This is a genomic window from Streptomyces sp. NPDC003691, assembly GCF_053981115.1.
In genome coordinates, this window is sequence record NZ_JBSFNQ010000044.1 from 1 (window position 1) to 57,671 (window position 57,671).

General features: G+C 73.2%; 42 protein-coding genes and 1 pseudogene (1 of these 43 running past the window's edge). 15 read left to right on the top strand and 28 right to left on the bottom strand.

Annotation, left to right across the window (positions count from 1 at the left end; translation table 11 throughout):
- The 15 genes and pseudogenes from ACWDR0_RS20835 to ACWDR0_RS20905 form a co-directional block, all read right to left on the bottom strand.
- Positions 1-346 (bottom strand): FAD-dependent oxidoreductase (locus ACWDR0_RS20835; protein WP_456353199.1); only part of this gene is annotated, 346 nt, incomplete at its 3' end.
- Between the two features lie 89 nt (positions 347-435).
- Positions 436-2,106, bottom strand: a complete 1,671-nt coding sequence (locus ACWDR0_RS20840; protein WP_456353200.1) for a class I adenylate-forming enzyme family protein — start codon at positions 2,104-2,106, stop codon at positions 436-438.
- Positions 2,093-3,754 (bottom strand): lyase family protein, encoded by a 1,662-nt coding sequence (locus ACWDR0_RS20845; RefSeq protein ID WP_456353201.1) that lies wholly within the window; start codon positions 3,752-3,754, stop codon positions 2,093-2,095. The genes ACWDR0_RS20840 and ACWDR0_RS20845 overlap by 14 nt, the downstream gene beginning before the upstream one ends.
- Positions 3,754-4,497 carry a 4'-phosphopantetheinyl transferase family protein gene (locus ACWDR0_RS20850; RefSeq protein ID WP_456353202.1) on the bottom strand — a complete coding sequence of 248 codons (744 nt, stop codon included), beginning with the start codon at positions 4,495-4,497 and terminating at the stop codon, positions 3,754-3,756. Before ACWDR0_RS20850 ends, ACWDR0_RS20845 begins: the two co-directional genes overlap by 1 nt.
- Positions 4,494-5,663 (bottom strand): C45 family autoproteolytic acyltransferase/hydolase, encoded by a 1,170-nt coding sequence (locus ACWDR0_RS20855; protein WP_456353203.1) that lies wholly within the window; start codon positions 5,661-5,663, stop codon positions 4,494-4,496. Before ACWDR0_RS20855 ends, ACWDR0_RS20850 begins: the two co-directional genes overlap by 4 nt.
- A 20-nt stretch (positions 5,664-5,683) precedes the next feature.
- On the bottom strand, positions 5,684-6,616 hold the full coding sequence (locus tag ACWDR0_RS20860; RefSeq protein WP_456353204.1) for a 3-oxoacyl-ACP synthase: 933 nt from the start codon (positions 6,614-6,616) through the stop codon (positions 5,684-5,686).
- Between the two features lie 113 nt (positions 6,617-6,729).
- Positions 6,730-7,179, bottom strand: a complete 450-nt coding sequence (locus ACWDR0_RS20865) for a MaoC family dehydratase (RefSeq protein WP_456353249.1) — start codon at positions 7,177-7,179, stop codon at positions 6,730-6,732.
- A gap of 113 nt (positions 7,180-7,292) precedes the next feature.
- A complete protein-coding gene (locus ACWDR0_RS20870) occupies positions 7,293-7,760 on the bottom strand; it encodes an FAS1-like dehydratase domain-containing protein (protein WP_456353205.1) in 468 nt (155 codons plus the stop codon).
- Between the two features lie 79 nt (positions 7,761-7,839).
- Positions 7,840-9,312, bottom strand: coding sequence for a UbiD family decarboxylase (locus ACWDR0_RS20875; RefSeq protein WP_456353206.1), 1,473 nt, complete (start codon positions 9,310-9,312; stop codon positions 7,840-7,842).
- 191 nt (positions 9,313-9,503) lie between these two features.
- Positions 9,504-10,097 (bottom strand): annotated as a pseudogene (locus tag ACWDR0_RS20880) (non-oxidative hydroxyarylic acid decarboxylases subunit B); the annotation flags it as partial.
- A 185-nt stretch (positions 10,098-10,282) separates the two neighbouring features.
- Entirely contained in the window at positions 10,283-10,828 is a 546-nt protein-coding gene (locus ACWDR0_RS20885; RefSeq protein ID WP_456353207.1) for a hypothetical protein, read from the bottom strand.
- Positions 10,825-11,592, bottom strand: a complete 768-nt coding sequence (locus ACWDR0_RS20890; protein WP_456353208.1) for a beta-ketoacyl synthase chain length factor — start codon at positions 11,590-11,592, stop codon at positions 10,825-10,827. The genes ACWDR0_RS20885 and ACWDR0_RS20890 overlap by 4 nt, the downstream gene beginning before the upstream one ends.
- A complete protein-coding gene (locus tag ACWDR0_RS20895; RefSeq protein ID WP_456353209.1) occupies positions 11,589-12,740 on the bottom strand; it encodes a beta-ketoacyl-[acyl-carrier-protein] synthase family protein in 1,152 nt (383 codons plus the stop codon). The genes ACWDR0_RS20890 and ACWDR0_RS20895 overlap by 4 nt, the downstream gene beginning before the upstream one ends.
- Before the next feature lie 288 nt (positions 12,741-13,028).
- Positions 13,029-13,736 carry a 3-oxoacyl-ACP reductase FabG gene (fabG, locus tag ACWDR0_RS20900; RefSeq protein ID WP_456353210.1) on the bottom strand — a complete coding sequence of 236 codons (708 nt, stop codon included), beginning with the start codon at positions 13,734-13,736 and terminating at the stop codon, positions 13,029-13,031.
- 338 nt (positions 13,737-14,074) lie between these two features.
- Positions 14,075-15,487, bottom strand: coding sequence for a transcriptional regulator (locus ACWDR0_RS20905; protein WP_456353211.1), 1,413 nt, complete (start codon positions 15,485-15,487; stop codon positions 14,075-14,077).
- Between the two features lie 659 nt (positions 15,488-16,146).
- On the opposite strand from ACWDR0_RS20905, the gene ACWDR0_RS20910 reads away from it, so the two are divergent.
- Entirely contained in the window at positions 16,147-17,940 is a 1,794-nt protein-coding gene (locus ACWDR0_RS20910; protein WP_456353212.1) for an AMP-dependent synthetase/ligase, read from the top strand.
- A gap of 83 nt (positions 17,941-18,023) precedes the next feature.
- Here the strand turns inward: ACWDR0_RS20910 and ACWDR0_RS20915 are convergent, their stop codons facing one another.
- On the bottom strand, positions 18,024-19,523 hold the full coding sequence (locus ACWDR0_RS20915; RefSeq protein WP_456353213.1) for a peptide MFS transporter: 1,500 nt from the start codon (positions 19,521-19,523) through the stop codon (positions 18,024-18,026).
- A gap of 474 nt (positions 19,524-19,997) precedes the next feature.
- Between ACWDR0_RS20915 and ACWDR0_RS20920 the strand changes: the two genes are divergently transcribed.
- The gene (locus tag ACWDR0_RS20920; protein ID WP_456353214.1) at positions 19,998-20,675 is read left to right on the top strand and encodes a response regulator transcription factor; all 678 of its coding nucleotides are present in this window, start codon (positions 19,998-20,000) and stop codon (positions 20,673-20,675) included.
- Positions 20,676-21,313: 638 nt separating this feature from the next.
- Entirely contained in the window at positions 21,314-22,579 is a 1,266-nt protein-coding gene (locus ACWDR0_RS20925; protein ID WP_456353215.1) for an ATP-binding protein, read from the top strand.
- Between the two features lie 95 nt (positions 22,580-22,674).
- Here the strand turns inward: ACWDR0_RS20925 and ACWDR0_RS20930 are convergent, their stop codons facing one another.
- On the bottom strand, positions 22,675-23,289 hold the full coding sequence (locus ACWDR0_RS20930; protein WP_456353216.1) for a GtrA family protein: 615 nt from the start codon (positions 23,287-23,289) through the stop codon (positions 22,675-22,677).
- 232 nt (positions 23,290-23,521) lie between these two features.
- Between ACWDR0_RS20930 and ACWDR0_RS20935 the strand changes: the two genes are divergently transcribed.
- Genes ACWDR0_RS20935 through ACWDR0_RS20945 form a run of 3 tightly spaced genes read left to right on the top strand, consistent with a single transcriptional unit; the run spans position 23,522 to position 26,422 of the window.
- Complete coding sequence (locus ACWDR0_RS20935) at positions 23,522-24,661, top strand: 5-(carboxyamino)imidazole ribonucleotide synthase (RefSeq protein ID WP_456353217.1); 1,140 nt, start codon at positions 23,522-23,524, stop codon at positions 24,659-24,661.
- The gene (purE, locus tag ACWDR0_RS20940; RefSeq protein ID WP_456353218.1) at positions 24,658-25,188 is read left to right on the top strand and encodes a 5-(carboxyamino)imidazole ribonucleotide mutase; all 531 of its coding nucleotides are present in this window, start codon (positions 24,658-24,660) and stop codon (positions 25,186-25,188) included. Before ACWDR0_RS20935 ends, purE begins: the two co-directional genes overlap by 4 nt.
- Positions 25,189-25,210: 22 nt before the next feature.
- Positions 25,211-26,422 carry a dipeptidase gene (locus ACWDR0_RS20945; protein WP_456353219.1) on the top strand — a complete coding sequence of 404 codons (1,212 nt, stop codon included), beginning with the start codon at positions 25,211-25,213 and terminating at the stop codon, positions 26,420-26,422.
- Between the two features lie 75 nt (positions 26,423-26,497).
- Here ACWDR0_RS20945 and ACWDR0_RS20950 read toward each other — a convergent pair whose 3' ends face one another.
- Complete coding sequence (locus ACWDR0_RS20950; RefSeq protein WP_456353220.1) at positions 26,498-26,851, bottom strand: VOC family protein; 354 nt, start codon at positions 26,849-26,851, stop codon at positions 26,498-26,500.
- 95 nt (positions 26,852-26,946) lie between these two features.
- Between ACWDR0_RS20950 and ACWDR0_RS20955 the strand changes: the two genes are divergently transcribed.
- On the top strand, positions 26,947-27,477 hold the full coding sequence (locus tag ACWDR0_RS20955) for a CGNR zinc finger domain-containing protein (protein WP_456353221.1): 531 nt from the start codon (positions 26,947-26,949) through the stop codon (positions 27,475-27,477).
- A 76-nt stretch (positions 27,478-27,553) separates the two neighbouring features.
- Here the strand turns inward: ACWDR0_RS20955 and ACWDR0_RS20960 are convergent, their stop codons facing one another.
- Positions 27,554-28,888: a UDP-glucose dehydrogenase family protein gene (locus ACWDR0_RS20960; RefSeq protein WP_456353222.1), complete on the bottom strand. Its 1,335-nt coding sequence runs from the start codon at positions 28,886-28,888 to the stop codon at positions 27,554-27,556.
- Positions 28,889-29,070: 182 nt separating this feature from the next.
- On the opposite strand from ACWDR0_RS20960, the gene ACWDR0_RS20965 reads away from it, so the two are divergent.
- Positions 29,071-30,243, top strand: a complete 1,173-nt coding sequence (locus ACWDR0_RS20965) for an acyl-CoA dehydrogenase family protein (RefSeq protein ID WP_456353223.1) — start codon at positions 29,071-29,073, stop codon at positions 30,241-30,243.
- Positions 30,244-30,342: 99 nt separating this feature from the next.
- The gene (locus tag ACWDR0_RS20970; protein WP_456353224.1) at positions 30,343-31,668 is read left to right on the top strand and encodes a mannosyltransferase family protein; all 1,326 of its coding nucleotides are present in this window, start codon (positions 30,343-30,345) and stop codon (positions 31,666-31,668) included.
- Positions 31,669-32,063: 395 nt separating this feature from the next.
- Here ACWDR0_RS20970 and ACWDR0_RS20975 read toward each other — a convergent pair whose 3' ends face one another.
- Positions 32,064-33,437 (bottom strand): LCP family protein, encoded by a 1,374-nt coding sequence (locus tag ACWDR0_RS20975; protein WP_456353225.1) that lies wholly within the window; start codon positions 33,435-33,437, stop codon positions 32,064-32,066.
- 217 nt (positions 33,438-33,654) lie between these two features.
- On the opposite strand from ACWDR0_RS20975, the gene ACWDR0_RS20980 reads away from it, so the two are divergent.
- Complete coding sequence (locus ACWDR0_RS20980) at positions 33,655-34,248, top strand: acyl-CoA thioesterase (RefSeq protein WP_456353226.1); 594 nt, start codon at positions 33,655-33,657, stop codon at positions 34,246-34,248.
- A gap of 187 nt (positions 34,249-34,435) precedes the next feature.
- On the opposite strand, the gene ACWDR0_RS20985 is transcribed toward ACWDR0_RS20980, so the two are convergent.
- From ACWDR0_RS20985 to ACWDR0_RS21005, 5 genes are all read right to left on the bottom strand, one after another.
- Positions 34,436-35,905, bottom strand: coding sequence for an LCP family protein (locus ACWDR0_RS20985; protein WP_456353227.1), 1,470 nt, complete (start codon positions 35,903-35,905; stop codon positions 34,436-34,438).
- A 686-nt stretch (positions 35,906-36,591) separates the two neighbouring features.
- A complete protein-coding gene (locus ACWDR0_RS20990; RefSeq protein WP_456353228.1) occupies positions 36,592-38,286 on the bottom strand; it encodes an LCP family protein in 1,695 nt (564 codons plus the stop codon).
- A 201-nt stretch (positions 38,287-38,487) separates the two neighbouring features.
- Positions 38,488-40,287, bottom strand: coding sequence for an LCP family protein (locus tag ACWDR0_RS20995; RefSeq protein ID WP_456353229.1), 1,800 nt, complete (start codon positions 40,285-40,287; stop codon positions 38,488-38,490).
- A 234-nt stretch (positions 40,288-40,521) separates the two neighbouring features.
- Positions 40,522-42,195 carry an LCP family protein gene (locus tag ACWDR0_RS21000; protein WP_456353230.1) on the bottom strand — a complete coding sequence of 558 codons (1,674 nt, stop codon included), beginning with the start codon at positions 42,193-42,195 and terminating at the stop codon, positions 40,522-40,524.
- A gap of 640 nt (positions 42,196-42,835) precedes the next feature.
- Positions 42,836-43,600 (bottom strand): TIGR03089 family protein, encoded by a 765-nt coding sequence (locus tag ACWDR0_RS21005; protein WP_456353231.1) that lies wholly within the window; start codon positions 43,598-43,600, stop codon positions 42,836-42,838.
- A gap of 138 nt (positions 43,601-43,738) precedes the next feature.
- On the opposite strand from ACWDR0_RS21005, the gene ACWDR0_RS21010 reads away from it, so the two are divergent.
- Positions 43,739-45,103, top strand: coding sequence for an N-acetylmuramoyl-L-alanine amidase (locus ACWDR0_RS21010; RefSeq protein WP_456353232.1), 1,365 nt, complete (start codon positions 43,739-43,741; stop codon positions 45,101-45,103).
- 681 nt (positions 45,104-45,784) lie between these two features.
- Complete coding sequence (locus ACWDR0_RS21015) at positions 45,785-46,801, top strand: DNA-3-methyladenine glycosylase family protein (protein WP_456353233.1); 1,017 nt, start codon at positions 45,785-45,787, stop codon at positions 46,799-46,801.
- Positions 46,802-46,971: 170 nt separating this feature from the next.
- On the opposite strand, the gene ACWDR0_RS21020 is transcribed toward ACWDR0_RS21015, so the two are convergent.
- Genes ACWDR0_RS21020 through ACWDR0_RS21030 form a run of 3 tightly spaced genes read right to left on the bottom strand, consistent with a single transcriptional unit; the run spans position 46,972 to position 49,946 of the window.
- Positions 46,972-48,378 (bottom strand): coenzyme F420-0:L-glutamate ligase, encoded by a 1,407-nt coding sequence (locus tag ACWDR0_RS21020; protein ID WP_456353234.1) that lies wholly within the window; start codon positions 48,376-48,378, stop codon positions 46,972-46,974.
- The gene (gene cofD / locus ACWDR0_RS21025) at positions 48,375-49,331 is read right to left on the bottom strand and encodes a 2-phospho-L-lactate transferase (protein WP_456353235.1); all 957 of its coding nucleotides are present in this window, start codon (positions 49,329-49,331) and stop codon (positions 48,375-48,377) included. Before cofD ends, ACWDR0_RS21020 begins: the two co-directional genes overlap by 4 nt.
- A 12-nt stretch (positions 49,332-49,343) precedes the next feature.
- A complete protein-coding gene (locus tag ACWDR0_RS21030) occupies positions 49,344-49,946 on the bottom strand; it encodes a cysteine dioxygenase (protein ID WP_456353236.1) in 603 nt (200 codons plus the stop codon).
- Positions 49,947-50,683: 737 nt separating this feature from the next.
- Here ACWDR0_RS21030 and ACWDR0_RS21035 point away from each other — a divergent pair.
- The 3 genes from ACWDR0_RS21035 to ACWDR0_RS21045 form a co-directional block, all read left to right on the top strand.
- Complete coding sequence (locus tag ACWDR0_RS21035) at positions 50,684-50,947, top strand: WhiB family transcriptional regulator (protein WP_006348971.1); 264 nt, start codon at positions 50,684-50,686, stop codon at positions 50,945-50,947.
- A gap of 1,072 nt (positions 50,948-52,019) precedes the next feature.
- Positions 52,020-56,051, top strand: a complete 4,032-nt coding sequence (locus ACWDR0_RS21040) for a glycosyltransferase (protein ID WP_456353237.1) — start codon at positions 52,020-52,022, stop codon at positions 56,049-56,051.
- A protein-coding gene (locus ACWDR0_RS21045) for a DUF5719 family protein (protein WP_456353238.1) crosses the window boundary here: on the top strand, positions 56,048-57,671 show its 5' portion. Its footprint extends 134 nt past the window's final position; 1,624 of the gene's 1,758 nt are visible here — the first part of the coding sequence; its start codon is at positions 56,048-56,050; the stop codon falls past the right edge of the window. The genes ACWDR0_RS21040 and ACWDR0_RS21045 overlap by 4 nt, the downstream gene beginning before the upstream one ends.

Here is a 57,671-nt window from a genome sequence, read left to right on the forward strand (position 1 = left end):
CGTCGAGCACATCCGTGATGCCCCGCCAGTCCGCGGGCAGCGTCACATCCAGCACCCCGGGCACCACGGTCCGGTACAGCTGGTCGTCCTGGATGAACTCGACCCGCCCGGTCACGTCCATCTCGTCCAGCACCTGCCGCAGCGGCGCGGGCCCGCCCATACCGCCGAGCTGGTGCAGCGACACCTCGAACTCGAAGCGGCCCCGGACGAAGGTGGTGGCCGCCCCGCCGGGCACGTTGTGGCGCTCCAGCAGCAGGGTCCGCTGTCCGCCGCGCTGGAGCGTGGCGGCCGCGGCCAGCCCCGCGTTCCCCGCTCCGATCACGATCACGTCGTAGTCGACGCTCATTGCAGTCTCCCTCCGGACGGACGGCGTTCGGGCCGCGGGGCGGGACGGGACGGGGGCCCCGCCCCGCCGCCGCGGTCGTACGGGACGGATCAGCAGCCGCCGATGAGCTTCCGGGCCTCGGCCCGCACCACCCGCTTGAGGACCTTGCCGGTGATGCCGACGGGGATCGTGTCCTCGGTGACGATGGCCGCGCCCGCCATCCGGGGCAGCCCGGACCGGGTCAGCGCCTCGTTGATCCAGGCCGTCGGATCCTGGGGCGCCTCCGCCCCCTCCACCAGGTTGACCAGGGCGTACACCTTGGCCACCCCCTCGTCCTCCCAGCCGAACTCCACGCCCTCGTCGGCCAGTCCGACCACCGTGCAGTCGAGGATCTCCGGGTACTCCCGCAGCAGCACCTCCTCGGTGTAGGCGCTGTAGACGAAGCCCTCCTCGGTACGGATCGCGTCCGTGGTCCGGTCCAGGTGGTAGAAGGTGTTCGCGGCGTCCCGGTAGACCAGGTCACCGGTGAGGAAGTAGCCGCCGAGCCACTGCTTGTGCCAGCGGACGTTGTCGTTCCAGAAGCCGGGGGTGAGCGACTTGGAGAGCACTCCGAGCCGGCCCACCTGGCCGGGCGGCAGTACCGAACCGTCCTCCGCCAGCGCCGCGGCCTGCGCGAACCGCATCGGGCGGCCGATGCAGCGGCCGATCACCGGACCGCCCGCCCGGTGCACGAAGTCGAAGAGCACATAGCCCATCTCGGTCGAGCCGAACATATCGATGAAGATGGCGCCCGGGACCTTCTTCGGCTTCAGGTCCGGGCCGGTGACGGTGTGGTAGCCCTTGTCCAGCAGCCGCCGGATATGGACCGCGTGGGCCGCGTCGCCGGACGCGTAGTACGCCTCCACACTGGTCAGGTCCCGGTCCGTCAGATCCTCGCCCGCCATCTCCGTGAAGGTGTGGGTGAAGCCGAAGACGATCGTCGGGCGGTGCTTCTCGATCCCGTCGAGCACGGCCTTGCCGCTGGGGTCGGTGTAGTGCACCACCGGAGCGCCGAGGGTGAGCCCCAGCAGGGTGTTCGACATCGCCGACACATGGTGGCCGGGGAGCGCCAGCAGCCGCTTGCGGGTGGAGCAGTCCAGTCCGTCCGCCAGCCTGCTGAGGGCGCCGTGGAACAGCGTCTCGTGGGTGTGGAAGGCCGACTTGGGGATGCCGGTGGTGCCCGAGGAGTGGGAGATCAGGATCGGGTCGCCGGGCGCGTGCCGGAACGGGTAGTCCGCCGGGCGGTGCTCCGCGTCCCCGGGCGCGATCTCCGTCTGGAGCGCCACGAACAGCGGCGGCTCCGGGTCCTCCAGATGCGCCAGCAGATCGGCGTGCCAGGGCTCGCGGGTCATGATCCCGACCACCCGCTGGCGGCGGATGTACTCCCGCCGGGTCTCGGCCGGCATATTCGCGTTCACCAGCGAAGCGATCGCCCCGATGCTGGTCAGCGCCATCAGATTGAGCGCGAAGTCCGTGATGGAGGTGGAGACGACGGCGACCGCGTCCTTGGCCCGCACCCCGGCCCGGGTGTAGTAGCCCGCGTACTCCGCGACCACCTCGTGCAGCCCGCCGAGGGTGAGCACCTCGGGGTTGCCGCCGTCCGGGGCCCGCCAGGTGCCGTCGAGCCAGAGCACCTCCTCGTCGGCGGAGCGGCCGTACAGCGGGAGCCGGTGGATCACGTTCCCCGCGCCGAGCGCCGCGTCGGCGAGAACCTTCCGCCGGAGGTCTTCACTGATCATCATCTGCGGTCTCCGAATCCTCGTCCTCTGATGGGTCGGGTACTTCTCGCAACTCGTGTGCCGTGGCGGCCTCGGGCGCCTCGTGTGCGCGGCGGGCCCCGCCCCGGGGTACGGGCCCGGCCGGGCCCGGCTCCGGACCGGAACTCGGACCCGAAACCGGACCCGAACTCGGACCCGGCACCGGGCTCGACACCGGCACCGGGGCCGCGTCCGGTACCGGCGCCACCCGCGGCACCGGACGGCCCGCCGCCCGGTCCACCAGGGGCCCGGCGGCGCCGAGATACCCGGCGGGGTCCAGCAGTTCACCGGGGTCCGCGGAGACCTCGTCCGCGCAGCCCGCCTCCCGGAGCGCCCGGCGCAGGGCCGCCACCAGCGGGGTGCCGTCCGCCGTACCGCGCACCGCGCTGGTCACCACCCCCTTGGCCCGGGTCCGGCCGAGGTCCGCGGCGAGCGCCACGGACAGCCGCTCGGCGACCAGGCTGCCGCCGGTCAGCGCGGTGTTGGCCCGTACCCGGTCCACCGCGACGGCCAGCCCCTCGGCGAGTTCGGCCGCGGTGTGCGCCGCGCCGCCGGTGAGCCGCAGACAGTGCCGCAGCGGTTCCCACTCCGCATGCCAGGCGCCCGCGGACCGCTCGTCCTCGGCAACCACCGACTGCTGGAGCACCAGCGCATACACCGGCACCTGCCGGGCGGCCGCGGCCACCAGGGTGCTCAGCACCGGATTGCGCTTCTGCGGCATCGCGGACGACTGGCCGCGCCCGGCGGCCGCGGGCTCCACGACCTCGCCGACCTCCGTCCGCGACAGCACCAGCACATCGGCCGCAAACTTGCCGAGCGCGGCGGCGGCCAGGGTGAGCACCGCGCCGAGTTCGGCGACGGGCGTACGGACCGCGTGCCACGGCACCTCGGGAGCGGCCAGCCCCAGCCGCCCGGCGACCAGCCGCACCAGCTCCAGCTCCGGATGGTCCCCGGGCACCCCGGCGGCACGCAGATGGTCGTGGTAGGCGGCCAGGGTGCCCGCGGCGCCGCCCATCGACACCGGCAGACCCCGCGCCAGCAGGGCGCCGACCCGGTCCTGGGCGTCGGCGGCCAGGGTCAGCCAGGAGGCCGCCCGCAGCCCGACGGTGGTGGGCACCGCATGCTGGGTGAGGGTCCGGGCGGCGGCCGGGGTGTCCCGGTGGGCCACGGCGAGCGCGGCCAGTGCCGTACGGATCCGCCCCAGGTCGGCGTGGAGCAGCCGCAGCGCCCGCCCGGCGACCAGCATGGCCGCCGAGTCCAGGACGTCCTGGCTGGTGGAGCCCGCGTGGACGTGCCGGGCGGCCTCCGGGTCGGCGGCGGCGACCAGTTCGGTCAGCCGGGCGGCGAAGAACACCACGGGGTTGGCCGCCTCCCGCCCCCGCCGGGCCAGCCCGACCGGGTCGAGCCCCCCGCCCGCCCCGGCCGCCCGCACCGCGTCCCCCACCCCCGGGGGCACCGCCCCCAGGGCGGCCTGCGCGTCGGCGAGCGCCGCCTCGAACTCCACCATGGCCGCAAGCCACGCCTCGTCCGCCACCACCTCCGCCACGGGCGTCCCGGCCCACCCGGGCCCGAGCAGCCCGGAGTCCACCGGACCCGCCGCCGGAGCGGACCCCGCGACCGCCGTGCCGGTCATCACAACACCCCCACGGCCGGCGGGGGCGGCGGGCCCGCCGGGCCCCGGACCACCACCGCCGTCATCACCCGCGCCGGCCGGCCCGCCGAACGCCGCCCGCGCCCGGCCGGGGAGACCGCCAGACCGTCCGTACGGCCCCGCCACACCGCCCCGCCGGTGCCCCGGATCCCGCCGAGGGCGCACCGCGGCGAACCCGCGGGCCGGACCAGCCGCACGTCCCGGCCGCCGCGCGCCAGCCCCCGGCCCGTGGCCTTGACCGCCGCCTCCAGCAGCGTCCAGGCGGAGAAGAACGTCTCCGGGTCGTCCAGCCCGCCGAGCGCCGCCGCCTCCGGACAGACCGTGCCCAGCACCCGGGCGCCGGAGCCGACGGGCCGTACCAGCTCCACGTCCACGCCCACCGGCCCGCCGCGCCGCACCGCGACCAGCAGCATCCCCGCCGACCTGGACCAGCTCACGTACCAGCCCGGATGCTCCGGCAGCACCGGCCGCCGCCCCGGCTCCGCCAGCAGCGGCACCCCGGCCGCCGTACCGCCCAGCACCCCGGCCAGCGTGCGGCGGACCGCCGCCCTGGCCCGGACGTACACCGCCGCCGCGGCCGGATCCCGGAACCGGTCGGCCCGCCGCAGCTCCGGCTCCGACAGCACCGCCCGCGCCGCCGTGTCCTGCCCCGCCGCGCCCGGCGCGTGCAGGTCGATCAGCCGGCACTGCGCCGTGTCCCCGGGCGCCCGGGTCCCGGCGCTCATGAGCCGGCCGTCCCGCTCAGCGCCCGCGCCGTGAACACCCGGGGCGTCTCCGACGGCCGGGAGCCCAGCAGATGCAGATCCCCGAAGGCCGGCCGCATCGCCACCATCGCGACCGTCCGCTCCCGCCGGATGTTCCCGTTGTCCGGTACGAACACCGGCGGGGCGGACAGCAGCGCCAGATGGTCCCCGGGCAGCGCCGCCTCCGGCAGCGCGCGCAGCCGCAGGGTGCAGGCGTCCAGCCGCCGCAGCGACGAGTTGCGGGCGAAGACGTTCAGCTTGTCGTACGGGATGAACTCCCGGTGCAGGAAGTGGTTCGTGTGCACGGTCCGCATCGCCCGCACCGTGTGCATCCGCCCGTCGAGGAACTCCGTGTACGCCGCACCCCGCGGATCGCAGAGCGTCAGCGAACGCGAACTCGCCAGCCGCAGCCCCTCCAGCACCCCCAGCGCCTCGTCCACCGACCCCGCGCTGTCCAGGACATGACGGACCGCGAGATAGGGCGGTACACCGGGCCGCCACTCCCCGCCCAGCACCAGGTTGATCCCGACGGCCAGACCGTCGCTGTTCATCCCCAGATAGCCGAGGAGCCCGCCGAAACTGAGCGTCAGCACCCGGCGCGAGCCGCCGGTGCGGTCGATCGACAGCATCCGGCTCTGGTCGTCGAGATTGCCGCTGAGGTCGACGGTCTGCGCCAGCACGGTGTGCGGGCCGTTCGCGTCGACCCGGGCATAGGTGGTGCAGTCGCCGTTGGCCCGGCGCACATCGCGGTAACCGGTGATCTCCCGCCGCAGTTGCAGCAGCAGCGCCTGCTCGTGGCCGATCCCGGCCCCCGCCGCCAGCCCGCGGATCTCCTCGGCCAGCTCCGGCACCGCCTGCTCGATCTCCCGGCGGTACGCCGTGATCAGCGGCGCCAGACCGGCTGCCGTCACCGGGGTGTCGAGGAGATGGTTGATCCGGGCCAGCCCGTCGTCGAGGAAGGCCCGCAGCTCGGCGGCCCGCGCCTCGCCGTGCTGCCGCCCCAGCTCGAAGGGGTCGCCGGTCAGCCGCAGCAGCCCGGCCGGGGCCCCGGCGTCACGGCCGGTTCCCCCGGTGCCGCCCGGCCCGTCCGGCGGGGCGCCGCCGACTCTTCGCGTTCGGTAGGTGTCGTACGGTCCGTTCTGTCGCATGGTCCGGCATACCCTTCCCGTCAGGGGCACTTGCGGAGCAGGACGCCGTGCCGGGCCCCCGGCACGCTGGACGCCAGCAGATACAGCCCGTCGTCCGTCGCCTCTCCGGCGGCGAGCAGATCGGCGAGGTTGATCAGTGGATCGGCGGCGAAGCAGTGGCCGAGGCGCTCGATGTTCCCGGTGCGCATCCGGTCGGGGGCGAACCCGGCCTGCCGCTCCTTCATGGTGATCAGCGGCCGGACCAGATTGGCCGGCAGCAGTGCGGTGACCTTCTCCGGCGGGACGCCCGTCGCCCGCTCCAGCCGCTCGTTCACGGCGACCGCGAGCCGGGCGTCGATCTGGTCCCGCCGCCCCAGCACCGCCGGGTCCTGCGCGGCCGCGGTGGCGAGCACCGTGAGCCGCTCCCGTTCCGGCCCCTGCTCCGCGGCCCCCACCAGACAGCTCGCCGCGCCATCGCTGAACAGCGCGAACTTCTCCAGCCGTACGGACTCGTCGAGGATCCGGTCCGTGGTCACCACCAGCACCAGCCGGTGGCTCCCCGACCGCACCAGGGCCTCGGCCACCCGCAGCCCGGCGAGCAGGTTGTTGCAGCGGTTCAGCGTCACCCCGCAGGTGAAGCCGGTCCGGGTGAGACCCAGACCGCGGAGTACGGCCCCGACGAGACCCGCGTGGTCGTCGACGCCCTCCGGGAACGAGCTGCTGCACACGATCAGCCCGTCGACCGCCGCCGGATCCGCCCCGGCCGCCGCCAGGGTCGCGGTCCCGCTGGCGACCGCGAGTTCCGCGGTGTTCCGGGCGGTACGGAAGAAGCTGCCCCAGCCCCAGGTGCGGGGCGCCATGGGGATGCCGTACCGGGCCACCCGTGCCGCGAGGTCCGTCACGGCCGTATAGGGCTCCTCGGTCTCGCCCAGCACATAGCGGGGCGCGAGAAGGAAAACCGGGGAACTGCTCATCCGTCCTGGAACTCCGTTCGGGATCGCCGTGCACGGGGAGGAGGAAGCGCGGAACGGGCCCGGAACGTCTTCTCCGGATCCCGCCGGGCTCGCCCGATCCGAAGGTCTTCTCGCTAGCCGGGAGCCGGTTCGGCCTTCAGCCTGACCACCGCGCGGGCCTCGCTCAGCACCTTCGTACCGCCGCAGACGACCGTCAGGTCGATCCGGACCAGCCCGTCGCCGAGCCACCGCACCACCCGCCCGCCGACCTCGACCAGCGCGCCGCCGGGGGAGTCGGGGACCGGCACCGGGCGGCTGAAGCGGGTGCGGTACTCGACGACCGCGCCCGGATCGCCCGTCCAGTCGGTGACCGCGCGGGCGGCGATGGCCATCGTCAGCATGCCGTGGGCGATGACGTCGGGCAGTCCGGCCTCGTGCGCCACCCGCGGGTTCCAGTGGACCGGATTGAAGTCCTCCGAGGCCCCGGCGTAGCGCACCAGATCGGCCCGGGTCACCGTCACCGTCAGCGGCGGCAGCTCCGTTCCGTCCGCGGCGCCCGCCACCGGCACTGCGGCTCCTGCCACCGGCACGGCCACGCCCGCCACCGGCACCGCCCCGGGGCCGGCCCGCTCCGCCCGGCCGTCCGCCGGGGCCGCCGCCGCTTCCGGCACCGCCGCCTCCGTCTCCGTCTCCGCCGTCATGCCCGGTCACCTCCTTTTGCCACGGCGCTCAGCGCCACGAACGTCATATGGGTGGTGACGACATGACCGCCGTCGCCGTCCGCCAGGTCCGCGCGGAGCGTCAGCACATCCCGGCCGCGCAGCCGCTGCGCCCCGGTGATCTCCAGTACGGTCACCAGCCGGTCGCCCGCCCGGACCGGGCGGGTGTACTCGAAGCGCTGGTTGCCGTGGATCAGATAGGTGGGGTCGAAGCCGATGTCGTCGTACCGGAAGACCTCCTCCATCGCCCGGGCGACCACGGCGAACGGAAAGGTCGGCGGGGCGGGGAGATCCGGGTGGCCCAGCGCGCGGGCGGCTTCCGGATCCGTGTAGACGGGCGCCGGATCGCCCACCGCGCGCGCGAACCGGCGGATGGTCTCCGGCTCCACCGGATAGGGCGTGGCGGGCGGATACGTCCTGCCGACGCATCCGGTGTCGAGCGGCATGCCGTTCCTTCCGTCGGGACCGCCGGGCGGGTGGCCGGGGGCCGGGTGGCTGCGGAGCGGGAGTGCGGGGTGCGGGCGGTCAGTCGTCCCAGTGCTCGACGACCCGCCGCCGTACGTCGTCGGGATAGGCCTGCGCGAACGAGGCGTGCCGCAGCCGTCCCTCGCCCCAGGCCGGCAGCAGTCCGTCCACCAGAACGCTCGGCCCGCTCATCGCCGCCCGCTCCTCCTCCGAGAAGCAGGCCATGAACGGCAGCACCCGGCCGTCCCAGAACTGCCGCCGGTCGCGCGGATGGAGCCGGGTCGACAGCGCCCAGAGCAGATCGCGGTCGTCGGACGGGTCGATGTCGTCGTCCAGGACATAGGTGACGGGCAGCATGGCGCTGGGCCCGCCGCCGTTGTGCATCACCTCGCCGATCCGGCGGACGAACTCCGTGGTGTCGGCGCCCGGCAGCGCGGTCCGCCAGTCCTCGGGGACGGTCACCACCGCCCAGTGCATCGCCGCCGAGAACGGCACCCAGACCGTGGTCACCGGCAGGCCCGCGGCCCGCAGCGCGTGCAGCACCTTCGCCGCCCGCCCGGTGCCGGTCACGGTGTGGTACTCGTCCGGCGGCCGGCCCTCGGCGACCAGCGGCCAGATCGGCTGATCGCGGTGGGTGATCGCCTCGACCGAGAAGACCGGCTGCTGCGAAGTGTGCGCCGAGGCATATCCGGCGTACTCCCCGAACGGCCCCTCCAGGCTGTCCCGGCCCACCGAGAGATGCCCCTCGATCACCACCTCGGCATGGGCGGGCACCTCCAGATCGACCGTCTCGCAGCGCACCAGCTCCAGCGGTTCGCCGAGCAGCGCGCCGATGTACCCGGCCTCGTCGACCCCTTGGGGGAGCGGGATCCCGCCCACGAACGGGATCGCCGGGGCGCCGCCCTGCACCAGGGCGTACGGCATCGGCTCGCCCAGCTCGGCCCAGGCCTGCCAGACCAGCCCCAGATGCTGCGGCGGGACGACCAGGCCCGTCATCCGCTTGCCGTCCAGCTTCATGATCCGGGTGATGGACCAGTTGGTCCACGAACCGTCGGGGGTTCTGGCGATCACGACGCCCCAGGTGTTGAGGTAGTCGCCGCCGTCCTCCTCGTGGATCCGGGGGATCGCGAACCGGTCCAGCGTGGCGTCCGCGCCCAGCAGCACGTTCTCCTTGCACGGTGCCTGCTCCCGCGGCACGGTCCGCGGCGGTACCGGCGGCGCGTCGCGGGTCCGCACCAGATGGTCCACCAGCTCCGCCGCGCCCGTGTCGGCGGGCAGTCCCGCCGAGAGCGCGATCCGGGCCAGCGGCAGATCCGGCCGGGAGCCGACCCCGGCCGGGGCGCCGAACAGCCGCATCCCGATCCGGTCCTCGGCGACGGAGGTGAACAGCGGTGCGGGCGAGCGGAGTTCGTAACTGCGCCGGGTGACCGCCGCGGCTTCGAGGTCCGCGCTGACCGTCCGGTCGACGGTCCGCAGGTCGCCGAGTGCGTCGAGGGCGTCGAGATAGGCCCGCAGATCCACGAGGTGCTTCATCGGGGCGCCCCTCCCGGGCTGGTGGCGGCGAGGGGGCGGGTGAACGGCCCGCCCTCCTGAACCGTCGGACGGATACCGACGGTGGTTCCCGCGGTGGTTCCGGCGGTGGTTCCGGCGGTCGTTCCCGCCGTGCTTCCCGCCGTGCTTCCCGCGGTGGTTCCTGCCGTGCTTCCGGCGGTGGTTCCGGCGGCCGGGGCCGCGGCGGCGGGCATGCCCTGCCAGCGGCGGGCCCGGGGCGAGTCGATCCCGAACTGGTCCAGGACCCGGGTGACCAGATGGCCGACCATGTCGTCCACCGACGACGGGCGGTTGTAGAAGGTCAGTACGGGCGGCAGCACCACCACGCCCATCCGGGACAGCGTCAGCAGATGGTCCAGGTGGATCTCGCTCAGCGGGGTCTCCCGGGGGACGAGGACCAGCCTGCGCCGCTCCTTGAGGGTGACATCGGCGGCCCGGGTGATCAGACCGTCCGCGTAACCGGTCCTGATGGACGCCAGCGTCTTCATGCTGCACGGCATCACGACCATCCCGTCCGTCCGGAACGAGCCGGACGAGATCGCCGCCCCCTGGTCCTCGGGGGAGTGGACGACATCGGCGAGCGCGGCCACCTCGCGGGCGGTCAGCTCGCTCTCCGTCTTCAGGGTCGCCCGGGCCCAGCGGCTCATCACCAGATGGGTCTCGACACCGTCGTGGTGCCGCAGCTCCTCCAGCAGCCGTACGCCGAGGACCACACCGGTGGCCCCGGTGAGTGCCACGACCAGGCGCCGGGGTTGTTCCGTCGGCATCGTGCGGCTCCTTTCGCGATCGGTGAAGCGGTGCTCGGTTATCGGCCACCGGTGGCCACCGGGGTTCGGCGAGTCCGTGAATCCGCCGCCGGGGCCCGGCCCCGGGGCCGGCGGCACCTGGCACTCCGTGCCCCCGCCTCGCCCGCCCGTCCTGCCCGGCCCGTCAGCCGTCAGCCGTCGGCCCGTCAGGGCCCCGCGACTTCGTCCCCCGGCGCGGCCCGGGTCAGACAGGCGCGGAAGCGGCAGCTCTCGGCGCCCTCCCGCATACAGGCCACGACCTTGTCGTCGGCCGTGACGCCGATGCCCTCGAACCAGCCCGCGCGCAGGTCGAGACAGGGGCAGTCGTAGCCCTCCAGGGAGCGGCTCGCGGACAGCATCTTCAGGGCGAAGTGCTCGCTGACCACGGTCTCCCAGGCGCCGTCGGCCTCGTCGAACTCGGTGGCGTCCAGCCGGACCATGGACCGGGTGAACATCAGCCGGGCCAGCTCCTGGAGGGTGGCGGCCACCTCCCGCGGCCCGCTGCCGGGCGGGGTGGGCCTGCGGCGGCTGTAGAGCACCGCGACCCGGCGCGCCACGAACCGCATGACCTCGGCGTTCAGCTCGTTCGCGGCCTCCTGGCCGAACCGGCTCTTCACCGCCTGGTACCAGCGCGCGTCGTGCAGCCACCACGACTGGCGCAGCAGGGATATCTCGTTGGAGAGCGGGAAGTCCACGGCGCGTTCCGTCGTCATACCGGCCCCGCCTCCTGCCCCGCCCCGGGGGTGCCGTGGCCCGCGCCCCGGACCAGCAGCGCGTCGGCCGTGTCCGGTTCGCCCTCGTCGACGCCGAGTTCGATCAGCACCACCAGGACGTCCCGCGCGCTGCCGTCCTCGATCAGCAGTCCGGCCAGCTCCAGCCCCTCGGCCAGGGAGTCCCCGGCCGGGCTGATGCAGATCACCGGGCCGCCGAGCCCCCAGCGGGACGACACCACACCGAGGACCGCGCTGGGCACCGACTGGTAGAAGAGCAGCGGCGATGCTTTGGTGCCCCGATCGACGGAGCCGGTGACCGCGGTCTCGGTGGCCATGTCGCCGAGCCGGGAGACCATCACCAGACCGGTGGCGAGGGCCGCTTCGGGGGGTGCGGGGGCGGTGCCGTGGAACGCGCCCAGGCACTCGTCGGCCACCCGGGCGAAGAGGGGGCCGAAGGGGGAGGCGGTGAAGCCGGGCAGATTGGGCGGGCCGCCGGGGTGCGCGGCCGGGTCCCAGCCGGCCCGGGCGAGCACGGTCAGCCCGGCGTGCGCGGCGGCTGCCGCCACCGCCCCGGCCGCCGGGGTCCCGGTGGTCCCGGTGGTTCCGCTGGTCCCGGTGGTTCCCGCGGCGCGGGCCGCACCGGCCGATTCCGCGGCGCGGGCCCCACCGGCCGATTCCGCGGCGCCGGCCGCCCCGGTCGCCCCGGTCGCGCCGGCCGCTCCTGCCGTGCCAGCCGTCCCGGTCGTCGTGTCGGTGGTCGTCATGCCGCGCTCACCACCAGCGCCGTGTTCGCCCCGCCGAAGGCGGAGTTGAGACTGACGGCATGGCGGACCTCCCGCTCTCTCGGCTCGTCCAGGACGAGGTCCAGCCGGCAGTCCGGGTCGGGTCCCAGATAGCCGGAGTTCACCGGCAGCAGCCCGCTCTCGATCGCCAGGACGGTGATCACGAACTCCACCATTCCGGCGGCCTGGAGGGCGTGCCCGGTCAGCGATTTCGTCGAGCTGACCGGGATCCGCTCCGCCAGGTCGCCGAAGGCCCGGTGCATTCCGGCGGTCTCGGCCGAGTCGTTGTACGGGGTCCCGGTGCCGTGCGCGTTGACATAGTCCAGGTCGCCGGGGCCCAGCCCGGCCCGGCGCAGCGCCAGTTCGATGGAGCGGGCCATGCCGAGGCCCTGCGGATGCGGCTGGCAGACATGGTGGGCGTCGCCCGCCATGCCCCAGCCGGAGAGCCGGGCCAGCGGGCGCATCCCGCTCCGGCTGCCGGCCGCCTCCAGCACCACCACCCCGGCACCGTCACCCAGCAGCAGGCCCTTGCGACCGGCGCTGAAGGGCCGCAGCCGTCCGTCGGCGGCGAGCGCCCGGCCCGCGTCGAAGGTGGTGAAGGACTCGGCGTCGACCAGATGCCCGGCCGCGACCACCACCCGGTCCCGGCGGCCCGTCGCGATCAGCATCCCGGCCTCGGCCACCGCGGCACCCGCCGCCACACAGGCGTTGATGTACGTCCGGCCGGGCGCCTCGAAGCCGCACTCCCGGGCCAGCCACCGCGCGGTGTCCCCGATGGGCCGCTCCCGCTGCTCGCCGCGCGGCAGCCGGGAGACGGCGGGGTCGGCGTGGCGGGCCGCGAGCAGCAGGGTCGCCGCGCGTTCGGCGGGGGAGAGCCCGGCCTGTTTGCAGGCCTCCTCGGCGAGGGTTTTCAGTTCGGTGTCGAGGTCGAGGTCCGCGGGGCCCTGGGCGGCGATGCCGACCCGGTAGCGGCCGGTGTCGAAGCGGGTCACGGGGGTGAACGCCGGGACGCCGGAGCGCAGGCCGTCGCGGAGCGCGTCGACGCCGTGCCCGTATCCCGTGGTCACCGCCATCCCGGTGAGGACGACGGGCCTCGGGGTGCCGTCCGCCGTTCCGGTGGTGCTGGTCATCCGTCGCCTCCCAGTGTCGGTACGGAACGGGGGGTTTCCCGGCCGGAGCCGGCGGCCCGTACTCCGCCCATCGGCCGGATCTCTGAATTCCGTTTTCCGCGCGTTCTTGCCGGAGTCCCGGCCGGGGTACCCGTTTCGGTTCCGATTCGACTTCCGATTCGGGTTCCGCTTCCTGAGTCGCTTCCTGAGCCGGTTCCGGTGTCGCGACCGGCTCCGGCAACGGCCGCGGCGGTGGTCCGGTTTCCGGCTGCGGCCGGATTCGCGCCGGAGATATCCGGCCGCGGCACGTCAGTGCCCCATTCCCATGCCGCCGTCCACCGGGACGATCGCCCCGGTGATGTACGCGGCGCCGGGCGAGGCCAGAAACTCCACGGCGGCGGCGACCTCGTCGGCCCGGGCCATCCGGCCCAGCGGGATCTGGGCGACGATCCGCTCGCGCTGGGCCGCGCTGAGAGCCTCGCTCATCGCGGTGTCGGTGAGCCCGGGCGCGACCACATTGGCGGTCACCCCGCGCGGCGCCAGCTCCCGGGCGAGTGACCGGGCCAGTCCGATCAGCCCGGCCTTGGACGCGGCGTAGTTCACCTGGCCGGCCACTCCGCTGAGCCCGGCCGTGGACGAGATGATCACCACCCGGCCCGACCTGGCCCGCACCATCTCCCGGGCGGCCCGTCTGACCACCCGGAACGTCCCGGTCAGATTGGTGTCGAGCACCGAACCGAAGTCCTCGTCGCTCATCCGGATCAGCAGCCCGTCCCGGGTGATCCCGGCATTGGCCACCAGGACCTCGACCGGTCCGTGCGCCGCCTCCGCCTTGCCGAACGCCTCCTCGACGGAGGCCGGGTCCAGCACATCGCAGCCCACCCCGAGCAGCCCGTCCCCGGGCGACCGGCCGGACCGGCAGGCCACCGCCACCCGGTCGCCCGCGGCGGCGAACCTGCGCGCCACGGCCAGGCCGATTCCCCGGTTTCCGCCGGTGACAAGGACAGAACGGCTCATCAGCAAACTCCAGCCCGGTCGGTGGTCATGGAAAACATCGGTGTACCGCCCATTCAGGTCCGGGTTCCACCGGAAGGCGACAATGGTTTAGTCCACCAATGACGGAACCGGAGTTCGCCGGACGGGCACATAAAGTTTTGGCGCAGCGTTTCCGGATTCGCCATATGGCACGGTGTGCCTCGGCTGTGCCTCGCCTTTCGAGTGCTGTACGGAGCACACCGGAAGCACACTCTTTTCCGCCACCGGCGGCCGGGCGTTCCAGGACAGCGGAAGGCCGCCCGGCACCGTCCCCTGTGCCGGGCGGCCGAGGGCCGGGCCCGATGCGTGCGGTCGTGCGGTCAGCGCCGTTCGTTGCGGGCGGCCCGCAGTGCCCCGCGGATCCGCTCGGCCGCGGCGGCCTGCACCCCGCCCAGCAGCGCGGATGCCTTCGCCTCCGACTCCGCGCCGCCCGTGATGTCGCCGAGGGCCAGCTGGGCCTCGGCGGCGCGCAGCAGATACATCGCCCGGACCACCGGCGGCAGGTTCAGCCCCGGTCCCTGGCGGGTGAAGAGCGGATCGAAATGTCGCAGGGCCCGCTCCGGCTGCCGCATGTCCAGCAGCGACACCGCGTCGATACAGCTCAGCCAGGACTCGGAGCGCACCGGCAGGATCGGCAGCCCGGACGGTGTGGTGGCACTCAGCGCCCGCCGCCCCGCCGCCAGCGCCCGGACCCGGCCCATCTCGTCCCCGCGCTGGGCGTGGATCCGGGCGGTCTGGGCGTACAGCAGCGCCTGAAGGGCGGGGTCGGTGGTCCCGTTCGTATGACGGCCGAGCAGTTCCCGTACCGCCGAGAGCAGTTCGGCGGCCTCCTCGTGCATCTCCAGGTCGAGGTACTGGCCGACGTGCATGGTGAGCACGGCCGCCGCCACCTCGGGGTCGGCGGCGGCGGTGGCGCACCGCAGCGCCGCGACGTAGTACCGCTGGGCATTGACGTGCTCGCCCTGCACCCGGGCGATGAAACCGCAGACCGACAGGCCCTCGGCCGCCAGGACCAGGACCTCCCGGCCGGTGTGCAGCGCCTCCGGCGCGGCGAGGAAGTGGTCGGCGAGATGCCGCAGCTCCAGTTCGGTCGCGGGCGCCAGCCAGCTCGCCGAGAACCGGGCCGCGAACTGGTGCAGCGTACGCAGCCGGGTACAGGCCTCCAGCAGGGAGCCGGGTTCCGCGCTCTCCGCCTCGGCGGGCGGTACCCGTCCCACGACCCCGCGCAGCGGGACCGTCGGGGCCAGGGACACCTCTTCGGAGACCGCGTCCAGCCAGTTCTTCACCAGCGAGCGGGCCGCCCAGCCGGTGGCCAGCAGATAGTCCTGCTGGAGCTGTTTGCGGCCGGCGACCGCGTCGAGTATGGCCTCCGGGACCGCGGCGCGGGTCCACGGTAACTCCAGCTGCCGGGTGTCTCCGTTGGCCAGGTGCAGCCAGTCGGGCCAGTCGAGTCTGAGGACCTCCTCCTGGGGGACGGCGTGGATATGCGCTATCGCCAGCTGGGCGGTGCGTTCCGGCACCGCGCGCCCGGCCTCCCAGCGGGAGACCTTCTCACGGCGCGCGGCCATCTGGCCGAACCCCAGCTCGGCATGGGTGGTGGCGATGAGCTGTGCGTACTCGCCGTGGGTGTAACCGGCCCTGGTCCGCAGCACGGCCAGGGGATGGCGGTTGCGGACGGCGGAGCCGGGCGTGACGGGTGACGGGGTAGGGGCGTTCCAGGTATCGCTGCGCATGAACGTGGTGCCTCTCGGTCGAATGCTTCCTGTGCTGGACCGGGTGGTTGGTCGGGCCGAGACAGAGCCCTCCGGCACCCTCGGGTCGGGGGGCGGAGGCCGTGCTCCGGAGCGGTGGACGACGAGCCCGCGGGGGGAAGACGCCGTACGCGGCGACCGCGGCCGGACGGACGGGAGCCGGCGGCCCCCGCGCCGGGACTGCCTCGCCACTCCTCCCTTGTCCGCCGGGTGCGACCGTGCGACGGCAGCGGAAACCCTGGGTACTTCAGCGGGTCTGACACCTGGACCCGTGGAGCACCGGACCACCTGCGGGGGAACGGCGGACCGCGGCACGGCCCGCCCGTGAAGGGGACGCGCCCGCCCGCGCGCCGCCCCGGCGCACACGGCCCCCCACGCCCCGCCGCGCCCCCGGACGGCAACGGTCCGTCAGGGGCGTACGGTGGGGGAGCGCCATGCGGCAGAGCGGGCACAGCCATCCCCTTCATGACACACGAAACATATTGGGTCCTTGGGAAAAGTCCAGCGGTCCGGCATCTGTACCGCCTCCCTTACCCACTGGTAGCGTCCGCAAGCGGCTGGTAGCGTCCGAGCCCGCCGGACCCGGTTCTTCCGATGCGTCTCAGCCGACATCGCAGCGTCGCCGAGAAGGAGGAAGAACCGTGCGCCAGTTCACCGTTCCGGCCCTGTACGACGTGCCGTCGGACGGCAATCTGACGGCCATCGCCATTCGGAACGCCACCGAGTACCCGGACCGTGCCGTGCTCGCCCGCAAGGAGCAGGGCCACTGGCGCGACGTGACGTCCACCGTGTTCCTGGCCGAGGCCCGCTCGGTGGCCAAGGGGCTGATCGCGGCCGGGGTGCAGCCCGGCGACCGGGTCGCCCTGATGTCCCGTACCCGCTACGAGTGGACCCTGTTCGACTTCGCGATCTGGTTCGCCGGAGCCGTCTCGGTCCCCGTCTACGAGACCTCGTCGGCCGAACAGGTGGAGTGGGTGACCGGGGACTCCGGCGCCGTCGCCGCCATTGTGGAGACCGCCACCCACCAGGCCGTCGTCGAGGGCGTACGGGAACGGCTCCCGCTGCTGAAGAACGTCTGGCAGATCGAGGCCGGCGCGGTCGACGAGCTGGTCGCGGCCGGCTCCGGCGTCACCGACGAGCTGGTCGACGAGCGGGCCGCCTCGGCGAACGCGGACTCCCTCGCCACCATCGTCTACACCTCGGGCACCACCGGCCGCCCCAAGGGCTGCGAGCTGACCCACCGCAACTTCCTCGCCGAGTGCGGCAACATCATCAACCGCAACAAGGAGATGTTCTCCGCCGACGCCTCGGTACTCCTCTTCCTCCCGCTCGCCCATGTCCTGGGCCGGGTCGTCGAGGTCGGCGCCCTGATGGGCCCGGTCAAACTGGGGCATGTCAGCGACCTCAAGGACGTCCCCACCGAGCTGGCCGCCTTCCGGCCCAGCTATCTCCTCGGCGTACCGAGGGTCTTCGAGAAGGTCTACAACTCGGCCCGGGCCCAGGCCAGGGCGAGCGGCAAGGGCAAGATCTTCGACAAGGCCGTCGACACCGCCATCGCCTACAGCCGCGCCCAGGACGACCCGGCCGGCCCGGGCCTCGGGCTGAGGCTGCGCTACGCGCTCTTCAACAAGCTGGTCTACGGAAAGCTCCGCGCCGCCCTCGGCGGCCGCGCCCGCTACGCCATCTCCGGCGGCGCCGCCCTCGGCGAGCGGCTCGGCCACTTCTACCGCGGCCTCGGCATCCTGGTCCTGGAGGGCTACGGCCTCGCCGAGTCCTGCGCGGCCACCACCCTGAACCCGCTGGACCGGCAGAAGATCGGCACGGTCGGCCTGCCCATCTGCGGCACCGGCGTGAAGATCGAGGAGGACGGCGAGATCCTCCTCCAGGGCGAGCACATCTTCACCGGCTACTGGAACAACCCCGAGGCCACCGCCGCGGTCATGTCCGACGGCTGGTTCCGCACCGGCGACATCGGCACCCTCGACTCCGACGGCTATCTCCGGATCACCGGCCGGAAGAAGGAGATCATCGTCACCGCGGGCGGCAAGAACGTGGCCCCCGCCGTGATCGAGGACCGGATCCGGGCCCATGCGCTGGTCGCCGAGTGCATGGTGGTCGGCGAGGGCAAGCCGTTCGTCGGCGTGCTGATCACCATCGACGAGGAGTTCCTGCCCCGCTGGGCCGCCCAGAACGGCAAGCCGGAAGGGGTCACCGCGGCCCAGCTCCGCGACGACCCGCAACTGCTCGCCGAGGTCCAGCAGGCCATCGACGACGGGAACGCCGCGGTCTCCAAGGCCGAGTCCGTCCGCAAGTTCCGGGTCCTCGAATCGCAGTTCACCGAGGCGTCGGGCCATCTCACCCCGTCGCTGAAGCTGAAGCGGGCGGTCGTGATGCGGGACTACGCCAAGGAGATCGACGCCATCTACGGCGACTGACCGGTCCCGGCACGCAACGAGGCGCCCCGGCGGATCTCAGGATCCGCCGGGGCGCCGTCGTACGTACGGTCACACCACGGGCGTCAGTGCACGCCGCCCATGAGCGCCTTGACCTTCCGGCGGTACATGAACACACCCGCACCGGCCAGCAGGGCCAGGGCGCCCTGGCTGGCGAACCATGCCTCGGTACCCGTCGGCGCGCCGATCAGCTGGAGCAGCGCGATGACCGAGCTGCCCGCGGTGACCGCGAGGAACCAGACACCCATCATCTGCGAGGAGTACTTCTCCGGCGCCAGCTTCGTGGTCAGCGACAGGCCGACCGGGGAGAGGCACAGCTCACCGACGGTCTGCATGAAGTACACCGAGACCAGCCACATCGGGGAGACCTTGGTCTCGCCCGAGGCCACGCCCTGGGCCAGCATCATCACGAAGAACGAACCACCGATGAGCAGCAGCGCCGTGGCGAACTTCGACGCGGTGCTGGGCTCCTTGCCCCGGCGGCTCAGCCACACCCACAGCATGGCGAAGAGCGGGGCCATCGCCATCACGAACAGCGGGTTCAGCGACTGGAACCAGCTCTCGGGGAAGTTGAAGCCGAGGAGCGAGGTCTCCGTGTCGTTCTTGGCGAACAGGGTGAGGACCGAACCGCCCTGGTCGTAGATCGCCCAGAAGACCGCGGCGGCCACGAAGAACCAGATGTAGCCGGTCATCCGGCCCTGCTCGACCTCGGTCAGGTCCTTGTCCCGGCGGATCCGGAACAGGTACCAGGCCGGCAGCACCAGACCGAGGACGGTCAGCGGCCACAGCACCCAGTCGATGTGGAAGTTGCCCGACAGGCCCACCACGGCGTACGCGGCGGCGGCCACGCCCAGCCAGATCAGGGCCTTCCGGACCAGCGCCGAGCGGTCGGCGGCGGGCAGCGGGTTCGGGACCCGGGTGGACTCCTCGTTGAGGTGGCGGTAGCCCAGGAAGAAGAAGAGCAGACCGATCGCCATACCGACACCGGCCAGCGCGAAGCCGAGGTGCCAGTTCACCTTCTGGCCCACCGCGCCGATGGTCAGCGGGGCGACGAAGGCACCCAGGTTGATGCCCATGTAGAAGATCGTGAAGCCACTGTCACGGCGCGAGTCGTTCTTGTCCGGGTACAGATGGCCGACCATCGTCGAGATATTGGCCTTGAGCACACCGGAGCCGGCCGCGATGAACGCGAGACCGAGGAAGAACGAGAACTGCGCGGGCACGGCCAGCAGGAAGTGACCGGCCATGATCACGACACCGGCGATCGCCACCGCCTTGCGGGCGCCCCAGACCCGGTCGCCCAGCCAGCCGCCCGGCAGGGCGAGCAGGTACACCATGGCGTTGTACACGGAGTAGATCGCGACCGCGGTCGCGTCCTTCATGCCGAGCCCGCCGTCGGCCACCTCGGTGGCCAGGTAGAGCACGAGCAGCGCCCGCATGCCGTAGAAGCTGTAGCGCTCCCACATCTCGGTCATGAAGAGATTGGCCAGGCCACGAGGGTGGCCGAGGAAGGTCTTCTCGGTCTCGGCAGAGCCGCCCGGAGCCTTCGTCAGGCTTGACGCCATGGTCGTTCCTTGCGTTCGGGACGCGCCGCGGGGTTCGCGGGGAATGCGCCCGGTGGGGGGTGACCGGCACCGGTGGGAGAACGCCCCACCCCTACGCCTGGGGGGCTCGCTCCGGCGTGGGGGCCGGAGTGGGGGACGTGTCCGCACCGGGATCCACACCCCGGTCGCGTCCTTGCGCTCGGGGCCCGGTCCACAGGTCATTCACTGTCTTCGGACCGGTGTCACCGGTCCTCACACACGGAGAAGACCTCTGGACTGCTGCTCGGCAGGCCAAAGGTCTCCGCATAGTGCTACAGGCGTACTCGACACCATACGACACGACACCTCGTAATAAGGAAGGATTTGAGAGATGGATCACAGGAGGAATCGGAACGTGATCGCAGAATCGAAGGTTGATTCCCGCTTCGCACCTATGACCCGCAGGCACTGTGGATCACGCCCCGCTGCGTCCCCCTTGCGGACTACCATCGCCCCATGACGCGTGTACTGCTCGCAGAGGACGACGCATCCATCTCGGAGCCCCTGGCGCGCGCGCTGCGCCGCGAGGGATACGAGGTCGAGGTGCGCGAGGACGGCCCGGCCGCGCTCGACGCGGGGCTCGCGGGCGGTGTGGACCTGGTCGTCCTCGACCTGGGCCTGCCCGGTATGGACGGTCTGGAGGTCGCCCGCCGGCTGCGGGCCGAGGGCCACACCGTGCCCATTCTGGTGCTGACCGCGCGCGCCGACGAGGTGGACACCGTCGTCGGCCTGGACGCGGGCGCCGACGACTACGTCACCAAGCCCTTCCGCCTCGCCGAGCTGCTCGCCCGGGTCCGGGCCCTGCTCCGCCGCGGCGCCACCGAGCCGGCCCCCGCGCCCGCGACCCACGGCGTCCGGATCGACGTCGAGTCGCACCGCGCCTGGATGGGCGAGGAGGAGCTCCAGCTCACCGCCAAGGAGTTCGACCTCCTCCGGGTCCTGGTCCGCGACGCGGGCCGCGTCGTCACCCGCGACCAGCTGATGCGCGAGGTCTGGGACACCACATGGTGGTCCTCCACCAAGACCCTCGACATGCATATCTCCTGGCTCCGCAAGAAGCTCGGCGACGACGCGGCGAACCCCCGCTATATCGCCACGGTCCGCGGCGTCGGCTTCCGCTTCGAAAAAAACTGACCCGCCTCCCGGGGGTCGCGCCCCCGAGCCCCTGTCGCGAGGGGGACACCCCGCCCGGTCCGGGCCCGGTGCCGGGGGTTGCTCGGGCAGTTCCGCCCCCGGAGCCCCATAGGGGCGTCTTGTATGACGGGGCTGTGTGGGGGCGGCGAGCGCCCGGCAGGGAGCTGTTGTGTCCCGGCGATCCGCCGCCGTCGGCCGGTCGCGCAGTTCCCCGCGCCCCTGATTGAGCCCCCTGCGCCTGGCGGCGCGGGGACCCCGCTGTCACTCGGGGCGGGGAGCCCCGTCAGGGGCGCGGGGAACTGCGCGAGCAACCCCTGACGGCGGTCGGGCGGCACGGATACCGTCCGTGGCCGGGCGCTCGCCGCCCCGGTGTGCTTGCTCGGGGCGGGGAGCCCCGTCAGGGGCGCGGGGAACTGCGCGAGCAACTCCCGACGGCGGTCAGGCGGCAGACATCCGGTCCCTGCCGGGCGCTCGCCGCCCCCATGAGGCACCCCGCAGGGGCAAAGGCCCCGGCCCACGCAAGCCGCCCGCAGGGCCCGGCGTGGCCCGGCCGCAAGGGCCATGGCCTCGCGAGCCGCCCGGAGGGATAGGGTCACGGGCCTGGACCCGCGAGAACACCGCACCCGCCCGGAGGGCATATGCGTCGGCGACTGATCAATTCGACCCTGGCCGTCGTCCTCGTCGTCATCGCCGTCTTCGGCATCTCCCTCGTCCTCGTCGAGACCCGCACCATCACCTCCACCGCCGAACAGTCCGTCGAGGCCGAAGCCGTCCAGCTCGCCAGCTTCCTGGACACCCGGATCGTCGAGAAGCAGGAGATCACCCCCGAGATCGTCGAGGAGCAGAGCCGTATCGAGCGGTACGCGGTGATCGACCTGACCGACGCGGAACCCTTCGCGGTGGGCAAGAAGCCGTCCGGCCGGGTGATCCGCGCCGAGGTGCAGGGCGAGCACGGCCAGATCGTCACGGTCGAGGAGCCCTTCTCCACGGTCTACGAGGAGGTCGCCCGCACCATGCTGATCATCGGCGGGGTCGCGCTGCTCGCGGTGGTCGCCGCCGTGGTGCTCGCCGTACGCCAGGCCGACCGGCTCGCCTCCCCGCTGACGGATCTCGCGGAGACCGCCGAACGGCTCGGCTCGGGCGACCCCCGCCCCCGCCACCGCCGCTACGGCGTGCCCGAGCTGGACCGGGTCGCCGATGTGCTGGACTCCAGCGCCGAACGGATCGCGCGGATGCTGACCGCGGAGCGCCGGCTGGCCGCGGACGCCTCCCATCAGCTCCGTACCCCGCTGACCGCGCTGTCAATGCGGCTGGAGGAGATCTCCGCGACCGACGACCCGGAGACCGTGAAGGAGGAGGCGAGCATCGCGCTGACGCAGGTCGAGCGGCTGACGGATGTGGTGGAGCGGCTGCTGACGAACGCCCGCGACCCGCGGGAGGGCTCCGCGCTCGCCTTCGACCTCGACGAGGTCGTGAAGCAGCAGATCGAGGAGTGGCGCCCCGCCTACCGCAGCGCGGGCCGCGCGGTGGTCCGGTCCGGCCGGCAGGGGATGCGGGCGGTCGGCACCCCGGGCGCGGTCGCCCAGGTACTGGCGGCGCTGATCGAGAACTCGCTGATGCACGGTGGCGGCACGGTCGCGATCCGTACCCGGGTGGTCGGCAACCAGGCCGTGATCGAAGTGACCGACGAGGGCCCGGGGGTGCCCGCGGACCTGGGCGCGCGGATCTTCGAGCGGACGATCAGCGGCCGCAACTCGACGGGTATCGGCCTGGCCGTGGCACGGGACCTGGCGGAGGCGGACGGTGGCCGGCTGGAGCTGCTCCAGCAGCATCCCGCGGTCTTCGCGCTCTTCCTGAGCCGGGTCGCCCGCAAGCAGGAGGACGAACCGCCCACGGTCCGCTGACCACCCGGCGCCCCCGGTCTTGAGCGCCTCCCGGCGCGGCCCCGCGGCCCCGCGGCTCGCGGAGGCTTCCTGCTTCTCCGGCCCGCGGCAGCGGGTCAGCGCCGGGCCGGGGCGCCTGACCGCAGGCCCGGAGGCGTCGGCAGCACGGTCTCGACATCCTCGGCGGCACCTGCGGCACCTGCGGCACCCGCGGCACCCGCGGCACCCGCGGCACCCGCCCCCTCCGGACCGGCCGCCGAAGGCCCGCTCTCCGGCCCGCTGTCCGGCCCGTCCTCCGGCTGGTGCCGGAAGACCCACGTCCGGTACGACCAGAAGCGGAACATCGTCGCGACCCCGATGCCGAAGAACTTGAAGAAGTTGCTCTGGAGCGGGCTGTCCCAGTCGAAGCCGTACGTCGCGGTGTAGAGGATCCCGTTCTCGATCACCAGACCGATCACACTGAAGAGCAGGAAGAGCGAGAGCTCCCGGGTGCGCCCGGTCTTGTCGCGGTCCCGGTACGTGAAGTAGCGGAAGCCCACGTAGTTGAAGGCGATGGCGACCACCGTGGCGATGATCGACGCCCGGACCACCGGGATCTCGGTGGTCTGCCGGACGAGATTGAAGACCGCGAGGTTGACCAGGACCCCGGCGCCCCCGACCGCCCCGAACTTGGCGACCTCGCGCGCCAGTTGGTGCAGCTGTCCACGCAACGCTCCGCCGCGTTCACCCATAGTGAGAGCTCAGTCCCGTCTCGTTGACAGCGTCATTTCAATCATGCTAACCAGCGGTCGTTCCGCCCGCCCGGGGACATCGCCGACGACCGGCCCGACCCATGGGCAAGAAGATACAGAAGAGGTCGCTGAGTGGTGGAAAGATGCCGCATAACGATCGTGAGTGATCAAAGCGGACGTCACCCTCTGTACGCCCCGTCGCACCGCCTCCGGCCACCGATACCCTGTGAGGGTGACGTTCCCGGTAGTCGGCATGGTCGGCGGCGGTCAGCTCGCCCGTATGACCCACGAGGCGGGCATCCCCCTCGGTATCCGTTTCAAGCTGCTCAGTGACACTCCGCAGGATTCCGCGGCCCAGGTGGTGAGCGATGTCGTCATCGGCGACTATCGCGACCTCGCCACCCTCCGCGCGTTCGCCCGCGGCTGCGATGTGATCACCTTCGATCACGAGCATGTCCCGATCGAGCATCTGCGCGCCCTGGAGGCGGACGGCATTCCCGTCCGCCCCGGACCCGACGCGCTCGTCCACGCCCAGGACAAGGGCGTGATGCGCGCCCGGCTGAACGAACTGGGCGTGCCCTGTCCCCGTAACCGCATCGTCGCGGACCCCGCCGACGTGACCGCCTTCGCGGCCGAGGGCGACGGCTACCCCGTCATCCTCAAGACCGTCCGCGGCGGCTACGACGGCAAGGGTGTCTGGGTGGTCCGTACGGAGGCGGAGGCGGCCGCGCCGTTCGCCGCCGGGGTCCCCGTACTCGCGGAGGAGAAGGTCGACTTCGTCCGGGAGCTGGCGGCCAATGTGGTGCGCTCCCCGCACGGCCAGGCCGTCGCCTACCCCGTCGTGGAGTCCACCCAGGTGGACGGCGTCTGCGACACGGTCGTCGCCCCCGCTCCCGGTCTCGGCGAGACCCTCGCGGGGGAGGCCCAGCGGCTCGCCCTGCGGATCGCGGCCGAACTGGGCGTCGTGGGCCATCTCGCGGTCGAGCTGTTCGAGACCGCCGACGGCCGGGTCCTCGTCAACGAGCTGGCCATGCGGCCCCACAACTCCGGCCACTGGACCCAGGACGGCGCGGTCACCTCCCAGTTCGCCAACCATGTCCGGGCCGTGCTCGACCTGCCGCTGGGCGACCCCCGCCCCCGCGCGCGGTGGACCGTGATGTGCAATGTGCTGGGCGGCGACTACCCGGACATGTACCAGGCGTATCTGCACTGCATGGCCCGGGATCCGCAGCTCAAGATCCATATGTACGGCAAGGACGTCAAACCCGGCCGGAAGGTGGGGCACGTCAACACCTACGGTGACGACCTCGCGGACGTCCGCGAGCGCGCCCGCCACGCGGCCGACTACCTCAGAGGAACGATCACCGAATGAGCAGCACCACCCCGCTGGTTGGCATCGTCATGGGCTCCGACTCCGACTGGCCCGTGATGGAGTCCGCGGCCCAGGCCCTGGCCGAGTTCGAGGTGCCGTTCGAGGTCGACGTGGTCTCCGCGCACCGGATGCCGCACGAGATGGTCGCGTACGGCGAGAACGCCGACACCCGCGGCCTCAAGGTGATCATCGCGGGGGCCGGCGGCGCCGCCCATCTGCCCGGCATGCTCGCCTCCGTCACCCCGCTGCCGGTCATCGGCGTCCCGGTGCCGCTGAAGTACCTCGACGGGATGGACTCCCTGCTCTCCATCGTCCAGATGCCCGCCGGCGTCCCGGTCGCGACCGTCTCGGTGGCCGGCGCCCGCAACGCCGGACTGCTCGCCGCCCGGATCCTCGGCATCCAGGACCCGGAGCTGCTCGGCCGGATGCGCGACTTCCAGACCGAGCTGAACCACCAGGCCACCGAGAAGGGCAAGCGGCTGCGCGCAAAGGTCGAGGGCAGCGGCTCCTTCGGCTTCGGCAAGTAGTCCCGCGGGGAAGTGACCGGCCATGGAACCTGATTCCCCCACCGCCGCACTGCCGGACCGGGCGCGGGCCCTCCTCGCCGCCCATCCCGTCGTCGACGGCCACAACGACCTGCCCTGGGCGCTGCGCGAGCAGGTCCGCTACGACCTCGACCGGCTCGGCATCGACACCGACCGCACCGGTCTGCTGCACACCGACATCCCCCGGCTGCGGGCCGGCGGGGTCGGCGCCCAGTTCTGGTCCGTCTATGTCCCCTCGTCGCTGACCGGCGACGACGCGGTCAGCGCCACCCTGGAGCAGATCGACTCGGTACGGCAGCTGCTGGACTGCTACCCCGCGGACCTGGCGCCCGCGGGCACCGCGGACGAGATCGAGAAGGCCCGGGCCGAGGGCCGGATCGCCTCCCTCATGGGAGCCGAGGGCGGCCACTCCGTCAACAACTCCCTCGCCACCCTGCGCGCGTTCCACACCCTCGGCGTGCGCTATATGACCCTCACCCACAACGACAACAACGACTGGGCGGACTCGGCGACCGACGAACCCGTCCACGGCGGGCTCACCGCCTTCGGGCGCGAGGTCGTCCGGGAGATGAACCGCTGCGGGATGCTGGTCGACCTCTCCCATGTCGCCCCGGCGACCATGCGGGCGGCGCTGGACGTCTCCACCGCGCCCGTGGTGTTCTCGCACTCCTCCGCGCGGGCGGTCTGCGACCATCCGCGCAACGTCCCCGACGACGTGCTGGAGCGGCTTCCCGCCAACGGGGGAGTGGCGATGGTGACCTTCGTCCCCAAGTTCGTCCTCCAGGCGGCCGTCGACTGGACCGCCGCGGCCGACGAGAACCTCCGCGCCCACGGCCTGCACCATCTCGACACCACCCCGGCGGCCATGAAGCTGCATGCGGCCTTCGAGGAGGCCCACCCCCGGCCGGTCGCCACGGCCGCCACCGTCGCCGACCACCTCGACCATATGCGGGAGACGGCGGGCGTCGACCACATCGGCATCGGCGGCGACTACGACGGCACCGCCTTCACCCCGGCCGGTCTCGACGATGTCTCCGGCTATCCGAACCTGATCGCCGAACTGCTCCGCCGCAACTGGTCCGAGCCCGAGATCGCCAAGCTGACCTGGGGCAACGCGGTCCGGGTACTCCGGGACGCGGAGGCGGTGGCCCGGGAGGAGCGCACCCGGCGCGGCCCGTCGAACGCGACGATCACCGCACTGGACGGCAAGAGCTGACGGCTCCGTCCGCGGAGGTACGGAAGAGGGCGTGCGGTCCGACGGCCGCGCGCCCTCCGGCGTCCCCGGCGGCTCTCAGAAGCCGAGGCAGAAGGCGTGCCCGGCCGGATCGGCGTACACCCGCCAGCGGTTCTCCGGGCGGGCCTCCAGCAGGGTCGCGCCGAGGGCCAGGACGGTCTTCTCCGCCGCCTCGGGATCGTCGACATGGAGGTCGAGATGCGTCTGCGCGGGCGCACCGGGCCAGGACGGGGGTACGTAGTCGGGCACCGTCTGGAAGCCCAGTGACGGGCCCGCTCCGGCGGGCCGCAGCACCGCCCACTCGGCGTCCTCCACCTTCAGCTCACCGCCGAGAACGGCCTGGTAGAAGCGGCCGAGGGCGGCCGGGTCGGAACAGTCGACGGTGATCATATGGACGGTGGCGATACTCATGACTCTCCTCCGGCGGAGCCCGGTGCGTTACTGCTTGACCGAGCCTGAGGGTAACGGTTACCTCATAGTCCCCCTCTGGAGGTAACGTCGCAACCATGAACGAGAGGGAACCCGCGCCCGGCGGCCTCGCGCTGATCGAAGCGCTGGTCAACACCGTCGATTTCGAAGCCGGGACGGACGCCCTGGACACCCCGGAAGGGCGCGCCCGCTTCGAGCTGGCCCCCGGGGACGTTCCCGCCGCCCGCGCCCTGCGCGAGGCACTCCGCTCCGCCCTGACGGCCCATGCGGGCCGCACCGTCCCCGGCGACCCGTCCCCATCGGAACTGGGCGTGTTGCTCGCCGCCGCGCCGCTCGCGGTCACGGTCACCGGCGACGGCGCCGCGGCGCTGGCACCCGTACCGGCTCCGGCCCCCGCCCTGACGCGCAGGGTGGCTCTGGCGATCGCCGATTCCCTGATCGCCGGCGTCTGGCAGCGGCTGAAGTGCTGCGAGTCCGCGACCTGCCGCTGGGCCTACTACGACCGCAGTCCCGCGGCCCGCGGCCGCTGGTGTTCGATGTCGGTCTGCGGCGCCCGCGCGAAGATGCGCGCGTACCGCGCCAGGGCCGCGGCCCGGCCGGGAGCCTGACGCCGGGACCGCCCGGGCGCACGGCGGGCGCGGTGGCGCCCGGGCCCGGAAGACTCGTGCCCCGGAGGGCCCGCGGTCAAGCGGTCGGGCGGCCCATCGCCCGGTAGGTCCAGCCCGCCTCGCGCCAGGCCGGTCCGTCCAGCGCGTTCCGGCCGTCGAGGACGATCCGCCCGGCGACCACCGCGCCCAGCGCCGCCGGGTCCAGCTCCCGGAACTCGGCCCACTCCGTCAGGTGGAGCACCACGTCCGCGCCGCGGGCCGCGTCCTCCGCGGAGTCCGCGTAACCCAGGGTCGGGAAGAGCTGCCGGGCGTTGGCCATGCCCTTGGGGTCGTAGACCGTGACCTGGCCGCCCTGGAGGTGGATCTGGCCGGCGACGTTCAGCGCGGGGGAGTCCCGGACGTCGTCCGAGTCGGGCTTGAAGGTGGCGCCGAGGACCGCGACCCGCTTGCCGAGGAAGGAGCCGCCGACCGCCTCCCGGGCCAGCTCCACCATATGGGTGCGCCGGCGCATATTGACGGAGTCCACCTCGCGCAGGAACGTCAGCGCCTGGTCGGCCCCCAGCTCGCCCGCGCGGGCCATGAAGGCGCGGATGTCCTTGGGCAGGCAGCCGCCGCCGAAGCCGATCCCGGCCCGCAGGAACTTCTTCCCGATCCGGTCGTCGTGCCCGATCGCCTCGGCGAGCTTCACGACATCGCCGCCCGCGGCCTCGCAGACCTCGGCCATCGCGTTGATGAAGGAGATCTTCGTGGCCAGGAAGGAGTTCGCCGCGGTCTTCACCAGCTCCGCGGTCGGGAAGTCGGTGACCACGAAGGGCGAGCCCTGCGACACCGGGGTCGCGTACACCTCCCGCAGCAGCTTCTCGGCCCGCTCGCTCTCGACGCCCACCACGATCCGGTCGGGGTGGAGGGTGTCCTCGACGGCAAAGCCCTCCCGCAGGAACTCCGGGTTCCAGGCCAGCTCCACATCCCCGGGCGCCAGCTCGCGCAGCAGCCCCGCGAGCCGGGCGGCGCTGCCGACCGGCACGGTCGACTTGCCGACGACCAGTGCCGTACGGGTCAGATGCGGGGCGAGCGAGGAGAACGCGGCGTCCACGAAGCTCATGTCGCAGGCGTACTCGCCGTGCTTCTGCGGAGTGTTCACACAGACGAAGTGGACATCGCCGAAGTCCGCCACCTCCTCCCAGGAGGTGGTGAAGCGCAGCCGTCCGCTGGAGCCCTCGATACCCGCGACATGCCGGGCCAGCAGCTCCTCCAGGCCCGGCTCGTACATCGGCACCCGGCCGCCGGCCAGCATCTCGATCTTCTCGGGCACCACATCGAGCCCCAGGACCTCGAACCCCAGCTCGGCCATGGCCGCCGCGTGGGTGGCCCCGAGATAGCCGGTGCCGATCACAGTGATCTTGAGGGCCATGCGTACTCCACGTACTCCAGTTACCTACCCGGCTTACCTACCCGGCGGGACCGACCGAGCATAACCGCGCGGTCCCGGCCACCGGTTCCCCACCTGTCGCGCAGGTCACCTATGCCGGAACCGGTGGCAGAACTACCATGAGTTACTTAACGGTAGTGAACGTCCATGGGGAGTGAGAGAACGTGGCCGGATCGGCTGATTTCGACCTGTACCGCCCGTCCGAGGAGCACGACATGCTCCGTGACGCCGTGCGTTCTCTCGCCGAGGCGAAGATCGCCCCGTTCGCCGCCGACGTCGACGAGCAGGCCCGGTTCCCGCAGGAGGCCCTGGACGCGCTGGTCGCCAACGAGCTGCACGCCGTCCATGTCCCCGAGAGCTACGGCGGCGCCGGTGCCGACGCCCTCGCCACGGTGATCGTGATCGAGGAGGTGGCGCGGGTCTGCGTCTCCTCCTCCCTCATCCCGGCCGTCAACAAGCTGGGCTCCCTCCCGGTGATCCTCTCCGGCTCGGAGAAGCTGAAGGCGAAGTACCTCGGGCCGCTGGCCAAGGGCGACGCGATGTTCTCGTACTGCCTGTCCGAGCCCGACGCGGGCTCCGACGCGGCCGGGATGAAGACCCGCGCGGTCCGCGACGGCGACCACTGGGTCCTCGACGGGGTCAAGCGGTGGATCACCAACGCGGGCGTCTCCGAGTACTACACGGTCATGGCCGTCACCGACCCCGAGAAGCGCTCCAAGGGCATCTCCGCCTTCGTCGTCGAGAAGTCCGACGAGGGCGTCTCCTTCGGCGCCCCCGAGAAGAAGCTCGGCATCAAGGGCTCCCCGACCCGCGAGGTCTATCTGGACAACGTCCGGATCCCCGCCGACCGCATGATCGGCGCGGAGGGCACCGGCTTCGCCACCGCCATGAAGACCCTCGACCACACCCGGATCACCATCGCCGCCCAGGCCCTCGGCGTGGCCCAGGGCGCCCTGGACTACGCCAAGGGGTACGTCAGGGAGCGCAAGCAGTTCGGCAAGCCGATCGGCGACTTCCAGGGCGTCCAGTTCATGCTCGCCGATATGGCGATGAAGCTGGAGGCGGCCCGCCAGCTGACGTACTCCGCGGCGGCCCGGTCGGAGCGCGTCTCCACCGGGGGCGAGAAGGAGCACCTGACCTTCTTCGGCGCGGCGGCCAAGTGCTTCGCCTCCGATGTCGCGATGGAGGTCACCACGGACGCGGTCCAGCTCCTCGGCGGCTACGGCTACACCCGCGACTACCCGCTGGAGCGGATGATGCGCGACGCCAAGATCACCCAAATTTATGAAGGTACGAATCAGGTCCAGCGGATCGTCATGGCCCGCAACCTCCCGTAGCGGGCCCCGGCCTCGGTCGCGGCCCCGGTCCTGGCCCCGGTCGCGGAAGCGGTCACGGATACTGGTCCGGACCGCTTTCCCGACCCGCTTGGACCAGGCGTGACCCTCAGCTCCACGGACGTGCCCCGCGCCCGGCCGCCGCAGCCCTCCGCGGGCCGCGCCGCGGCCGGGGCGGCCCGGCTGCGCCACGCCGCCCCCGCCCTCGCGGCCTACGCCGCCGTCAAGGCCCTCGGCCTCGCCGTCCTGTTCCTCTGGGCCCACCTCGCCGACCGCAGCGCCCACCGGCTGCTCGCCGGGCGGTGGGACTCCCTCTGGTACGTACGGGTCGTCGAACACGGCTACGACTTCACCCTCACCGCCCCCGACGGCCGGGTCCTCTCCGACATGGCCTTCTTCCCGCTGCTGCCGTGGCTGGAGGAGGGACTGTCCACCATCACCCCGCTCGGCCCCGCCGACGCCGGGCTGGCCGTCAGCGCCGTCGCCTCACTGGCGGCCGCCTGGGGCATCTTCCAGCTCGTCGACCTCCTCCACGGGCGCCGGGCCGGAGTGCTGGCGGCAGTGCTGTGGGGCGCGCTGCCGGTCGGCATCGTCCAGTCGATGGCGTACAGCGAATCGCTGTTCACGGCACTGGCCGCCTGGTCGCTGTACGCGGTGGTCCGGGGCCACTGGCTGACTGCCGGGCTGCTGGCCTCGCTCGCCGGGCTGACCCGGCCGGTCGGGCTCGCGGTCGCCGCCGCCGTCTGGGCGGGCGCCTACGCGGCCCACCGGGGCATCACCGCCCGCCGCACGGGCGTCCGGCCGGCCGCGCTTACGGCCGCCCGCGGCGGCCCGGATCCCGCGGTCACCGCACCGGCCGCCGCGCAGGCCCGCACGACCCCGTGCCCGGACAGTGGCACGGACACCACCGGGCAGGCCGGCGGGGCCACGGGCCCGCGGTGGCGGATGCTCGTGGGCGTCCTGCTCGCCCCCCTCGGCGCGGCCGGCTATGTCCTCTGGGTCGGGATCCGCGAGGGCAGCCCCCTCTTCGGCTATCTCGATGTCCAGGGCGCCTGGGGGAACGGTTTCGACGGCGGACTGGCCTTCGCCCGTTTCATCGGCGGCCTGATCGCCGACACCCCGCCCGCGGGCCTCGCCCTGGCGCTCGGAGTGATCGCCCTGCTCTGGCTCTGGACACGCGGCGTCCGGCAGGGGCAGCCGCTGCCCCTGCTGGTCTACAGCGGCATCGTGATGGTGCTCGCCCTCTGCTCCTCGGGATACTTCGGCTCCAAGCCGCGGCTGCTGCTGCCCGCGTTCCCGCTGCTGATCCCGGCGGCCGTTGCGCTGGCGCGGGCGAAGCCGCCGGTGGTGCGGGCGGTGACCGTCCTGCTGTCGGTGACGGCCGCCGTCTACGGAGCGTTCTGGCTCCACGGCTCGGGCCCGCCGTAGCCCGCGCCGCGGCCCGCGCCGCGGCCCGCGCCGCGGTCTGCCCAGGGGATGCCGTGCCTGCCCCGGGACGGTCACGGGTGCTCCGGGCCCGGGCAACCGCACCCACCCCGGCCGGACGGGCGTGGCCCTGGCCCGGTCCAGGCCCGGGCAACCGCACCCACCCCGGAGGGTGCCGTGCCTGCCCCGGGACCGTCGCGGGTGCTCCCGGCAGGGCACCCGCACCCACCCCGGCCGGACGGGCGTGGCCCTGGCCCGCCGGGGGGCGGAGCCGGGCGGGCAACCGTCCCCACCCGGCCCCCCGGCCCCGGACAGAGGGAAGCGGGAAGGCGGGGAGAGAACCCGGTTCTCTCCCCGCCGCCGCTGCCCGTTTCCCCGGCGGAAGGCCGCCGGTACCGTCACTTCGGCTGGACGGTGATCTTCTTGTTGTTCCTGATCTCCTCGACCAGCTGCTTGACCTTCGCCTTGTCCCAGGTGAGGTTGCCGCCCCGGCTGCCCGAGATCGGGATGTTCATCGAGGTGCCGTCACCGCCGGTGACGCCCTTCATGGCGAAGAACATCTGGCTCAGATCCCAGAGGGACATGTCCTTGTCCACGACGACCGTGTCCAGTCCCGCGCCCATGGTCGGGTAGAGCTTGAACGGGTTCAGGATGGTGCCCGGGGTCGCCGTCTGGTTCGCCAGCGCCGCCAGGAACTTCTGCTGGTTCTTCGTCCGGTCCAGGTCCGAACCGGCGAAGGCGTACCGGGTCCGGACGAAGGCGAGCGCCTGCTCCCCGTCGAGGGTCTGCTTGCCCGCCTGGAAGTCGGCGCCCGACTTCTTGTCCTTGAACCCCTTGGGGATGTCCATCTCGACGCCGCCGATGGCGTCCACGACATTGGCGAAGCCCGCGAAACCGATTTCCGCGTAGTGGTCGATCCGCAGCCCGGTGTTGTGCTCGACGGTCCGCACCAGCAGCTCGGGGCCGTCCATGGCGTACGCGGCGTTCAGCTTGGTCCGCTGCCCCTTGGCCGGGAAGAGCTTCCCGGACTCCGAGCCCTTGAAGGAGGGGATCTCCACATCCGAGTCGCGGGGCAGCGACACCATCACCGGCCCCTTGGAGCAGTCGGCGAGGATCATCATCGAGTCGGTGCGCTTGCCCGCCGCCGAACCCGTCTTCAGCTTCTTCTTCTCCTCCGAGGTCATGCCCTCGCGGCTGTCGGAGCCGACGATGAGATACGTCGTGCAGTCTCCCTCGCCGGGGCGCTCGATGACCTTGGAGAGGTCGACCTCGCGCTTGACCTTGCCGTCGGCCCAGAAGTACGTGCCTATGGAGACCACCAGCAGCGTGCCCACCAGCACCAGCGAGCCGATCTTTATCCGGCGGCGCCAGTTCGGCGGCTGCCGGTACGGGCCGGAACCGGGCGGTGCGGAGCCGGGCGGTCCGCCGGGCGGCCCGCCCGGCTGCCCCTGGCCGCCGTGGCCGTAACCCTGGCCCTGGCCGTAGGGGTCCTGGCCATGACCCTGGCCGCCGTACGGACCCTGGCCCTGCTGCCCCTCGCCCGGTCCGGCATGGCCCTGGGCACCGCCCTGCTGCGGCAGCCTGCCGCGCCCGGAGGGGTTCCCGTAGACCTGGCCCGTGTTGTACCCGCTGTCGTACGGGGCCTGCTGCCGGTCGTCGTACCCCGGCGACTGCTGCGGCGGCACCGGCCGCTGCACATGGCGCATCACACGGGCGCCCTCGGGCTCCTCGCCCCGGCTGCCGCGTCCGTACCCATCGGGCCAATCGTTCATGTGATCAGTGTGCCGGGTCACATCGGGGGTCCGACAGTGCGGGTGCGGTTTCGGGTCGGCCCCGTAGCAGAGCTGTGGCATTCGTCGCCGGTTGTCCGAAGAGCACCCCGTACGGGCCGTCCGGACCCCGTGGGCGGGGCGTACCCGGGATGTACGCGGGACGTCTGCGGACATCTGTGGACAGGTGTACGGGCGCTGCCCGCTTAGGGTGGAAGACATGACAGACCAGGCCCAGTACCCGGAGACCGCCCCGGCAGCGCGGACCGCGCCCGGGGCGGACGCGGCGGCGCCGGAGATCCCGGCCAAGCCGACCTCCGCCTCCCGCACCACCCTCAGCACCATCATGACCGGCAACGACACCAATCTCCTCGGCACCGTCCACGGCGGGGTGATCATGAAGCTGGTCGACGACGCGGCGGGTGCGGTGGCCGGCCGGCACTCGGGCGGGCCCGCGGTGACCGCGTCCATGGACGAGATGGTCTTCCTGGAGCCGGTCAGGGTGGGGGACCTCGTTTATGTGAAGGCCCAGGTGAACTGGACCGGGCGGTCCTCCATGGAGGTCGGCGTCCGGGTGCTCGCCGAGCGCTGGAACGAGTCGACGCCCGCCCAGCAGGTCGGCTCCGCCTACCTCGTCTTCGCCGCCGTCGACGGGGAGGGCAAGCCGCGGCCCGTACCGCAGGTGGTCCCCGAGACCGAGCGGGACAAGCGGCGCTACCAGGAGGCCCAGATCCGCCGCACCCACCGGCTGGCCCGGCGCCGGGCGATCAGGGAACTGCGGGAGCAGCGCGCCGCGGACGGTATGGAGGACTGAGCGCCCCCGCGGGCGGCCCCGCCCCCGGAGCCGTACCTCCCGGCCGGAACCCGGCTCCGGTTCGGGCCGCCTCCGGAATCCGGCTCCGGTCCGTACCGCCCGGCCGGGACCCGGCTCCGGTTCGGGCCGCCTCCGGGACCCGCCCCCGGAGCCGTACCGCCGCCCGCCTCACCGCGCGGACCGCAGGTCAGGGGCAGACCACCTCGTCGCCCCGTACCGCCCCGAACTCCCCGAGGTTCGTGCTCTCCGCCCGGACCGGGAGCACCCCCGACCAGTCCTTGCCCGCCGTCACCCGCAGGGTCCGCCCGAGGCCCTTCACCGGCCGGGTCTCGCACCCCTTCAACGCGGTGGCCAGCGCCTTCGCCGAACGGTCCCAGCGGGGGTCGTACGAGACGAAGGTACGGGCCGCCTCCGCGCCCGTGGCATTGCGCGGCGCCCGGGTGGTGTCAAAGCCCGTGCCGCGCAGCGCGGCGTCCACCCGGCGGCCCAGACCGTCCGTATGCGTGCCGTTGTAGACCTGCACCCGGATCTGCTGCGGCGACACCTCGACGAGCCGCTTCCGGCCCCCGTCCCGCGCGCCCGCCAGCGGCTGGTCCTCCCGGATCAGCCGGAACAGCCGGGCCGCCTTCCGCCGGTCCCAGGTCACTGCCGACCCCACGCCCGGCACCTGCCCCATGGACGCGATGGGTACGGAGGTGAACTCCGACGAAGCCGCCGAGAAGCCCCGCATGGCCCGGCCCAGGGCCAGCAGCTCGTCCGTACCGAAGTTGCGGTCCGCCCGTACCGAGCCGAGCATCGTGGACGCCACCTGCCGGAACCGCACCGGGTTCAGCATGATCCCGCCCCCGCCGACCTCTTTGATCAGCGCGGCCACAAACCGCTGCTGCCGCCGCATCCGGCCCAGGTCGCCGACTCCGTCGACATGGCGGGAGCGGACGTACTGGAGCGCCTGGCCGCCGTTGAGCCGGTGGTTCCCGGCGGGCAGGTCGAGACCGGTGTACTTGTCCTTCATGGGGCTCGCCGTGCAGATGTCCACCCCGCCGACGGCGTCGACCGTCTTCATAAAGCTGGTGAAGTCGACCTCCAGATAGTGGTCGATCTTCACCCGGGTCAGCTGCTCCACGGCGCGCACCGTGAGCGCCGGCCCGCCCTCCGCGTAGGCGGCGTTCAGCTTCACCGGGTGCGCCCGGTGGGTCCGGCCGCTGGTCCGGTCGGTGTGCGCGGGGAGCCGGGCCACGCTGTCCCGCGGCAGGCTCACCACACTGGCCCGGTCCCGGTTCCGCGAGATGTGCACCAGCATGATCGTGTCGGTGCAGTGGCAGGGCGCCCCGCCCAGCCGGTACTTCTCCTTCTCCGCCGCGGTGATCCGGGAGCGGCCGTCGGTGCCGACGACCAGCAGATTGGTGCCGTGCCCGCGCTCCGGGCGGTTCTTCATATCGCGGAACGGATCCACCCGGGCGATCCCGGTGTCGATGCCCGTCATCAGAGCGTGCCCGATCGCCCCGGCACCCAGCACCAGCACCGACAGTGCCGTCGCGGCCCGCAGCGCCCAGCGCGGGCGCCGCCGGAGCGGCGCCGGGGGTCTGCCTCCGGTCCTGACCCGTGGCCCGGCGGGACGCGGCGGGCGGGGACGGGGGGAACGGGGCGGCACGGTCACGAGGGGGACACCTCCGCGGGCGTCGGTGGCGGACGGCCACGCCCGGTCCGGGCGGCTGTCCGGCGCGCGCCCGGACGGGGGAGGCCCGGACGGCGGCACCGGTACGTACGACCGGACCAATAGCGTGAACGTATGGTTACTCGCGGTGACTATAGAGGGTGCGGGGCCTCCGGCTCGGCGAGCTGCGGGCGGAACGTTTCCCGGACGGGTGCGGACGGGCGGGTTCGGGTCGGGCCGGATCCGGCCGGATGCGGCTGACAGGGCGAATCCAGCACACCGTAGGCCGATACGATCTGCGGCCGGTCGCACCGGACGGCCGCCGCGCGTCCGTATCCCCCGTTCGCGGTAACGCGGCGGACGGCAGGCGCCACCACCCCCGTCTCCGTACCCCCGCTGCCCGGGGCGAGGCCGGCGCCGCCGTCGGGGCCTCGTCTCACCCGATCGTGGTACGCGCCGACGGGCCCGGGACGCTCTCCGCGGACTGCACCGCCACGGCGGTACGGCTCCTGGAGGAGGCCGGCGCCCGGCCGGCCGGGAGACCGGCGGCACGTCCGCGGGCCCCGCGGCTCCGGGCCCGCGCCCCGGAGCCGCCGTCCGGGCCCCGGCTACCGGCCCGCCCGTAGCCACCGGAGCCGCCGTCCTAACCCCCGGCTACCGGCCCGGAGCCGCCGGAGCCGCCGTCCCGGCTACCAGCCGTAGCCCGCCTGCACCGGCATGCACGCCTTGTCGTCGTCGCCCGCCAGCGCGTTCGCCGAGGTCGGCAGCTTGTTGCTCTTCGGCTTGGGCTTGGGGAAGGCATCCCCCTGGCGCCAGTCAGCGCCGACGGTGAGGGTGATCCCGGCCGGTGCGTCCGGCGCCTTCTTCACCGCCGTCAGCGGGATCCCCAGCGCCTTGGCGACCGCCTGGGCATCGCCTTCCAGATCATCGGTGGTGTAGCGGATCACCGTGGTCACCTGCGGGTTCCGCACGGTGGTCGCGGACGCCCGGGTGAAGCCCTTCGAGCCCAGTGCCGTCGCGACCTCCGCGGCCCGGCCGCGGGCCGGGGAGAGTCCGCCCCCGTCGGTGCCGTTCTGCACCCGGACCCGGATCTCACCGGGCGCCGCCGCCGGGTCCCGGGACTCCGGAGTGGCCGCCGGCTTCGGCTTCGCGGGCTTGGCCGCCGTGCCCTTGCCGTCCAGCGGAACGTCCTCCCGGATCATCCGGAAGACCTCCTCCGCCTCGCCCGCCTTGGGCTCGACCTTCCCCTCGAGCCGGGTGGAGTAGACGTTCGGCATCGTGGTGGTGGTGATCCGGCTCGCCGGGACCTTCTTCAGGTCGTTCCCGATGTCCAGCAGCTTCTTCACCGAGTTGATGGTGTCGCTGACGGTCAGCGAGTCGATCGCTGCCTCGGCCAGCTTCCGCAGCTTGTTCGGGTCGGTGAGCTTGGTGTTCTTCCGCAGCTCCCGCACCATCGAGGTCATGTACATCTGCTGGGCCCGGGCCCGGTAGAGGTCGGTGCCGTCGCCGAAGCCGTAACGGGTCCGCAGCCATTTGAGCGCGTCCTCGCCCTTGATGGACGTGGTGCCCTTCTCCAGCTTCAGCCCGGAGCCCTTCCCGTCGCGGGTACGGGAGTGGATGCGCTGCTCGACACAGACCGGGACGCCGCCGATGGCATCGGCCATGGAGACCACGCCCGCGAAGTCGATCATCATAAAGTGGTCGATGGGTATCCCGGTGAGGTTGTACCAGGTGGCCACCGTGCACCCCGGACCGCCGCGCCCCAGAGACTCGTTGGTCTGCGCGAACTTCGAGGCCGGGTAAGTCTTGTTGTTCTTCTTGTCCCGGCACTCCGGGATCTCCAGCATGGTGTCCCGCGGCATGCTGAGCACGGATATGTTGGAGCGGTCGGCGGATATGTGGATCAGCATCTGCACATCGGCGAGAGGCTTGGCCCCGAAGGTGTCCCGGCCGCCGCCGAGCTTCTGGTTCGCCTTGTTGTCCCGGGCGTCGGAGCCGATGAGCAGGATGTTGAGCGGCGTCTGGCCCGCGGAGTTGGGCTTGTGGTCCGCCATGTCCTTGCTGCCGAGGTTCAGGTCCTCTTTTTTGAGCTTGCTGTTGAGGTGCTCGTAGTAGAGGTAGCCTCCGCCCGCGGTGCCGAGGATCAGAAAGGAGAGGACACCCGCGGACCAGACGAGGATCCGCTTGCGGCGTTTGCTGCGGGCGGCGCGACCTGCCCGCCGGCCCTCTCCGCCGCCCCGGCCGCCGTCGCCGGCGCCGCGCCGGTGGGAACGCCCACCGCCGCCCGGCCCGTCTCCGCCACCGCTGCCACCGCTGCCACCGCTGCCACCGCCGTGCGATCCGCGGCCGCCGCTCCCGTAGCCTCCGCCGCCCCCCGACGGCACGGCCGCGGCCGGTCCTCCGTACGGTCCCCCGCCATGGCCCTCCGAGCCACCGCGGGGACCCGGGTCCCAGCCTGTTTCCCCGGGGTGGCGGACTCCGTTCTCCCGGGTCCCCCTTCCCCGTGCGTGATTCTGTTCCACCCCTGAGTCCCCTGTGTCATGTGTGCCGAGGGGCCCGGGAGGCGGCGTACGCCCGAATCCGGGTTACTTGGCACACAGTTGCTTGTCTGCTTCGACCTTCTGGATGCCCTTGGGTGCCTTGGCCTTCTCCGGGGCGACCGGGATCCCGGCGCCCTGGAAGTCGGCGCCGAGGGTGAGCACCATCGGCTCGCGCCCCTCGGAGTCCGCCGCCTGCTGCTTGAGCGCCGTGGCGGGCAGGCCCATCAGGTCCGCGAGCGTGCGCGCCTGACCGGCCTGGTTCGGGCCGTACTCCAGGGTCGTTGCGGCGATCTTCTGCGGGGCGTTCGCCTCATTGCTGGACTTGGACACTCCCTCGCCCTGAAGCCAGGTGAGGGTGGCGCCCGCGGCCCCCTGAGTGGCGCTCCCGTTGTAGATCGCAACCCGTACGTCGGACTTCGGCGCCCGGGGGCCGTCGAGCGGTCCCGGGGCCTTCTTTGCGGCTTGCGCCTTCTCCTTCTTCTGCACCTCGGTCAGTGACACATCGTTTTTGATCATCGCGAACAGCGGCCTGGCCTTGCTCTCCTGGAGCAGGACCGACGAGCGGTCCTCGTTGTCGACGACCGGGACCGTGGTGAAGGTGATGTTCTTCGGATCGACCTTCGCCAGCTCCATACCGAGGCTCTGGAGCTTCTTGATACTCCCTATCCCGGTGTCGACGGTCAGTGCCTTGGTGGCCGCGTTCGCCAGGTCCCACATCTTCGTGGGGCTGGTGAGCGTCTGGCCGGACTTCATCTTGCGGATCATCGAGCTGAGGAACTGCTGCTGGATCTCGATCCTGCTGAGGTCGCTGCCGAACCCCACGGACTTGCGGGTCCGCACGAACGCCAGGGCCTCCTCACCCTTGACGACGTGTTTTCCCTCCGAGAGGTTCAGTTTGGAGTCCTTGTCGTTGATGGGCTTGGCGAGACAGACCTCGACCCCGCCCACCGCCGTCGACAACTCCTTCACCGCATTGAAGTCGGCCATCATGAAGTGGTCGACCTCTATACCGGTCAGCTCCTTGACCGTGCGCATGGTGCAGCCCGGGTCCCGGCCCGAGACGCCCAGGCTCTCGTTGAACCGGGTGTTCGACTTGCCCGGGATGGTGGTGACACCGTCCCCCGACTTGATCTCGCACTCCGGGATGTCCGTGATCAGGTCACGGGGGATGGAGAGCGCGGTCGCGTTGGACCGGTCCTTGGAGACATGGAAGAGGATCGTGGTGTCGGCGTGCCCCTGGCTCTTGCGGTCGCCGTAGGCGGTATTGCCCTTGCCGGTCCGCTTGTCGGTGCCGATGACCAGGATGTTGACGGCCTGGTCCTTCTTGAAGCCCTTGGAGCCACCGACGATGTCGACGGTCTGGATATTGCCGTCGAGCTGCTGGTAGAGCACATATCCGGTGATCGCGCCCGCGGTGAGCAGCAGCGCGAGGGTGCCGCCGGTCCACATCAGGACCTTCTTCTTGCGGGTCGCGCCCTGCTTCCGCTTGCGGCGGCCGGTGCCGGGCGGCGGCGGAGTGCCGCCGGAGCCGTCGCGGGAGCGGCGGCGCTGGCCGGGTACGGGGGCCTGGCCGGGCACCCCGGTGGGCTCCGGACCGGCACCGGTCCGGGTACCCCCGCCGGTGCCCGTACCGCTGGTGGTGCTGCCGGGGCGGTAGCCGCCGGGCACACCGTCCTCCGCGGAGGACCGGGGGCCGGGAGTTCTCGGGCGCTCCGGAGCTGCGGACGGAGACGACTGCGCTGGGGATTGGTCCAGTCGCAGTTCGTAACTGCCGGTCTGCGGGTTGAATACCCACTGGTCGGCGGGGTCGACGTTCTCGGCCCGCCCGCGGCTCTGCGCATCCACGGTTTTCTGAATCCTCCGTCGGTGCCACGCGAAGCGCCTCCCCCGAAGGCGCCTGGTGTCTCGAATCCTCTAGTGCGCGACGCGAGTCCGAGCACCGGATCGCGTCACACTATCCGCCCAGGTCAGTGAGGAGCGACGCCGGTGACGCATGCCACGCCGCTTACAAGGGGCAATCTGCCCAATCCGTCTGGCCGGGGACCTTGCTTGGACATCGCTTTACTCACAACACACCAATCAGTCACATACGCCCACCGCCGCATTGGTGCCCGCGAAGCTGGGGCTGTTGGACGGGGAGGCCGAAGAACCCGGGGCCCCCGGGGTGTCCGCCGAATCTCCGGGCGGCTTTCCGGCGCCGCCGGGCGGAGTGCTCGCCCCGGCGCCGGGACCCTGCTCCGTACCGGACGTAACAGGCGTACCGGACTTGCCGGATGTGCCGGGCTTTCCGGACGGCGAGCCGTTCTTCCGGTCCGCCTCGGCCGCGGCCCTCGCGCCGGGCGTCAGGATGGTGATGGGAAGGTCCTCGCGCAACTGCTTGAACAGCACGGACGCCTGGGGCTGTACCAGTTCGTCACGGTTGCGGTTGTTCGCCCAGGGGCGCCGCGGGACGGTGAGGAACTGGACGTTCTCGGTCGGCACGTTCCGCAGGGAGCGGGTCAGGTCGTACAGGTCCTTCAGCGAGTCCAGGCCGGGGTCGGTGGTCAGCGACTTGGTGGCCGCGTCCAGCACCGGATAGAGCTTCGCCGGGTTGAGCAGCACCCCGTCGCTCTGCACCTTCTGCACCAGGGACCCGAGGAACTGCTGCTGGCGGTCCATCCGCTCGGTGTCGCTGCCGTTCCCGATGGACTTCCGGGCCCGTACGTAGCCGAGGGCCTCCTCGCCGTCGAGCGTCTGCCGGCCCTCCGGAAGGTTCAGATGTGCGTCCGGGTCGTCGACCGGCTCCTTCAGGCAGACCTCGACACCGTCCACCGCGTCCACCATCTTGGTGAAGCCGCTGAAGTCGACCACGATGTGGTGGTCGATCCGGACGCCCGTCATCAGCTCGACCGTACGGATGGTGCAGGCCGCGCCGCCGGTCTCGAAGGCGGAGTTGAACTGGCCGAGGTGCTCCTCGGTCCTGCTGCCGTCCGGCCGCCGGCAGGACGGGATCGTCGCCATCAGGTCGCGCGGTATCGACACCGACGTCGAACTCTGCCGGTCCGCGGCGATATGCAGCAGGATCACGGTGTCCGCGCGCTGGCTGCCGCCGTCGTCCCGCCCGTACTTGCTGTTCCCCTCGCCCCGGCGGGAGTCGGATCCCATCAGCAGGACGTTCTTGGCGTCCAGCGAGACCTGGACCGGCCGCTCCTTCTCGAAGGTCTCCAGTTCGACGGCGGTCGCCGTGTCCGTGGTGATGTTGCCGTCGAGCTTGCGGTAGAACCACCAGGCCGTGGCCGAACCGCCGAGCAGCGCGACGGAGACGCCCAGCGCGGTCCACCGCAGCCAGCGGCGCTTGCGCCGGGGGGCCGGCGGGGCGTCCGCCGCCGGGCCCGGGGGTACCGCGGAGTCCCCGTCGGGGGCCGCGTGCGGGATCCGCTCGGCGACCGTGGAGTCCCCGGTGTTCCCGCTGTCCGGGGTGGACCCGCCGGGGGTCGCGGGCGCCGGGTCCGGGGCTCCGGGCCGCGCCGCCGGGTCCGCCGGGGCCTTGGCGTCCGGGCCGGCCGTATCCGGGGCCGTGGCGTCCGGGGTCGGGCCGTCCCGGTCCGGGTCCGTGGCAGTCACGTCCGGGTCCGGTCCGCCGGTGCCCTCCGGTTCCACGGGCGGCGGTACGCGGTGCTCCGCACCGGCCCCGGCCCGCTCCCCGGCCGCGTCGTCGCCGCCGTCGCCGTCCGGGCCGTCCGAGCCCGCCGGTGTGCCGGCACTCTCCGTCACTTCTGCGTCCATCCTCACGGCGTCGGCGGTGCGCTGGACCGCCGATCGCAGGGCTAGACGGCTGAACCTGGCGCTTGGTTGTGCGGGAAATCCCGGATATCGCCGATCATCCAACGGAGTTGGGGCCCGGGCCCGGGGGCTCGGCTCCCGTGTGCGCCATGTGGGGGTATACGCCCGGTTTCCCTATGAGTCGTCCCCCGGACACCCGGCAACATCCGCCGTTCAACGGGACGGGAGGTATGAGAGATGCTCTCGCCCCCGGGCGGCCCGGCGACGGCCCGGGCAGCCCGCTTCCCGCTCCGGCGCACTCCGCCCCGCCCGCCGTCCGCTCCGGCGCGCACTCGCCCACTCGCGGCAGCCCCGGGCGGGACCCGGCGCGGGGGGCGGATGCGGGGCGGGCGCGGCGGGCACGCCCCGTAAGCGATCCGTGGTCGCCGGATCCGGGCCGCCGGTTCCCCGCGTTCACCGGGCGGCGGATCCGGCGCCCGGAGCGACGACGGGAGCGACGACAGGAACGACGACAGGAACGACGACAGGCCGGGGCCGCGGCGCCGCCCCGGGCGGGAACCGAACGCCGGGCGGCTCCGGGCGGGGATCGGTGCACCGGGCGGCTCCGGGCGGGGACCGCTGCACCGGGCCGCTACGCGCCGGGTACGCCGACCGTCCCGGTCACCCGCTCGCTCTCGATGCGCCGCCGGAGGTCCTCCCCGGACAGCCGGTCCGCATGGCGGCAGAGCACCACCGATCCGCCCGCCGCCAGCGGCGCGTACAGGCCGGCCGACAGTCCCTCCCAGGTCCCGTACTCACCGGCCGCCAGCAGCCGGGACCCGGCCGCGAGGCCCAGGCGCTCCGCATCGGCCCGGGCCCGCCCGACCAGTTCGGCGGCGGTCAGCTCCACCCCGCCGACGGCCAGCGCGGGGGCGTCCGGATCGACCGGTACGAAGGGGGCGAAGCGGTCGCCCTGGCCCGGTACCTCCACCGCGTAGTCCGCGAAGCCCTCCGGGGCCTGCGGGAAGCGGCCGCCGAGCGGCCGCAGTGCCAGTGCCACCCGCTCACCGGTGCAGGCCCGGGCCTCCTCCAGCGTGTCGGGGCCGCTGACCACCACATCCGCGTCCGCGGGGTCCCCGCCGATCTCCACGGTCACTCCCACCGACGCGCCGGCCAGCAGCCAGACGGCGCTCTGCCAGTGCGCCGGAAGCAGCAGCGCGAGCCGGTCGCCGGGTCCGGCGGAGAGATCGCCCTGGAGCAGATTCGCCGTCTTGGCCACCCAATTGGCGAAGGTGGCGACGGACAATTCCACCCGTTCACCGGTGGCGTCGTCGTAGAAAGTGATCAAGGGGCGGCCCGGGTCCGCGGCGAGCGCGGATCGCAGCAGGTCGGCGGGGGTGCGGTCGCTGGCGTTCATCCCGGCAAGGTTACGCGCGCCCGCTCGGCGGCGTCCCTCGTACCGGTGACGGGGTCCTCCGGTCGGCCCGTCGGCCCGGCCCTTTCCCGCCCCGGTTCCGGCGCGCGGAGTCGCCGACGGGGAATCAGGATCTTTCGCATGCGTGGATTTCTGGCTTCCTCGACCGGTGTCGCGGCCTGCGCCGCGCTCGTCCTCCCGCTCACGCTGCCCTCGGGCGCGTCGGCGGCAACCCTGTCCGCCGACCCCCGGGACGCCCCAGCGGCGCCCCGCGCCCGCCCCGTACAGGCCGCCCCCGACGTCCCCGGCTCCACCCAGTCCCTGCCGCTCCCCGACCACCCCGCCGCACCGGACGCGTCCACCGTCCCCGACGCGCCGTCCGACCGGTCCGTCCCCCCGCCCGATCCGGAACTGCGGGCCGTCCCCGAGAGCGGCCGCTACGAACCCAGGGTCCGTCCCTTCTCCCTCGTCGGCGTCGTCTGGAGCGACGCGGACACCGAACTCCACGGCACCGTCGAGATCCGCACCCGGGCCGCCGGGACCGGAGTCTGGTCCGACTGGCAGGGCGTGGAGACCCATACGGGCGACCACGGCGCCGACCCCGGAACGGCCGAGGCCGCGTCGGGCCGGCTGCGCGGAGCGACGGCACCGCTGTGGGTGGGAGCCTCGGACGGTGTGGAGGTACGGGTACGGGGCGAGGAGCCGGGCCGCGAGCTGCCGCACGGACTGCGGCTGGAACTGGTCGACCCGGGGGAGGCCCCGCCCGGTGCCCAGGGGCCGCCCGGCGCACCGGCCGCCGGGACCGCGGTCCGCGCCGCGGCGCCCGCCGCGGCGGGCTCGCCGTACCCCGACGGCTACCCCGACTCGTTCACCGCCGCCTTCACGGCGGCCAGGAAGTACACCGCCCCCCGCCCCGCGATCACCAGCCGGAAGCAGTGGGGCGCCAACGAGTCCCTGCGGGAGGGCGGCTACGTCTACACCCGGACCGTGAAGGCGGCGTTCGTCCACCACACCTCCACCGGCAACAACTACACCTGCGCCCAGGCGCCCTCGGTGCTGCGCGGCATCTACCGGTACCACGTGGTGAGCAGCGGCTGGCGGGACTTCGGCTACAACTTCGCCGTCGACAAGTGCGGGAACGTCTACGAGGGCCGGGCGGGCGGGGTGACCAAGGCCGTCCTCGGCGCGCACACGCTGGGGTTCAACTCCAACACGATGGGCGTGGCCGTCCTCGGCACCTACAACAAGTCCGGCCCGCCCGCCGCGGTGGCGACCTCGGTCGCCCGGCTGACCGCGTGGAAACTGGGCCTCTTCCAGGCCAACCCGCAGGGAAAGGTGACGCTGACCTCGGGCGGCAGCGGCAAGTACAAGAAGGGCAAGAAGATCGGCTTCCATGTCATCTCGGGCCACCGGGACGGCGTCTACACCGACTGCCCCGGCACCCGCCTCTACAACCGCCTCCCGGCCATCCGCACCACGGCCGCCGGGTACCAGGGCCGCACCTGACACCCCGCTCCGCGGGCGGCCCCGGGGCCCCGGGGCCACCCGCAGGGCGTGGTGCGCCGCGCCGGGCGCGGGGCCCCTGCCCTGCGGACGCGGGTCCGCGGATCGGGGCAGCCGGGCCGGGCCGTGCCCGACGCCCCGCCCACCCGGCGTGCCCGGGACTTCGCCGACGCGCTCGCGGCGGCGGAGCCGTCCCGGGAGCCAGTGCGCCTCGTCGCTGTCGACGGGCCGGGTGCGGGTACGGAGCACCGGCCAGGCCTGCGGATACCCGGCCCTGGGCCTGCGGGCAGCGCCGCGGCGGGTGCGGGGTCGGCCCCCGCGCCCGGTTACCGGGTACCTGTCTGTGGGCAGGGCCCGGCCTCGGTAGCGCCGCGGGACCCGGTGGCGACCCGGGCCCGAGGGCAGCGCCGCGCCGGGCTCGGTCAGGTACCCGTCTGCGAACAGAGACAGGACCACCCGGGCCGTGGTGTCGGGGCCGGGTGCTCGGCCGCGGGTGCCCGGGGCCGGAGTGCGGGTGCACCGGTACGCCTGGACACGGGCGGCCCGACCCGGGGGTACCCGGGCCGCCCGGCGCGACCGCCCCCGCCCCCACCCTCTCGCCGCCCCCGGCAAGGGACGGGTGCCGGGTGTCAGTGGTGGGGCCTACCCTCGGAGAGGCAGCCTTCCGTCACTCCGAGGACCCCCTTGTCCGGTCGTTTCTCCCCCCGACCCGCCCTGGTGCCCGGCACCGGCACCGGCGCCGTTCCCGCGCCCGCCGGGCGGACCGGCCCCGGCGACGGGGCGACCCGGCGCTGGCGTCCGTCCGGCCCGCTGGACCTGGGCCTGGTGCTGGGAGTGCTGCGCCGGGGGCCCGCCGACCCCACCTTCCGTACCGCGCCCGACGGCGCCGTATGGCGCACCGCCCGGACCCCCGCCGGGCCTGGCACCCTGCGGGTCGCCGCCTGCGGCGGGGGAGAGGTCGAGGCCCGCGCCTGGGGCCGGGGCGCCGACTGGCTGCTCGACGCCCTGCCCGCGTTCCTCGGCGAGGAGGACGACCCGGAGGCCTTCACCCCGCGCCACCGCCTGGTCGCCCGGGCCCGCCACCACCGCCCCGGACTGCGGCTGACCCGCACCGGCCTGGTGCTGGAGTCGCTGATCCCCTCGGTCCTGGAGCAGAAGGTCACCGCGGACGAGGCGTACCGGGCCTGGCGGCTGCTCGTATGCGCCTACGGGGAGCCCGCGCCCGGTCCCGTGGACCTGATGCCCGGCCGCGGAGGCCTCCGGGTGATTCCCGACCCCCGGGCCTGGGCCCTGATCCCGTCCTGGGAGTGGCACCGCGCGGGCGTCGACGACAAGCGCGCGGCGACGATCCTGCGCGCGGTCCGGGTCGCCCGCCGGCTGGAGGAGGCGGCGGGCATGGACCCGGCGCGGGCCAGGGCGAGGCTGGAGGCCGTACCGGGCATCGGCCCCTGGACCTCCGCCGAGACCGTGCAGCGCAGCAACGGCACCCCGGACGAGGTGACCGTCGGCGATCTCCACCTGCCGCGGATCGTCGGCTGGGCACTGGCGGGCGACCGGGACGCCGACGACGCGGCGATGCTCGATCTCCTCGCCCCGTACGAGGGCCAGCGCCACCGCGCCGTGCGCTACGTCCTGCTCAGCGGCCGGATCCCGCCCCGCCGCAAGCCGAAGATGCCGAAAACCGACATCGGCCGCCTCTGAGCCCCCGGGCCGCGCCGGTCCCGGACCGGACCGCCCCGGAACAGGTCCCCCCGGAACAGGACTCGCCCGCCCGGAACAGGCCCGGCCCGGAACGGCGTACAGCCGCAGCCACGGACCGTGCTACGACCGCCGGAGCGTCACCGCACGGGCCCGGCAGGCCCGCCGGAGCGTCACCGCACGGTGATGAACGCCGAGGCGTCCCGCGGCGGCCGTTCCTTGGGCGCCGCGGCCGCGTGGCCCACGGCGACCGCGCCCATCGGATCCCAGTCGTCCGGCAGCCCGAGGACCTTCCGTACGACGTCACGGCAGAACATCGTCGAGGACACCCAGGCCGAGCCGAGGCCCTCACCCGCCAGTGCCACCAGCAGGTTCTGCACCCCGGCGCCGGTGGCGACGACGAACATCTCCCGCTCCGCGCCGTCCCGCCGGGCGTCCCCGTAGTGATGGGAACCGTCCATGACCAGACAGGGCACGACGAGGTACGGAGCCCGGCGCAGCACCTCGCCCCGGCGCACCCGCCGCGCGATCGACTCCTCCGGCTTGCCGTCCCGCCGCAGATCCGCGATCCATGCCTCCCGCATGGCGTCGAGCAGCTCCGTACGGGCCCCGGCCGACTCCAGCAGCACGAAGCGCCAGGGCGTGGTGTGGTGCGGCGCGGGTGCGGTGACGGCCGCGGCGACCGCCCGTCGTACCGCCGCGGGGTTCACGGGCGCGTCGGTGAACTCCCGGACCGTACGCCGCCGGGTCACCGCCTCCCGTACCGCCTCCGAGGTCCCGAGCCGGAACAGATCCTCCGCCGCGCCGCGGACGAGCGGGCGCGCGCCGTCCGGCCCCGCGCCGTCGCCGACGAGACGGCCGAGACCGCGCACCACGGCGACCGGCCGGCCCGAGGTCTTCCCCTTGACCAGGTCACCGGCGGCGGCGAGTTCATCGGCGACGGCGGTGACCGTGACATTCAGCGGATTGCCGTGGGAGTCCCGGCCGCCGCGCAGATCGTCGAGGACCCGCACGCCCGCCGCGCCGATCGCGATATCGGTGAGCCCGCTCCGCCAGGGCCGTCCAGAGGTGTCCGTGATCAGGACCCCGACATCGACCCCGAGGGCCGATCGCAGCCCGGCGCGGACGGCCCGCGCCGAAGCGTCGGGGTCCTCGGGCAGCAGCAGGACCGTCCCGGCGGGGGTGTTGGACGCGTCGACCCCGGCGGCGGCCATCACCAGACCCTGCCGGTTCTCGACGATCCGCAGGTCGCCGCGCCGGGCCACGACGCGCACCGTCTCGGCGTCTATCGCTGCCTCGCGGTCCCCGGCGGCGAGGATCCGGCCCTCCGCCTTGCTGACGATCTTCGAGGTGACGAGCAGGATGTCGCCGTTCCGCAGGTCCGGCGCGGTGGCGGCGACGAGAGCGGCGATATCGTCGCCGGGGCGGATCTCGGGCAGCCCGTCCAGGGCCCGCACTCCGAAGGTGAAACCGTCCGCCGAGGCTTCCGCGGCTCCGGCGGCAGCCGCGGCCGAAGCCCCCGGCGCGGGCACAGCCGCACTCGCACCCGTACCCGTACCCGTGGACGTCGGTGCCGTCACGCCCGCACCTCTTCCGCCAGCTCCAGCGCCCGGCGCGCCATCTCGGCGGTCGCGTCCGTGTCGGTCATCATCAGCGGTACGGCCCGGCAGCGGATCCCCGCCGCCTCGACCGCCGCCACGGCCCCCTCGTCGACGGTGTCGACGAGCCAGCCGTCCAGCAGCCCGGAGCCGTAGTGCGCGGCGACCGCGGCCGCCGTCGACTCGACTCCCACCGCCGCGAGCACCTTGTCCGCCATCCCGCGCACCGGGGCGTCGCCGACGATGGGGGAGAGCCCGACGACCGGGACCCCGGCCTCGGCGATCGCCTCCCGGATACCGGGGACGGCCAGAATCGTGCCGATGCTGACCACCGGATTCGACGGCGGGAAGAGCACGACGTCCGCGGCGGCGATCGCCTCCAGCACCCCCGGCCCGGGCTTCGCCTGCTCGGCCCCGACGGGCACGATGGCCTCCGCGGCCACGGAGGCCCGCAGCTTCACCCAGTACTCCTGGAAGTGGATCACCTTCCGCTCGCCGTCGATCTCGACGGCGACATGCGTCTCCACCCGGTCGTCGGACATCGGCAGCAGCCGTATGCCCGGATTCCAGCGGGTGCAGAGCGCCTCGGTGACGGCGCTCAGCGGATAACCCGCCGCCAGCATCTGCGTCCGCACGATATGGGTGGCGAAGTCGCGGTCGCCGAGACCGAACCACCCGGGCCCCACACCGTAGGCCGCGAGCTCCTCCTTGACCCGGAAGCTCTCGTCCGTACGCCCCCAGCCCTGTTCCTCGTTGATGCCGCCGCCGAGCGTGTACATCACGGTGTCGAGATCGGGGCAGACCTTCAGCCCGAACAGATGGATGTCGTCACCGGTGTTGCCGATCACGGTGATGTCCGCCCCGGGCGCGGCCTGCTTGAGGCCGCGCAGGAAACGGGCGCCGCCGATGCCTCCGGCCAGAACCACAATTCGCATGACCGCAGTCTGTCAGGCGAGTACGACGTCCCGGCCGGCCGGTGCGCACCGGGCGCCGTGCATCGGCATTTCGGTCAGACCGGGGAAGTAGATGTGCAGGGACACGGCCGGTTCGAGCGCGTCGTTGATCACCTCGTGGGCGTATCCGGGCGCGAACACCCGTACTTCGCCGGGGGTGAGCACCCGGGTGGTCCCCGTGGCGGCGCCTCCGGCGGAACCGCGCCCCCGCGCCCCCGGGCCCGGCGCGCTGCCCGCCCCGGCGGGGTCGGCCGGAGCGGCCGGGGCCGGGACGATGCGCTCGGTCCGCTCGGTGAGCCGGCCCCGCAGGACCGTCAGCACACCGGACGAGAGCCCGTGGTCGTGCAGCCCGCTGTCCTGTCCGGGCACCCAGGACAGCAGCCACACCTCGTATCCGGGGCCGGTTCGGAGGCGGTGGTACCAGCGGCTGGTGGCGTCGTATTCGACGAGCCCTTCCCACTGGGTGCGATCGGCCGCGACCGCGCGCGCGAGCCCGGCGAAGTCGGCCACGGTGGAGGGGTGTTCCCGCGGCGGCTGGAGAAGGTGCTGTACGGAGAGGATGTCGCCGGCGATCTGGAGGTCGCTGTCGTTGTTCATGAGGCTGCGGTGATCCCTCGGCAGGAGAGTCGGTCCTCCGCCGCGCTGCGGACGGCGGGGACGACGGAAACAACGGGAAACAACGGAAATGCATTACGGGGAAGAGGGGCGGCGCCCGGAGCCCTACGGCTTCAACGGAGCGTCGTCACTGAATTCCGGTCAGTGGCCGCAACAACAACGACAGCGAGTCTGCACAGCGCTGCGGAACCCACGGACGGGGGTCGCGAGAGGCGCGGAGGCTGCTGACATGCCACCCACGGTGACGGGTGCCCGGCTTTGATGTCAACTCGATGACCGGTTTGGCGGAAATCTTTCACCTCATCCGGTTACGGAGCGCGCAGAAAGGTTTATGCAGCGCAAGGGTTGTGGAGACATCGCGCACGAACCACCTCATCCCCACCTCACCCCTACTCCTCCCGGTCGCGGTCGCGGCCGGGCTGTGATCCGGATCGCTTCACCGGTTCGACCGCAACACGGCCGAAAGTGTTGACGTCTTCCCGTTCGAGGGCGGGGGGAGTGTGCGGGATCCCAGCGGAAGCGAGACATGTGGCAAGTGTCAGATTTTTGCTGATTTGAACACTTTCCGTATACCCTTGGTTCCGCAGAGTGAATACAGGGCCCAATAGCAGATCTCCGCTTGACGGCCCCGGAGCACACACTTGTAATTTCACTCGTGTCGTTCGGCCGAATCGATCACGGCAACATCACGGGGACGCCAAGACAGACGAGGGGCGCACATGACCGAGCTGTTCGAACAACTGCTGGTCGAGGACGCGGACGATGAAATCGGCTGGCAGGAGCGCGCGTTGTGCGCCCAGACCGATCCCGAGTCCTTCTTCCCCGAGAAAGGCGGCTCCACACGCGAGGCGAAAAAAGTCTGCCTGGCGTGCGAAGTCCGCTCGGAATGCCTTGAGTACGCGCTGGCTAATGACGAGCGTTTCGGTATCTGGGGCGGTCTCTCGGAACGGGAACGCCGCCGGCTGAAGAAAGCGGCGGTCTGACCCCACCGGCCGAGGCGCCGGGGCGCCTCCCGCTGGGGTTCCTCGCGCCCAGGTCCCCCGGGGACCCTGTTTCCCACGGGGTGCGGGCCCCCGGGGGTGTGCCTTTCCCCCTGGGGGTGTGCCTTGCCCGCGGGGTGCGGGTTGCTTCTGCGCCTCAAACGCCGGCGGGGCTGAAAAGCTTGTGACCGTTGCTTCGTGGGGTCGTGACCCGCCTTGTCTGGGTTCGGGTGGGTCGTGGGCCTCCGGGCTCACCTCCTCGCGGCCTGCGATGCACCGCCCCGGGGGCAGCCTTGCTTGTCGCAGTCCGCTGCGGGGGCGACCCTGCACCCCACTCCCACGTGATCCCGACTTGAGCAGGCGGTCAAAGCCCCTGGTGGTGTCGCCGTCACCGGGGGGAGAGATGTCTTGCGGTCACCCGGGACGGAAGGTGTACCCCACTCGGGGTGCGGTCACCACCCCCGGAGGGTGTGCCCCTCTCGGGGTGCGGTCACGCTCCCGGGGATGTGTTCACCCCGGAGTAGGGGCTTACCTGTCGGCGGCTTGGGGTCCGGGGCATCCATGCAACGGGTCCGTGGGGAGGGGGGTGCAGGGTCGCCCCCGCAGCCACGGGCGACCAGACCGATGCGCTTCAGGGCGGTGCATCGCACGTGGCGAGGAGGTGAGCCCGGAGGCCGCCGACCTGCCCGAACCAGACAGGACCGGGTGACGACCCCACGAAGAGCGGGACTCGACCATCCCCGAGGCACCCGCACCAGGCAAGGGCCGCAGGCACAGGTACCCAGGGGCGCGAGGAACTGCGCGACAAGCCACCCACCGGCCGCACCCGGACACCAAAGCTCAGCCACCCACGGCGCCCCCACCCCCAAGCCCCCAGCGGGAGGCGACCCCGCAGGGCAGCCCCTCCCACCGGCCACGAGCCCACCGGACCGCCCTTCTCCGGGGCGCCCGGCCAACTCGCCTTTCCCGGAAGGGAAACCCACCCCGCGGCGAACCGATATCGTGGGCCCCCGTCCCAGACGCTGACGCGCCCCCCACCGCGCGCTCCCGTCCCCGGCCGGAGGGCCTCACCCCCATGTCCGCCCCGCTGCCTGTCCCTTCCACCGCGTTCCGTACGGCCCATCCCGGTACCTTCCCGCGACACGTCATCACCGCGGTCCTCGTCTCCCACGACGGCGCCCGCTGGCTCCCGGAGACCCTCGCCGGGCTCCTCGGCCAGCGCCGTCCCGTACAGAACCTCATCGCCGCGGACACCGGCAGCGCCGACGAGTCCGCGCATCTGCTGGCGCAGACACTGGGCGCCGAGCGGGTCCTGAACCTCGCCCGCCGTACCGGATTCGGCACCGCCGTCGACGAGGCCGCGCGCACCGCCGGTGTCCTCGGCCCCGACGACCTGCCCTATCTCAGGCGGCCCAGCGGCTGGGATCCCGCCACCCGGACCTGGCACGACGACGCGTACGACATGCCGGAGCTGCCGTACGGCGAACCCGTCCAGTGGCTCTGGCTGCTCCACGACGACAGCGCCCCCGAACCGACCGCCCTCGCCGAACTGCTCACCGCCGCCGAGGCCGACGAGCACGCGGTGATCGTCGGCCCCAAACTCCGCGGCTGGTACGACCGAAGACAGCTGCTCGAAGTCGGCGTCTCGATCGCCGCCAGCGGCCGCCGCTGGACCGGCCTCGACCGCCGCGAACCGGACCAGGGCCAGCACGACCAGGTCCGGACCGTGCTGTCGGTCTCCTCCGCGGGCATGCTGATCCGCCGCGACGTCTACGACGCGCTCGGCGGCTTCGACCGGCGGCTGCCCCTGATGCGGGACGATCTCGACCTGTGCTGGCGCGCCCACCGGGTGGGCCATCGGGTACTGATCGCCCCGGACGCCGTGCTCCGGCACGCCGAGGCCGCCACCCGGCAGCGCCGTACCGTCGACTGCGCGGGCCGCTCCGCCGCCTCCCCGCACCGGGTCGCCAAGGCCGGCGCGGTTCACACCCTGCTGACCAACACCCATGCCTCCGCGCTGCCCTTCGTGCTGCTGCGGATCGCCGTCGGCACGCTGGTCCGCACCCTCGCGTACCTCGTCGGCAAGGCCCCCCGCCACGCCGTCGACGAGGTCGCCGGACTGCTGTCGGTGCTGCTCCGCCCGGCCCGGGTGCTGTCCGGCCGGACCGCGCGCCGCCGGGCCAGGGCGGCCGCGGCGGGTGCCGCCGTCGAAGCGCCCGAACTGCGCCCCCTGTTCCCGCCGGCGGGCGCCACCGTCAAGGCCGGTTTCGAACGGGTCATGGGCAGGCTGAGCCGCTCCCGCCCCGATGCCGCTCCGCTCCCCGGACCCGCCCCCGACGGCGACGATGCGGAGCCTCCTGAAGCCGGGAGATTCCCCCGCCTCCGGAAGATCGCGCTGAGGCCCGCGCCGGCCCTCTTCACCGTTCTGGTCCTCGTCACACTCGTCGCCTGCCGGGGCCTGTTCGCGCCCGGTGCCCTCGCGGGGGGAGCACTGCTGCCCGCTCCCGCCGACGCCGCGGGTCTGTGGGAGCGGTACGCGGACCAGTGGCATGCCCTGGGAACGGGCGGCACCCAGACCGCCCCGCCGTACCTCGCGCTGCTCGCCGGTCTCGCCGCGCTGCTGTTCGGTTCCACGGGCCTGGCCGTGACCGTGCTCCTGGTCTGCTCGGTGCCGCTCGCCGGTCTGACCGCCTATCTGGCCGCCCGCCCGCTCATCACGTCCAGGCTGCTGCGGGCCTGGGGAAGCCTGCTCTACGCACTGCTGCCCGCCACGACCGGAGCCCTCGCGTCCGGCCGGATCGGTACGGCGGTCCTCGCGATCCTGCTGCCGCTCGCCGCCCGCACGGCGGTCACCGCCCACGGCCTCGGCTCCGGTCCCGCGACCGCCGCACCCCGCTCCGGCCGCCGCCGCCCCACCCGTCTTCTCCCTGCCGCCCTCACCCGCGCCCTTCCGACGGCGGCCCCGGCCTCCGCGACGGCAGCCGGACATTCCACCGCCGCCCCCGGTCCCGTCCCCGGGCCCACTCCCGCCGACAGCCGCGCGGCCTGGCGCGCCACCTGGACGTACGCCCTGCTGCTGACCGTCCTCACCGCCTTCACACCCGTCGTCTGGCCCCTCGCCGTCGTCCTCGGCGCGGGGGCGCTCGCGGCACGCCGTGGCGATCCCGCACCCGCCTGGCCGCGGTTCGCGGCCGCCGTACTCACCCCGGTGGTCCTGCTCGCCCCCTGGTCGCTGACCCTGCTGACCGGACCGTCGGGCCTCCTCCGCGAGGCGGGGCTCCACCTCGGCGACGGCACCGCGTCCGCGCTGGACCTGCTCACCCTGAACCCGGGCGGCCCCGGGACGGGCGGCACCCTCCTCCTCGCCGGACTGCTCCTCGCCGCGCTGACCGCACTGATCCGCGAGGAGCGGCGGTTCGCGATCCGTACCGCCTGGGCGGTGGCCCTGGCCGGATTCGCCCTCGCGGCCCTCGTCAACGGTTCGGCCTGGGCGGGCCCCGCGACCCTGGTGTACGGCATCGGCCTGATCACCGCCGCCTGTCTCGGCGCGGAACTCGGCCGTACCCGGGTCTCCGCCCGCGACTTCGGCTGGCGCCAGCCCCTCGCCGTACTGATCGCCGTGCTCGCCGCTCTCGCCCCCGTCCAGCTGGCCGTGGGCTGGGCGTCCGGCGGCGCGGACGGACCGCTGGAGCGCCGGGACCCGGTCCAGGTCCCCGCCTTCGTCGCCGAGGAGAGCGGGACCAGCGACCAGCCGCGCACGCTCGTCCTCGGCGGTACGGAGCCGGGGCGGGTGCCGTACGCCCTGGTACGGGGCTCGGGCGCCCGGCTCGGCGACGCCGAACTCACCCGCGCGGCCGGTGGCGACCCCCGGCTCGACCGGGTGGTGGCCCGGCTCGTCGCGGGCTCCGGTGCCGACCAGGCCGCCGAGCTGAGCGGGTACGCCATCCGCTATGTGCTGGTACGCGACGGAGCACCCCCGCGGATGTCCCGGGTCCTCGACACCACCCCCGGGCTGACCAGGCTCAGCCGGGTCGACGGCAGCGCGCTGTGGGGAGTGGACCGGCAGATCGCCCGGGTCACCGTCGTGGACGGTACGGCCGACCCGCTGCCGGTCCCCTCGGGGCCGGTGGACGTACGGGTCGAGGTCCCGGCCGGCGGCCCGGACCGGCTGCTGCGCCTGGCCGACCGCGCGGACACCGGCTGGCGGGCCACGCTGAACGGCGGGCAGCTCCCGAAGCGGACCGTGGACGGCTGGGCCCAGGGGTTCGAACTCCCCGCCGAGGGCGGCAGGCTCGTCGTCACGTACGAGGAGTCCGCCGGGCACACCGGCTGGCTCCGGACCCGGCTCGCGCTGGTGGCCGTACTGGTGGTGCTGGCGCTGCCGGGCCGCCGCGGCCGGAGCGACGACGACCTCCCGGACGAGCCGGAGCCCGTCCCCACGGGCGTACCCGGCCCGCGAACCGACGCGACACCGCCCGCCGCCGGGGCGTACATCCCCGCACAACCTCCCGCGGCATCCGGCGGATCCGCCCCCACGGGCGCGGCCCCGGACGACCGGGCGGGCTCCGGCGCGCACGCTTCTCCGGGTGCGTCCCGGTCCGAGCCGGGCGCCGGTACGGGCTCCGCCGCGTACGGCCGGGTTACGAGCCCCGGCGCTCCCGGCACGGCCCCGTCCGCCCGGGACATCGGTACGGACCCGGCTCCTGACGGCCACGGCACCGGCCCCGGCACCCCGGAGGACACCCGCGGACCTGGCGGCGCCGACCGGGTTCCGGCCCGGCCCGCCTCCCTGCCCCGGCAGCAAGCCACGAAACCGCACGATCCGCCGCCGTACGCCACGCCCGCCGGGACCGAAACCACCGGCGCCCCACACCCCTACGACGGTCGGCCTCACGACGACCGTTCCTACGAGAACCGGTCCCACAACGACCGGCGCCACGACGACCGGTCCCACGAGGACCTGGCTGCCGCCCCCCTGCCCACCTTCTCCACTCCGGCCTTCCCCCCTCCGCCCGTCACCCGGCCCGCCGGTGACCGGACCGACGGCGAGGGGACCGGGACCATCCCCCGGCCCGCCGACAACGCGACCCGAGGCGAGTCCGAGTGAAGCGCACGCTCCAGCTCCACCCCCAGCCCCTGCTCGCCGCCGTCGCCGCGCTCGCGGCGATCACCGGAATCGCCGCTCTGACCGGCCCCGGTACCCCGGAGGGCAATGCCCGGGCGGCGGCGCCCGCCCGGATGCCGGTCGAACGGTCCATCCTGCTCTGCCCCTCGGCCGGGGCGCCCGACGCGGCGGCCGGAACGCTCTACACCTCCTTCACCCCGAACGCCCCAGCCGGGCGCGCACCGTCCGGGTCCGCGCCATCCGGGTCCGGGACGACCACGAACCCCGGCGCGACCACGCCGGGACCGTCCGCGCCCGCGGTGACCCCCGCGCCCGGAAAACCCGGCGACGCATCGGGTTCCGCACCGGCCCCGGCCCCGGCACCGGCAGGCTCCGCGCCCGCCCGCCCCGCCGCCGGCATCGCGGAGCTCCGTCCCGCCGGGGCTCCCGTGCCCGCCCCCGAGGGACCGGAGAGGCGGCCGGAACCGAACCGCTCGCGCTCCGGGGGAGTGCCCGGAGCCACGGGCGACGGACCCGGCGCCCCGCCCCGCCCCGTACTCTCCGCCGAGCGGCCGGGCGCCCCGGTGACGGTCCGCGCGGGCCGCGGCGAGGCCCCGGCGCTCATCGGCACCGCCACCGCCGCCCTGGCTCCCGGCTGGACCGCCCAGCAGACCACCGTCCTGCCGTCCGGGCCGTCCCGCGGCCTCCTCGGCACCACCTGCTCCGCGCCCGACACCGGCTTCTCGTTCCCCGGCGTATCGACCGCCCGGGGCCGTCAGGACTATCTCCACCTCACCAACCCCGACGACACCCCCGCCGTCGCCGATATCGAGATCCACGGCCGGGACGGACTGGCGCCCAGCAGCTTCCCCGACGGCATCCCGGTCCCCGCGGGCGCCGGCATCCCGGTCCTGCTCTCGACCCTGACGCCCGCTCAACTCCCGGACGCCACACTCCGGGTGACCGTCCGCGCGGGACGTGTCGGCGCGGTCGTACGGGCCGCCGAGGACACCATGGGCGGCGACTGGCTGGCCGCGTCCGCCGAGGCGTCGCCCACCGCCGTACTGCCCGGCATCCCCGCCGACGCCACCTCCGTACGCCTGGTGGTCTTCGCCCCCGGTGAGGACGACGCCGAACTGAGGGTCAGGCTCGCGGGCCCCGGCGGGACGATCGTGCCGGTCGGACACGAGAGCATGCGGGTCCGGGCCGGGACCACGGAGAGCGTCGAACTGAAGGGCGTCACCAGGGGCGAGGCGGGCTCCCTCCTCCTCGACCCCGCCGAGACGGACCGCCCCACTCCGGTCGTTGCCGCGCTCCGTGTCGTCCGGGGCACCGGTACGGCACGGGAGGTGGCCTACATTCCCGCCACCGGTCCCGTCGGCGACCGGGCGAGCGCCGCCGACAACCGGGGCACCGGCACCACCCTTGCCCTCACCGCCCCGACGGCCGCGGCCCGGGTACGGGTGACCACGTCACCGCCCGCGGCGCCCGGCACCACGGAACCCGCACCGGCGGTACGGACTTACACAGTTGCCGCGGGCACCACCTTGGCCTTCACCCCGTACGCCCCCGGCGGGCCGAAGGGCACTTACGCGCTCACCGTGGAAACCCTGTCGGGCGGCC

What these genes read in the sequence shown, in the direction of transcription:
- ACWDR0_RS20920 (WP_456353214.1), top strand. Translation starts at nt 19,998, where the DNA reads ATGACGCGTGTACTGCTCGCAGAGGACGACGCATCCATCTCGGAGCCC.
- fabG (WP_456353210.1), bottom strand. Translation starts at nt 13,736, where the DNA reads ATGAGCCGTTCTGTCCTTGTCACCGGCGGAAACCGGGGAATCGGCCTG.
- ACWDR0_RS20930 (WP_456353216.1), bottom strand. Translation starts at nt 23,289, where the DNA reads ATGGGTGAACGCGGCGGAGCGTTGCGTGGACAGCTGCACCAACTGGCG.
- ACWDR0_RS20860 (WP_456353204.1), bottom strand. Translation starts at nt 6,616, where the DNA reads ATGAGCAGTTCCCCGGTTTTCCTTCTCGCGCCCCGCTATGTGCTGGGC.
- ACWDR0_RS21030 (WP_456353236.1), bottom strand. Translation starts at nt 49,946, where the DNA reads ATGAACAACGACAGCGACCTCCAGATCGCCGGCGACATCCTCTCCGTA.
- ACWDR0_RS21005 (WP_456353231.1), bottom strand. Translation starts at nt 43,600, where the DNA reads ATGAACGCCAGCGACCGCACCCCCGCCGACCTGCTGCGATCCGCGCTC.
- purE (WP_456353218.1), top strand. Translation starts at nt 24,658, where the DNA reads ATGAGCAGCACCACCCCGCTGGTTGGCATCGTCATGGGCTCCGACTCC.
- ACWDR0_RS20845 (WP_456353201.1), bottom strand. Translation starts at nt 3,754, where the DNA reads ATGACCGGCACGGCGGTCGCGGGGTCCGCTCCGGCGGCGGGTCCGGTG.
- ACWDR0_RS20980 (WP_456353226.1), top strand. Translation starts at nt 33,655, where the DNA reads ATGACAGACCAGGCCCAGTACCCGGAGACCGCCCCGGCAGCGCGGACC.
- cofD (WP_456353235.1), bottom strand. Translation starts at nt 49,331, where the DNA reads ATGCGAATTGTGGTTCTGGCCGGAGGCATCGGCGGCGCCCGTTTCCTG.
- ACWDR0_RS20855 (WP_456353203.1), bottom strand. Translation starts at nt 5,663, where the DNA reads ATGCGACAGAACGGACCGTACGACACCTACCGAACGCGAAGAGTCGGC.
- ACWDR0_RS21040 (WP_456353237.1), top strand. Translation starts at nt 52,020, where the DNA reads ATGTCCGCCCCGCTGCCTGTCCCTTCCACCGCGTTCCGTACGGCCCAT.
- ACWDR0_RS20905 (WP_456353211.1), bottom strand. Translation starts at nt 15,487, where the DNA reads ATGCGCAGCGATACCTGGAACGCCCCTACCCCGTCACCCGTCACGCCC.
- ACWDR0_RS20895 (WP_456353209.1), bottom strand. Translation starts at nt 12,740, where the DNA reads ATGACCAGCACCACCGGAACGGCGGACGGCACCCCGAGGCCCGTCGTC.
- ACWDR0_RS20875 (WP_456353206.1), bottom strand. Translation starts at nt 9,312, where the DNA reads ATGAAGCACCTCGTGGATCTGCGGGCCTATCTCGACGCCCTCGACGCA.
- ACWDR0_RS20890 (WP_456353208.1), bottom strand. Translation starts at nt 11,592, where the DNA reads ATGACGACCACCGACACGACGACCGGGACGGCTGGCACGGCAGGAGCG.
- ACWDR0_RS20840 (WP_456353200.1), bottom strand. Translation starts at nt 2,106, where the DNA reads ATGATGATCAGTGAAGACCTCCGGCGGAAGGTTCTCGCCGACGCGGCG.
- ACWDR0_RS20960 (WP_456353222.1), bottom strand. Translation starts at nt 28,888, where the DNA reads ATGGCCCTCAAGATCACTGTGATCGGCACCGGCTATCTCGGGGCCACC.
- ACWDR0_RS21010 (WP_456353232.1), top strand. Translation starts at nt 43,739, where the DNA reads ATGCGTGGATTTCTGGCTTCCTCGACCGGTGTCGCGGCCTGCGCCGCG.
- ACWDR0_RS20885 (WP_456353207.1), bottom strand. Translation starts at nt 10,828, where the DNA reads ATGACGACGGAACGCGCCGTGGACTTCCCGCTCTCCAACGAGATATCC.
- ACWDR0_RS20925 (WP_456353215.1), top strand. Translation starts at nt 21,314, where the DNA reads ATGCGTCGGCGACTGATCAATTCGACCCTGGCCGTCGTCCTCGTCGTC.
- ACWDR0_RS20975 (WP_456353225.1), bottom strand. Translation starts at nt 33,437, where the DNA reads ATGAACGATTGGCCCGATGGGTACGGACGCGGCAGCCGGGGCGAGGAG.
- ACWDR0_RS20915 (WP_456353213.1), bottom strand. Translation starts at nt 19,523, where the DNA reads ATGGCGTCAAGCCTGACGAAGGCTCCGGGCGGCTCTGCCGAGACCGAG.
- ACWDR0_RS20950 (WP_456353220.1), bottom strand. Translation starts at nt 26,851, where the DNA reads ATGAGTATCGCCACCGTCCATATGATCACCGTCGACTGTTCCGACCCG.
- ACWDR0_RS20850 (WP_456353202.1), bottom strand. Translation starts at nt 4,497, where the DNA reads ATGAGCGCCGGGACCCGGGCGCCCGGGGACACGGCGCAGTGCCGGCTG.
- ACWDR0_RS20955 (WP_456353221.1), top strand. Translation starts at nt 26,947, where the DNA reads ATGAACGAGAGGGAACCCGCGCCCGGCGGCCTCGCGCTGATCGAAGCG.
- ACWDR0_RS20870 (WP_456353205.1), bottom strand. Translation starts at nt 7,760, where the DNA reads ATGCCGCTCGACACCGGATGCGTCGGCAGGACGTATCCGCCCGCCACG.
- ACWDR0_RS20945 (WP_456353219.1), top strand. Translation starts at nt 25,211, where the DNA reads ATGGAACCTGATTCCCCCACCGCCGCACTGCCGGACCGGGCGCGGGCC.
- ACWDR0_RS21035 (WP_006348971.1), top strand. Translation starts at nt 50,684, where the DNA reads ATGACCGAGCTGTTCGAACAACTGCTGGTCGAGGACGCGGACGATGAA.